This window comes from Mesorhizobium sp. CA16 (assembly GCF_020165175.1).
Taxonomy (GTDB): Bacteria; Pseudomonadota; Alphaproteobacteria; order Rhizobiales; family Rhizobiaceae; genus Mesorhizobium.
In genome coordinates this window covers 57,042-114,238 of the sequence record NZ_JAIUHP010000001.1, presented here as the reverse complement: position 1 = coordinate 114,238, position 57,197 = coordinate 57,042, and the positions used below count along the sequence as shown (strand labels likewise).

The following is a 57,197-nucleotide window of genomic DNA, read 5'->3' as shown; positions in this document are numbered from 1 at the left end:
ATGCAATGGCCCCGAGCCGCCATAGGACAGAAGCGTGAATTCCGAGGGATGAATGCCCTGGCCGGAGATGACGCGGCGGAGCGCATTGTTAGCGTCGGCCTCCAGCATGTCGATCATGCCTTCGGCAGCTTCCTCGACACCGACGCCGAGAACGCGGGCGCATTTCTCCTCGAAGGCTTTGCGCGCCTTCTCGACCTGCAACACGACCTTGCCGCCGAGGAAGTAATGCGGGTTCAAGCGGCCGAGGATAGCATCGCAATCGGCGATGGTTGGTTCGGTGCCGCCCTTGGCGAAGCAGATCGGGCCGGGATCGGAACCGGCGCTTTCCGGTCCGAGCGAGACTTTTCGGGTCAGCGGGTCGACCTTCAGGATCATGCCGGCGCCGGCGCCGATCGTGTCGAGATGCAGCGTCGGCACGTTGAGCTTGAAGCGGTCCATCAGCGGCTCGTTCTCGATCCGCGTCTGGCCGCGCGTGATGACGCCCATGTCGAAGGACGTGCCGCCCATATCCGAGCAGATCAGCGAGTCGTTGCCAATCAGCTTGCCGACATAGGCCGCGCCGAGAATGCCGCCGATCGGCCCGGAGATCATCGTCTCGTGCAGGCGCGGATGGTCGATCGAGGTCAGGCCACCGAAGGAGAGCAGCGTCTGCACGCCATATTTGAAGCCGTATTTCTTGGAGACGTCCTCAATGCCCTTGAGCTGCTTGCGGCCGCGCGAAGTGGCGTAGGCCTCGATCAGCACCGAGTTCAGCCGCGACTGCTCGCGGATGACCGGACGCACCTCATGGCTGGTGTAGACGAGGATGTCGGCGCCGGCGGCGGCGATCTCCTCGCGGCAGATCTCGGCAATGCGTTTCTCATGCGCCGGATTGACGTGAGAGAAGATGGTCATGATGCAGATCGCCTCGACCTTGTCGGCAATCAGCTTCTTGGCGGCCGCATGCACCTCGTGCTCGTAGAGCGGCAGGATGACGTCGCCGAACTGGTCGATGCGCTCGGTGACGCCATGGGTGCGGCGGCGCGGTACCAGCGGATCGGGATGGTGATGGGTGACCGCGTGCAGGCGGTCGGCATAGGAATAGTCGGCCCAGGCCTGCAGGCCGCGCCCCATCAGGATCATGTCCTCGAGGCCCTTGGTGGTGATCAGCCCGAGCTTGCGGCCGGTGCGCGACAACAGCGTGTTGAGCATGCCGGTGCCGGAATAGAGCACGACATTGACGCCTGAGAACAGGTCCTGCAGCGAGATGCCCCAGGCATCGGCCGCATCCTCGGCGGAGGCGAGGAAGCCTTCGGCCTCGTTCTTCGGAGTGGTCGCCGACTTGCCGATCTTGAAGTGGCCGTCCTGATCGACAAGGATCGTGTCGGTCATGGTGCCACCGGCGTCGATGCCGATGACGATTGGGTTGGTGGTAATCTGGTCCACGGGTCGCTTTCCCTTGCCGAGAGTGACCGCAGGCTAGATTCCCAAAGCCGGATCGCGCCATATGCCTAAAGACACAATGACGCTTGGGCCGGGTTCGCCGAGAAAAGGGCATGCGCATGGGCAACATCTGGGCGCCGCTGGCCAAAGCGATCGCCGCCACCGGCACCGACCGGCATGTCGACTGCCTGATCGACCTGATCGGCGCCGACATCACGCATGACCTGGTGACGGTGACGCGCTACTCGGCGACCAAGACGCCGGAATTCGTCAAGCACCGGCGCTTCTCCGACGAGATGGTGCGGCGCTATCTCGACAATTACTACGTCTTCGATCCGTTCTATGCCTCGTGGCGCAGCCAGCGCCGGCTAGGCATCATGCCGCTGAAAGGTCTGGCCAATGAGGAGGCCAAACGCGGGCAGTACATAGCCGGTTTCCTGGCGCAGTCGGAAATCTGCGACGAGGTCGGCATCATGCTGGCCGATGGCGGCGACTGGTGCCTCGGCATCTTCCTCGACCGCTCGACGGTGTCGTTCAAGGACAGCGAGATCGCGCTGCTCACCGAGCGATTGCCGGTGTTCGAGGCGCTGCATGCGCTGGACATCAAAGCACGCGGCTCAGACTTCTCCCGCACCTCGGCGCCCAGTGGTCTCGGCGCCTCGCCGCAGCAGAAGCCCAGAATTCCGGAAAGCCTCTGGCCCGAGCTTTCATCGCGCGAGCGCGAACTGGTGCAGCTCATCCTCGCCGGCCATCCCACCGCCAACATTGCCGAGCGGCTCGGCATCACCGTCGGCACGGTGAAGAACCACCGCCGCCGCATCTATGAAAAGCTCGACATCACCACCGAGCGTGAATTGTTCCTGCAGTTCTTCCAACATCTGGGTCCAGCAGCGTAGCTGACATCGGTCAGGAGCAGCGAAATCGCTGAACCGGATCGATTCAATGCTCTTGCGGCCGGATATCGGTTCTGAACCAGATCACAATGCGAGAATAATGTCCGTTCTTGAAGGTTCCGCTGCCCTAAGCTGCCGGCCCGCTTGCGGCCCAAACCAGCCGCGCTCATACCGTCATGGTCCATACATGCGCCCTTCGACCATTTTTGTGGGAAAGAAGCCGCTCCCTAGTTCGCCAGAATACGAAGGATATAGGTCGGCTAACCAGCCGCTAGGCCATTGATTTTCTTTCGAAGCCTCACACCCTCAGCGACTAACATAGTCGGTATAAATCAATGGCTACGAAGTGGTTCGCCAAAAGAAGCCGATTCACCACTCGCCGACCGCAGCTTATCCTTTGACTTCCGGGGGTGGAAACGTCCCTACAGGTTAGTCGCTGTAAATCTCTCGATCTCGACAAGAACTGACTGCGCGGACGGACCTTGCCCGAGGTGAGAGGTACCTTCATCGCGAGTAAGCTCGGAAGAGAAATCATGTTAACGCTCTGCCGATTGTGATACGGCGCGGCATTCGGCCTGGGTGGCTTGTCACCGGCCTGACGCCTGGAACGAGCTGGTCAGAGATCGGCCGGATATAGTGGCTCTATCAAGCCGGTTGCCGCTGCCCGTGGGGCACGATCGGGTCACTGTGTCCGCCAGTCATACTCTTGCCGGAACCCAAGGACGTCGCGCAGCTTCCGGTTGGAGATCGGTCCCTCAAATGCGTCCATGGCGCGGGTGACCGGTATGTTGGGCACATGCTTCCTGAGAAACTCCGCCGTCGGCAATTCAGATACGATGGTGTCGTTGACGGCGTTGAATATCTGGAATCCCAAGCCGTCCCTCTCGACGCACAGGTCGACGATCTGACCGAGATCGCGCACGTCCATATAGGTCCAGGCGTCGCGCCGCCGCTTCGAGGGATCGGCCAGGAATTCCGGAAAGCGGGCATAGTCCTTCGGCTCGACGACGCCACCGATCCGCAGGGCATAAATGTCGGCTCCCGTGCGGGAGGCGAAAGACCGTGCGATTTTTTCGCCGAGCAGTTTGGAGAGGCCGTAGCTGTCGGTCGGATCGACGTCGTAGTCCTCATCCACCGGAAACGATGAGAAGTCGCGTTCGCCTTCGGCAAAGCAGACGCCATAGACCGTTTCGCTGGAAGCCGTGACGATCTTGCGGATACCGAGCTTGGTGGCGGCTTCGATCACGTTGTAGGTCGACTGCACATTGGCGGCGAACATGGCGTTGTCCGGCCGCAGGAATATCCGCGGCAGCGCCGCGAAATGGACGACGGCGTCGACCGGGCGGCGGCCCTTGCCGCCGAAATATTCATTGAACCCGAAATGCAGCGTCAGTGCATTGTAGGCTTCGCCGGCGTCGGCAAGGTCGGTGATGACGGTGTCGACGCCCGGCACGTCGAGCGGAGTCAGGTCGAGGTTGAGGACCTGATGCCCGCGTTTCAGCAGATAGGGTATGACGTGCCGACCGATCTTGCCGCTGCCGCCGGTGAAGATGATCCGCTTGCCCATGGTTTCCTCCAAAAGAATTTATTGGTCGAGCAGCGGATCCCGCCAGCCGGCGGGTCGCCCGCTATTCAAATATGCCGAAGCCAGGAACCGCGTGCTTGCGCACACCATCCATGTCGAGCTCGACGCCGATGCCGGGAACGTCGGACACCGCGATATGGCCGTCCTCGACGATGGACCTTGCGCCGTCCGGCAGGCGGACATAGCTGTCCCACGCGTCCCGTTCCTCGAGCGCGTGCCATTCCAGCACCAGGAAGTTCGGCACGCTGGCGCAGACATGGCAGGTCGCCATCGTGCCCAGCGGCGTCGACACCAGATGCGGCGCGAAGGGCACATAATACATCTCGGCGAGGTTGGCGATCTTGCGGCTTTCCGCAAGGCCGCCGCATTTCGGCACATCGGGCATGACGACGTCGGCGCCGTAATTCTGGAACAGCTCGCGAAAGCCCCAGCGCAGATAGAGGTTTTCACCGACGCAGATCGGCGTTTTCGTACGCATTCTGATCTGCTTCAGAGCCTCGACATTTTCCGCCGGGATCGGCTCTTCGAGCCACAGAAGATTGAAGCGCTCCATCTCGGCGGCGATGCGGCTGGCGCTCAGCACGTCGTAGCGCGCATGCAAATCGATGCAGAGATCGATGTCGGGGCCGACCGCTTCGCGCACCGCCGCCACACGTTCCACCATGAAGCGGAGTTCCGCGCCGTTGATGGTGTGGTTCATCCGGTCGAATTTCGTTGGATGGTGCAGATTGTCGATATCGAACTTAAGCGCCGTGAAGCCCTCCGCAACCATGCGGCGGGCGCGGGCCGCACATCCCTGCGGCGATCCCGATTCGTCATCGCCGTCGCCGCAATCGGCATAGAGCCTTATCCGGTCGCGGAACTTGCCGCCAAACATGCGGTAAAGCGGCTGGCCGGCGGCTTTCGCCGCCACGTCCCACAGCGCCATTTCGAGCCCGGTGAGGGCGATGAGAAAGACGCCGGCCTGCGCGCCGGAAAACACGTGATCGCGGCGGATCTTGTCCCAGCAATATTCGACATTGCGCGGATCCTCGCCGATCAATTCCGACTTCAGTTCCGAAATCAACCCGACGATTGCGGCGGCACCTGCATCGGGGTTGGCTTCGCCATAACCGGAGATACCGGCGTCCGTATCGATCCGGATCAGCGTCGCCTTGCCGTGATAGGCGACGACCGCTGTCTTGATATCCACGATCTTCATCGGATCCTTCTCCCCGTAATGGCGTCGCACTTTACAGCACACAATTCTGGCTAAATGCCAACTTGTCTAATAAGCATACAAGATTGCCGAATGAGGCGTAAACCCCCTTTGAGAGATTTTGCGTCAGCCGGCTTTACGGCCTCCCGCCTTACCTTGAATTATTTGGGAATTTGCGGTTTTTGGCGACGAATTGCGATTCCCGGGAGAACGCACTTGTTAGACGAGTATATAAGCGTATAAATTGGGTAACGGCAGGGCCGTGGCCCATATATGTCGCCAATCGGGAGGAACAGGATGCAACAGCGACAGCTGGGATCGTCGCCGGTCAAGGTATCGGAAATCGGACTTGGGACTTGGGGCATGTCGGGCGCGTTTTGGGGCGCGGCCGACGATAAGGAATCGATCCGGGTGATCCGACGCGCGCTCGAGCTTGGCATCACGCTAATCGATACGGCCGAGGCCTATGGACACGGCCATGCCGAGGAAGTCGTCGGCGAGGCACTGGCCGGCCGCCGCGACAAGGCCGTCATCGCGACCAAGGTCGCGCCCAATCATCTGGAACCCGCCGCGATAGAGGCGGCGCTCGACGGTTCGCTGAAGCGCATGCAGACAGATTATGTCGACGTCTATTTCGTCCACTGGCCGAACTCGGAGTTTCCGATCGGCCCGACCATGGAGATGATGGAGCGGCTGCGCGCGTCAGGACGGATCAAGGCGGTCGGCGTCTCGAATTTCAGCACCGCCGACATGGACAGCGCCCGCCAGCATGGCGTCATCGACGTGCTGCAGCCGCCCTACAACATGCTCTGGCGCGAGGTTGAGGCCGAAACGCTGCCCTATTGCCGCAAGCACAATATCGGCGTCATGCCATACAGCGGCCTGGCTCAGGGACTGCTCACCGGCACGCTGTCACCGGACACGAAATTCGTCGAGGGCGATGAGCGGCGCACAACGGTGCTGTTCCAGCCGGGCACCTATGAGCGGGCGGTGAATGCCGTCGACCTCCTCAAGCCGATCGCGGCGCGCTACGGCAAGACGGTTCCGCAGCTTGCGATCCAGTGGCTCACCAGCAGGCCGGGCGTCAGCTCGCCGCTGGTCGGCGCCCGCACCGTCAAGGAGCTGGAGGAAAACGTCGAGAGCGCCGGCTGGACGATTCCCGACGCGGACATTGCCGCCATCGACAGGATCACGGCCCCGATCTGGGCGGAAATCAAGGACAAGGGCGACATGTTCGGTTTCCGCGCACGCCAGCGCCAGGAACAACAAGCGAAGAGGGTCTAGGGCCCGCTCTTAGTTCAACGCCGTGTCCTCCCGGCACGCTGCGGCGCGGCCAGCGCAAATGCTGGCTGCGCTGCTTCTTCACCGAGGCAAGCCGACCGCGGTGGTTTTCTTGAGGTGCCGGCGCATCGCTTCTTCGGCTCGCTTTTCATCGCGCGCCACGAGCGCCTCGTAGATTGCCCTGTGCATTTCGGTCGCGGAGGGAAGCGCATGGGGCATCTGATTGCTGATGCGCCTGCTTGCCATCTGCCACCATCGGGACGAATACATGAAACGGTCGAGAATCCTGTTCTGCGCCGCGCGGCAAATCTCCATGTGGAAATCCAGATCGAGCTTCAGATAGGCATCCGGATTGTCCTCGCTGGCCGACATCGCCGCCAGCAAGGTGCCAAGACGCTCGAGGTTTTCCTTGGTCATATGCTTGGCCGCGATGGCGGCGATGGCCGGTTCGATGATGATCCGCGTAGCGTGCGCTTCGGCCAGGATCTCGCGCATCTGCTCGTGCGGCAGCCAGTCGATGAGCAATGGGCTGAGATAGTCCCACTCCTCGGCTGGACGCAGCACCACGCGCCGGCCCTGCGCGATCTCGATCATATCGAGCGACGCCAGGATCTTCAGCGCCTCTCGCGCGACCGCGCGCGAGACCCCGAACTCCTGAAGGATCTGCTGTTCCGACGGCCCCTGGGCGCCGGCGACACCGCTGCCGGCGATGCGTCGCGCCAGCACACCAGCTACCTGCTTGGGCAAAGTTTGAAGCTTGACCTCGACGGTATCCATCACTAACATCCACTTGTCTGATAAGCTTATAGGCTGATAGCTAGATATGCAGTCAACTTATCTCATAAAAACGCTCACTAGCCTATAACACGGCCTGCGGAAAGGGATCGAGCGGTGTCCAGTCGCCGTGCCCTGTTGCCGCTGTCCGAGATCAAGATCGATACGCCTTACCAACTGAGGCGTGTTGGAGCGCAAGTGCCCGACCGCCCGGAGGCTCGCAAGCGTCGTCCGGGAACCCATACAGGTAGTCTCGCCGCGGGAGGAGCACGCCGGCGGACTGTCGAGGGCGAAAGTCGTCGGCCGTCCCTGGACGGACCGATCCATCAAACCAGGAGGAGATTGTGATGTCCGGAACCTTATCGAGACGCAAATTCCTTGCCGCGAGCGCGGCGGTGACGGCCGGCTCGCCTGCCGCGCCGTGGGTTGCCAGGGCAGACGCTAAAGAGATCACCGCATTGCTGATCACGGGCGGCCCGCTCTATCCCAAATATTGGGAGAAGATCGTCCAGGACTTCACCGCCAAGACCGGCATCAAGGTTCGCTACGACCTCCTGGAATTCACGCCCCTGACGGCGAAGGTGGTCACGTTGAGCGCGGCACGGTCGAGCCAGTACGATGTCTACAGCACCCACACCGCGCAGATCGATTCCTATTTCAACCATTTCGCGCCGCTGAACAGCTATTTCAGCGACTCCGAGCTGGCAGACTTCTATCCCGTCGCGGTTAAATACCTGCGCGATCCCAAGACCGGAAATCTGGCGGCGATTCCGCGCAACATGGATGCGCGCGTTCAGTATTACCGCAGCGACATCTACCAAAAGAAGGGCCTGAAGCCGGCCGGAACCTGGGAAGAACTCGTCGATGTCGGGCTAAAACTCACTGGCAACGGGCACTATGGCCTTGTCGTGCCGGGGCAGGGGGACCCCGCCCAGCGCACCTTCAGCGACCTGCTTTGGCAGGCAGGCGGTGACTGGGTCGACCAGGCCAACAAGCCGGCGTTCAATTCCGAAGCCGGCATCAAGGCGCTCACCTTCTATCGCGATCTGATCCAGAAGCACAAAATCGTGCCGCCCGACGCCGTTGGCTATCAATGGAACGAGAACTCGACGGAATTCTCGTCCGGCACGGTCTATGCCACTTTCGATTGGCCGGGCGCCTTCGCCACCCTGTCTAATCCGGAAACCTCGCGCGTCGTCGGTAAATGGTCGACGGCGCCCTATGTGCGGGACAAGGAGGCGATCTCATGCGCCATCTCGCATGCCATGGCGCTGAACGGCCAATCCGGACGCAAGGAACCCGCCGTCGAGTTCATCAAATACACGGTCAGTACCGACGCCCAGCGGCTCCAGTTCGACCAGTTCACCAACTTCCCGAGCAGCCAGAGTCTGGCCAAGGAAGTGATCGCTGCGGCCAAGGGCCCGCAGGCCACTTGGCTGCAGCAGCTCGAGACGACGATCGCGAACGGTAAGGAATGGCCCAAGCTCGCCGGCTTCTCGAAGGTCTGCACCTTGATGTTCTCGGCCATCGAGCAAGCCCTGTCAGATCAGGTTTCGCCCGCCGACTCGCTCAATCAGGCGGCGAAGGAGGCGGAAGAGATCATGCGCCGGGCCGGAGCTTACGACTGAGAATGTCGGCCGCAGCGCAGCACCAGGCGCCAGGGCGCCGGCGGCGTTCGCCGCTGCCCTACACCTGGCAGAGAGGTTACCTCCTGGCCAGCCCGGCGCTTCTCGTGATGCTGGCCATCCTGATCTATCCGCTCGGATACTCCTTCGTCATGAGCTTCTTCCGCTGGGATCTGAGCGGCTCGGCGCCATTCATCGGAACGGGAAACTACACCGACGAGCTCTTTGGCCGCCAGTTCAACCAGGCGCTGCGAAACCAGACCATTTTCAGCGTCGTTTCCATCACGATCGAAGTGGTGGCTGGCATGGCGATCGCCGTGCTGGTCAACGGCAAATTGCGCGGCATGCGGCTTGCGCGCACGTTGCTTCTGGTTCCGCCGATGATTGCGCCCGCCGTCGTCGGCCTGAACTTCCGATGGCTGTTCAACACCCAATACGGCTTGATCGATGCGCTGCTGCGCATGTTCAACCTGCCTGACATTCCGTGGCTCAACCACCCGACCTGGGCGCTCGTCTCGGTAATCGTCGCCGACGTCTGGCAGAACACGCCACTGATGGTGCTTCTGTTCCTTGCCGGCCTGCAATCCCTGCCGCAGGAGCCGCTCGAGGCAGCCACGGTGGATGGCGCGACGCCGTGGCAGCGCTTCTGGCACATCGTTCTGCCGCTAATGCGCCCGGTCATCATGATCGCGCTGATGCTGCGCATCATCGACACCTTCCGCACCTTCGACGTCGTCTGGCTGATGACGCAGGGCGGCCCGGGCGGCGCCACCAATCTGCTCACGGTCTATTCCTATCTGCTGGCGTTTCAGGCGGTGGATTTCGGACACGCGGCGGCGGTCTCCTTCATCGCGCTGGGCATGTCGCTGTTCGTGCTCGCCCTGCTCTACGGAGTGCCGTGGCTGATTGCGAAACGGAGGGCGATATGAGCGAAGCCGTCATCGTCAGCGCACGTTCCATGCCAAAGCGCCGGCGCCGCCGGTTCACAGCGGGAATCGCCGGTCAGTATTTGGCGCTAGTCGTCACAGTCGCGCTCACCGTCTTTCCGCTGGTGTGGCTGTTCCTGACCTCGATCCGAAGCTCGGCCGATATCTTCTCGGTTCCGGTGCACATCATCCCCGAGACAGCGACGCTGACACAGTATGTCGCGGTCTTCGCCCAGTACGACACAATGGGCTATGTCTGGAACACCGTCATCGTCTCGGTGGCGACGGTCATCCTTGTCCATCTGCTGGCCATCCCCTGCGCCTATGCGCTGTCGCGCTTCAGGATGCCGGGCGCCATGCTGATCTTCGGGCTGCTTTTGATCATGCGCATGATCCCGGTCATCGCGCTTGCTATCCCGCTCTTCGCCGTGTTCGCCGCCATGGGCCTGCTCGACACTGTCTGGGCGCTGATCCTCAGCCATACGGCCGCCAAGCTGCCGGTTGCCATTTGGCTGCTTCTGGGCTTCATCCAGGATGTGCCGAAAGAGATCGAGGAGGCTGCCCAGTCGGATGGCGCCGGCACCGTGCGCACGCTGGTCCAGATCGTCGCGCCTCTGATTGCGCCGGGCATCGGCGCCAGCGCTGTCATCACCTTCCTCTTCACCTGGAACGACCTGCTGCTCGCGCTAACGCTGACCTCGAGCAAGGCCGCGCAGACGCTGCCGGTCGGCCTCACCAATTTCGTCTCGCAGTTCGGCATCGATTGGGGCGCCATGTCGGCTGCCGGCGTACTCATGGTCATCCCGACTTTGGTGTTCGTCTGGTTTGCCCAGGGGCTGCTGGTCAAGGGGCTCACGACCGGCGCGGTTCGCGGCTGAACGGCTTCGACTAAGGTTGAATGCAACTGAGTGACGATTAGCGAGGTTTCGCACCTCACCGCGCATTGGAGGAAATAGAATGGAAGCTGACCAGATACCGGCGATACAGGACATTTCCCGGCCGCCACGAGAACTGGTCGACGCGCTGGCGGCGATCGGTTCGGCGACGCTGGCCAGTGAGCTCTACCACAAGATGGGCATTCGCGACCCGCAGATCCGTGGGCCGCGTCCGCTGAGGCTCGGCAGCACAGCGGCGGGGCCGGCCCTGACCCTCCAGTGCATGCCGAAGCGCGAGGATCTGTACAACGAGACGGAATACGAGGAGCCGGAGCGGCAACTGCACCGGCACGTGCTTTATCCCACTCAGCCCGGCGACATGGTGGTGGTCGATGCCCGCGGCGATCTGGGCAGCGGCATCTTCGGCGAGATGATGCTGACCTATTTCGCCGGGCGTGGTGGCGCCGGCGTTGTCGTCGACGGCTGCATTCGCGATTCCGCCCAGGCGGCGGCGCTCGACATCGGCATCTGGGTGCGAGGCGTCACGCCGAATTTCCATGCCCAGACCAACATCGTTCCCTTCGCCGTCAACGTTCCGATCGCCTGCTCGAACGTGCTGGTCATCCCCGGCGACATCATCGTCGCCGACGACGATGGCGTGGTCGTCGTGCCGGTCGGCCTTGCCCCCAAACTGGTCGAACTCGCGGGCGCGCACATAGAGTGGGAAGAGTTTTCGCGCTTGCGGCTCGCGCAAGGAGGAGACCTGCGGAAATACTACCCGTTGAGCCCCGAGGGTGAGGCCGAATACCGCGCATGGCGGCAAGCCCAACGAAAATGAGCCGTGCCGGTACGGGAGAAGAATAGGTGTCTGCAATCGAGATAGAACAGCTCGGCAAGAGCTTCGGGGCGGTGGAAGTTCTGCGCGACGTCAACATCGAGATCGCCAGCGGCGAGTTCGTGGTCCTGGTCGGTCCGTCGGGCTGCGGCAAGTCGACGTTGCTGCGCATCATCGCGGGGCTCGAAGAGCATACGACTGGCGAGATCCGCATCGGCGGACGCGTCGTCGACGAGATGCCGGCCAAGTCGCGCGACATAGCCATGGTGTTCCAAAGCTATGCCCTCTATCCGCATATGAGCGTGGCCGACAATATGAGCTTCGCGCTGCGGCTGGCCAAGGTTCCCCGGGAAGAGATCGTTTCCAGAGTGAAGGCCGCGGCCGAGATCCTCGGTCTGCAGGACCTGCTCGGGCGCATGCCGCGTCAACTGTCCGGCGGCCAGCGCCAGCGTGTGGCCATGGGCCGCGCCATCGTCCGCGACCCTGCGGCCTTCTTGTTCGACGAGCCGCTCAGCAATCTCGATGCCAAGCTGCGCGTGAAGATGCGTGCCGAGATCAAGAAGCTGCACCAACGGCTGGGACGAACCAGCATCTACGTCACCCATGACCAGACAGAAGCAATGACGCTCGCCGACCGCATCGTGGTGTTGAACAAGGGCCGCATCGAACAGATCGGCACCCCTTCCGAACTCTACGACAACCCGGCGAATCTGTTTGTCGCAGGTTTTATCGGCTCGCCGGAAATGAATCTCATCAACGGCCGCATCCAGAGTGGCGCATTCATCGCGGAGCAGGGCCTACGCCTGCCCTTGCCGCACGTGGCAGGGGTGGGGGACAAGCAAGGTGTGGTTTACGGGATTCGTCCTCAGCATATCGCTGTCGGAGGCAACCACGCACAGGCGAGAGTCCAGGTTGTCGAGCCGACCGGTGAAGCGCAGGAAATCACCTTGACCGCCGATGGCGTCGACCTGATGGCGGAGATCCGGGACCGGCCGCCCTTCAAGCCGGATCAGGAGGTGAACCTGGAGATCATGATGCATAAGGTACATCTGTTCGACGCCGAGAGCGGCAGGAGGATAAACTAAAGGAGCCTGTCCTCTCCGGATTGTCCCGCTTCGAGTGAGCTATGCCGCTGGTGTCCTCCCGGTGATCATATCCGCCGCCTTCTCGGCCATCATGATCACCGCTGCGTTGGTGTTCGATGATACGATGCGTGGCATCACCGAGCTGTCGCAGACGCGTAAGTCTTGCAGCCCGCGCAGGCGCAGTTCCGGATCAACGACGCTGTCGGCATCGCCGCCCATGCGGCAGGTGCCGACCGGATGGTAGGCGCTGCGGCCATGCTGGCGGGCAAAGGCTTCGAGTGCCGCGCGGCCCTTCGTCGCCGCTCCAGGCAAATGCTCGCGGCTGATGTACTTGGCGAAGGCCGGCTGAGAGAGGATCTCGCGGCTGATCTCGATGCCGTCGATGGCGCGTTCGAGGTCGTAGCGTTCGGCGAAGGGATTGGGGTCGATAACCGGCGCATCGCGCAGATCCGCCGAGCGCAAAGTGACGCTGCCGCGCGAACGCGGCCGCACATGGTAGGAGTTCAACGTGCAGCCATTGCCGCCGGGGACCGAGCCGATACCTTCCTCGACACCGGCCCCGGGCAGGAAATGAAATTGGATATCTGGCGTCTTTTCCGAGCGGTCGCCCCACCAGAAACCGCCGGCTTCGACGATGTTGGAGGCAACCGGTCCTTTGCCGAAGAGTGCATATTCGAGGCCGGCGACGGCCTGCCAACGCTTCTTCTTGTAGCGGTCGATGCCGTGCGGCCCGTTGAGTTCCGCGACGACGTCCACGTCCATGTGATCGTGTAGATTCTGGCCGACCCCAGCGAGATCATGCACAGCTTTGATGCCATGCTTTTCGAGATGCGCGGCAGGGCCGATGCCGGACAGCATCAGGAGTTTCGGCGAGCCGATGGCGCCGGCGGTGACGATCACCTCGCGCTGGGCGTGCAGCAACTCGGCGCGACCATTGGCGATGATCTCGACGCCGACGGCCCGACCCTTCTCGACGACGACGCGGCTGACCGTGGCGCCGGTGCGCAGCGTCAGGTTCCCGCGGCCGAGCGCCGGTTTCAGATAGGCGACCGCGGTGCTCGAGCGCCTGCCATTGCGCGTCGTCGTCTGATAGAAGCCGGCGCCTTCCTGCTCGCCGGCATTGAAGTCGGCGCGGAAGGGCAGGCCAGACTGCTGCGCCGCCTTGACGAAGATCCTGGTCAGCGGGTGCGGCGTGCCGCTGGAAACGCCGAGCGGTCCGTCGATGCCGTGCTGGGAACCGGCAAAAGTGTCGTTTTCCTCGGAACGAACGAAATAGGGCAGCACATCGGCGTAGCTCCATCCTGTGCAGCCGAAGTCTGCCGCCCAATCGTCATAGTCCTGCGGGCAGCCGCGCGTGAACACCTGGGCGTTGATCGAGGAGCCGCCGCCGAGCACGCGCGCCTGCGGGTACACCATGACGCGGCCGTCGATCTCCTTGCCGGGTGCGGCGTCATAACCCCAGATCAGCGGCCCGGACGTCATCTTGAAGAAGCCTACCGGCATGTGGATGTATCGGTCGGTGTCGGGCGGCCCGGCCTCGAGCAGGACGACGGACAGGCCTGGATCCTCGCTCAGCCTCGCGGCAAGCACGCAGCCGGCCGAGCCGCCGCCAACGATGATATAGTCCGCCATTCTTGCTCCCTTGCCGAGGCAAATCCGGCCTCGCGCTTTTACGCGCGACGATCTCAAGTCGCTTGTGCCACGTCAAGAGAAAGGGTATGGTTGCCGTGTTGAAGGGTTGTCGTACAAGTAGAGGAACTTGACGGCCCGTCTCCGGAGGACCCGGCCGCGCTCCCTGCGCACGAGCCGGGCGGAAACAATTCAATCGGGAGGTTCGAAATGAAGGACAGCAATGGTCTTGTTTTTTCCGGCAGGCTGAGCCGCCGGACCTTGATGCTGGGCGCTGCCGCCGGGGCGGCGACGCTGGCGATGCCGAATGTGCTGCGCGCGGCCGACAAGCCGACGCTGGTGACGTCGATCCGCTCATTGTCCAATCCCTACCACGCGGTGTGGAAGACCGGCGCCGAGGCTTATGCCAAATGGGCCGGGCTGGAGCACGTCACGCTGGTCTCGGAAGGCAACAGCGAGAAGGGCATCGCCGATATCAAAGCGATGCTGGCCAAGACCAACGGCAACATGGTGCTCAACTCCGATCCCAACGACACGCCCGACGCGCGCCCGATCGTCGAAGCCTGCGCCAAGGCCGGCGCCTATGTGGTGACGCAGTGGAACAAGCCTGCCGACCTGCACCCCAAGGACTTCAACCCGAACTATGTCTCGCATATCGAGTTCGACGGCATCGCCAGCGGCAAGACCATCGCCGAGATCCTGTTCAAGGCCATCGGCGGCAAGGGCGGCATCGTCGCGCTCGGCGGCCTGATCTCGACCACGGCCGCGATTGAACGCAAGAAGGGCCTCGATGCTGCGCTCGCCGCGAACCCCGACATCAAGCTGCTCGACTTCCAGGTCGCAAACTGGAAATCCACCGAGGCCTTCGACCTGATGGGCAATCTGCTGACCCGTTTCGGTGACGACATCAAGGGCATCTGGGCCGCCAATGACGACATGGGCTCCGGTGCGCTCGAAGCGCTGCGCGCCGAAAACCTCGCCGGCAAGGTGCCGATCGTCGGTGTCGACGGCATCAAGACGGCGGTCGACGCGGTGCGCACCGGCGAGTTCGCCTGCACGATCACCTCGGATCCGTTCTGGCAGGGCGGCATGGGGCTGGCTATCGGCTACAACGCCAAGATAGGCAAGTTCGACCCGGCCAAGGAGCCGCCGGAACACCGCGAATTCTACGGCAAGGCGGTGCTGATCTCGCACGACAATGTTGAGGAATATTACAAGACCAATGTCGAGTCGAAGCCCGAGATTGACTGGAACGATCTCTGGGGCCGGGTGACCGGAGCGATCCGGGCCTGACCCGTTTGGGGCGGGCCGGCTTCTCCCTGGCAGCGGCCCGCCCCTTTTTGTCGGCGTCTTGCGCCCGCGGCCACGACGCCTGTCACCAGCAGACGGGAAGCGGTTTGTTGACAATCGATACAGAACCCCTGAAGTCCGTTTCGGACATCGAGCGGACAACGCTTATGACATTCCTCCCCGGCCGCATCGCCACTATGCTCGGCGGCAGGCGCTGGCGCAGGCTCGCGCCGTTGGCGGTGCTGGTCGTGCTGTGCGTTCTGATCACCATCGCCAATCCCAATTTCATCGAGCTGCGCAATCTGGTGCGGCTAGCGAACTCCGCCGCCGTACCGCTGACACTGGCGATGGGGCTGACCTTCATTATCGTGATGGGCAGCATCGACCTTTCGGTCGAGGGTACCCTGTCTGTGGCGGCGATGGTGGTGGTGCTGCTCGCCGCCAATGACAGCAATGGCAACGATTATGGTTGGTGGGCGGTGCTGGCGGCGATCGCCGCCGGCACGGTCATGGGCCTCATCAGCGGTCTCGTCCAGACGATGCTGCGTATCCCGTCCTTCATGGCGACGCTCGGCATGTGGTTCATCGGACTGGGCCTGTCGGTCTATATGCTGGGCGGCTCGGCCATACGACTGAACGACGCCTCGATCCGCAATCTCGCCTTGCACCGTTTCCTCGGCCTGCCGCTGGCGGTCTGGGTCGCGCTCGGCGCGTTCGCGCTTGCAGCGGTCATCCAGTATTACACCCGGCTCGGCCGCCACATATTGGCGATCGGCGGCGACGAGGACGTGACCAGGCTCTCCGGCGTCAACGTCACGCGCGTGCGCATAGCGGCGTTCGCGCTGGCCGGCTTCTTCTTCGGCATTGCCGGTGTGCTTGCCGCGGCGCAGCTCGGTCAGTCACATGCCGTCATCGGCGACGGCAGGCTGTTTGCCGCGGTCACCGCGGTGGTCGTCGGCGGCACGGCGCTGACCGGGGGCGAGGGTGGCGTCGTCAATACGCTGATCGGTGTGCTGATCGTCACCGTTTTGGCCAATGGCATGATCCTGCTCGGCATCTCGCCTTACATCCAGCAGACGGTGCAGGGCCTGATGATCATCGCGGCGGTGGCGCTGTCGCTCGACCGCGTTCGCCTGAAGATCGTGAAGTGAGCGCCATGCTGCAGGCAACCGGCATCATCAAGAATTTCCCCGGCGTCCAGGCGTTGCGCGACGTCTCCATAGAGGTGCGGCCGAACGAGGTGGTCGGACTGATCGGCGAGAACGGCGCCGGCAAGTCGACGCTGATGCGCCTGCTGGCCGGCGGCTATCGGCCGGATGGCGGTACGATCACCCTCGACGGCGAACAGCTCAAGCTACGCAACGCCCGTGACGCGGCCAGGAACGGCATCGGCATGGTGTTCCAGGAACAATCGCTGGTGCTCAACCTGACCGTCGCCGAAAACATCTATCTCGGCGAAGAAGACCGCTTCACCCGCTTCGGTCTTGTCAACTGGCGCGCCATGAATGCTGCGGCGCGCCGGCAACTGGCCAAGATCGGCGTCGACATCGACGTCACCGCGCGCACCTCCGAACTGACCTTCGCCGCGCGCCAGATGGTCGAGCTCGCCAAGGCGCTGACGCTGGAGGAGATGGTCGAGCGTCCGCTGCTCATCTTGCTCGACGAGCCGACCTCGGTGCTCAACGCCGCCGATATCGAGGTTCTGTTCGCGCGGGTGCGCTCGCTCAAATCCCGCGCCAGCTTCGTCTTCGTGTCGCATCGCCTCGACGAAGTGCTGGCGATTTCCGACCGCGTCTACACGATGAAGGACGGCGCGGTCGTGGCCGAACACCGCGCCGCGGAAGTCACCGCGCCGGAGCTGCACGAGATCATGGTCGGGCGCGGGCTGCAGGCCGAATATTATCGCGAGGCCCGTCAGCAGCCGCCGGGCGATAAGATCATGGTCGAGGCCAGGGGCCTGGGCGCCAGCGGCTTCTATCATGGTGTCGACCTTTCGATCCGCGCCGGAGAGATCGTCGGCATCGCCGGCGTCGTCGGCTCCGGACGCGAGGAGGTTACCCGTACGGTCGGCGGCTTCCTGCCACATGATGCGGGCGAGATGAAGATCGCCGGCGAGACGGTTCGCTTCAGCTCGCCAGAGCCGGCAGTGCGCAAGGGCATCGGCTATGTGCCGCGCGAGCGCAGGCTCGAAGGCCTGGTGATGTTTCTGTCGATCGCCGAGAACATTTCGCTGGCGGATCTCTCGAGCGTCATGCGCAACGGCGCCATCGATTACGGCAAGGAGCGGCGGCTTGCCGCTGACTGGATCAAGCGGCTCAGCATCAAGGCGCCCGGGCCCGACGCCGCCTGCCGCAAGCTCAGTGGCGGCAACCAGCAGAAGGTGGTGCTGGCGCGCTGGATGACGGCGGGCTCGCGCATCCTGGTGCTCGACCATCCGACGCGCGGGCTTGATGTCGGCGCCAAGGAAGAGGTTTACGAGCTGGTGCGCGACCTCTCGGACCAAGGCGTGGCGATCCTTCTGATCTCCGATACGCTGGAGGAGACGATCGGCCTGTCGCACCAGGTTCTGGTGATGCGCGACGGCGAGATCACCGCGCGCTTCGATGCCAGCCCCGGCAACAAGCCGGATCAGGTCGAGTTGCTACGAGCGATGGTGTAAGCCGATGAATGAAGGTTTTCCCATCAAGCAGGTCTTCGAGGGCAAGTGGACGCAAGGCGCCATCCCGCTGGTGCTGCTTGTCGCCCTTTTGCTGATCATCGAGATCGCCGCGCCCGGCTTCCTGACCGGCGAGACGCTGGCGCTGCTCTTTGCCAACACCGCCGTGCTGTTTATGCTGGCGACCGGCGTCACCTTCGCCATCCTGCTCGGCGGCATCGACCTGTCGATCCAGGCGGTCGCCTCGCTGGCGAGTGTGATGCTGGCGCAATTGCTGCCCTCGCTCGGCTTCGCCGCGTTCCCGGTGGCGATCCTGTCTGGCCTCGCCTTCGGGCTGCTGAGCGGCATCGTCCACGTCAAGCTGCGCGTGCCGTCCTTCGTGGCGACATTGGCTACCGGCGGCGTGGTCACGGGCCTGGCGCTCTGGGTCTCCAACGGCCGCGCCATCACCATCGAGGAAGCCGGGCGTGAAAAGACGGCGTGGATCAACGCTACGATTTTCGGCCTGCCGATGGTGGTGCTGATTTCGGCCCTGATCGGCATCGTCAGCTTCCTCGCGCTGCGTTACACCCGCTTCGGCCGCCAGGCGATCGCGGTCGGGGCCGGCGAACCGGCGGCGTGGGCGGCCGGCATTAATGTCGACCGCACCAAGATCATCGCCTTTGCCGCATCGGGCATTCTGGCGGCCATCGCCGGCGTCGTGCTGGCGGCCAGGCTGTCCAGCGGCTCGCCGGTGCTCGCCAACCAACTGCTGCTCCCCGCCATCGCCGCCGTCATCGTCGGCGGCACGGCCATCACCGGCGGGTTGGGCGGCGTGGCGCGCACCGCGGTCGGCGCGCTGATCATATCGATCGTGCGCATCGGCATGACCTTCGTCGGCGTCAACATCTTCCTGGAAAACATGGTGTTCGGCGCGGTGCTGATCGCCGCCGTCGCCATAACCATCGACCGCAGCAAGATCGCGGTCATCAAGTGACGAACCGATCCGCACCGCCTCCCAAGCAAACGCGGACGCAGTGGGACCGCATCGGCAATGAGCCGGTGCGGTCCGGGCTGAATTTACTGCATCGTGTCCAGGCCGATCAGCTCGATCTTGTAGCCGTCGGGATCCTCGACGAAGGCGATGTGGGTGGTGCCGTGCTGCATCGGTCCGGGCTTGCGCGGGATCTTGGCACCGCGCCTCTCGAGCTCGGCGCAGACGGCGTAGATATCGTTGACGCCCAGCGCCAGATGGCCAAAGCCGGTGCCGATCTCATAGGGTTCCTCGCGGCCCCAGTTCAGCGTCAGCTCAACGACGGCTTCCTTGTCCTCCGGCCCGTAGCCGACAAAGGCATTGGTGAACTTGCCGCCGGGATAATCGTCGCGGCGCAGCAAGGTCATGCCGAGCACCTCGGTATAGAAGGCGATCGACTTGTCGAGGTCGAGCACCCTGATCATGGTGTGCATATAGCGAAAGCCGGGGGCGTCGCTCATTGGGAAAGTCCTCCGAATTCAGTGATTTGCCGGTCTGACCATCCACATCAAGCGGCTTCGGGAAGAAGCATGCTATCGCTTGATGTTCTCAATCAGGGTTGTATGATAACACGACAAGATTGGTGGTTGTCCAGTCGTTTTCCGGAAGGGTCCAGGTTCAGTTCATGAATGCCGTGCCGCCCAATTCCGCATCGCTGATCGCCGCCCTCACCGGCGTGCTGTCGGATGGCGGGCTACTGACAGAGGCAGAGGACCTTGTCCGCTACAGCCGCGACTGGTCGGGCGACCATGTCGGCCGCCCGCTGGCGGTGGCGCGGCCCAGCTCGGTGGAAGAAATGTCGGCGCTGATGCGGCACTGTCATGCCGAGCGCATCCCCGTCGTGCCGCAGGGCGGGCTGACCGGCCTTGTCGGCGCGGCGGTGGCGGCTGACGGCAATGAGGTCGTCGTCTCGCTGGAGCGCATGAACAGGATCCGCTCGATCAGTCCGATCGACTTCGCCATGGTGGTCGAGGCCGGCTGCATCCTCGAGGACGCCAAGCGCGCGGCGGAGGAGAGTGACTGCATCCTGCCGATCACCTTTGGAGCGCAAGGCAGCTGCCGCATCGGCGGCAATGTCGCCACCAATGCCGGCGGCTTCAACGTGCTGCGCTACGGCATGACGCGCGACCTGGTGCTTGGCCTCGAAGTCGTGCTGGCCGACGGCCGGATCTGGAACGGGCTGAAGGTGCTGCGCAAGGACAATCGCGGCTACGATTTGAAGCAGGTCTTCATCGGCTCGGAAGGCACGCTCGGCATCGTCACCGCGGCGGCGCTGAAACTCTTCCCCAAGCCGACGCAGATCGAAACGGCGCTTGTCGGCCTACGCTCCGTCGAGGATGCAATGGCGCTCTATGCGCGGGCGCGGCGCGGTTGTAGCGACTTGCTAACCGCCTTCGAGTTGATCCTGCGCGGCGGTATCGAGATCACCATGCGCGAGGGCAAGGATTTCCCCGATCCGCTCGGCAAGCCTTATCCCGCCTATGTGCTGATCGAGGTTTCGTCCGGTGGGCTTATCGACCTCAAGGATATGCTTTTGAGTTTTCTCGCCGGCGTCGAGGATCTTGTCGAGGACGGCATTGTGGCATCGACCCGGGCGCAGGCCGAGCGCCTGTGGCTTTACCGCGAGATCATGGTCGAGCGGCAGGGCCGCGGCGGCCGCTATCTGCGCACCGATGTCGCGGTGCCGATCTCCAAGCTTGCCGATTTTGTCGCCGACGCGCTCACCGAACTTGGACGGGCGAGACCCGACGCGCTGCCCGTCACCTACGGCCATGTCGGCGACGGCAACATCCATCTCAACGTCGTGCCGCCGGAGGGCATGGGGGCCGAGGCGATCGAGCATCTGTTCGAGGAGGCGGAAGCGGAGATTTTCGCCGTCGTCGACCGCTATGGTGGCTCGATCAGTGCCGAGCACGGCATTGGCCGGGTCAAGCAGCGGGCCTTCCTCGACCGCATCGATCCGGTGACGCTCGATCTCGCCGCAGGCATCAAGGATGCTTTCGATCCGCGCCATATATTGAGCAACGGCCGCATTCTGGCGTCCGCATCCGCGCTCGACTATAGGTGAGCGATGACGCTGAAGCTCGACAAGGTCAATCGCGGTCCGCACCTCTCCACGCTCGTGGCGAGTTCCATCTCGCGCGAGATCGCGCAAGGACGCCTCAAACCCGGCGATCAGCTGCCGACCGAACAGGCACTGGCGACCACCTTCGGGGTCAGCCGCAACGTGGTGCGCGAGGCGATCGCAAGGCTGCGCTCCGAAGGCCGCATCTGGTCGCAGCAGGGCAGGGGCGCCTTCGTTGCCGACGCTACCAACGCGACGGTGCTGACGATCGACTATGAGACCTTGCAGCGGGCGGATTCCTTTCGCAATCTTTTCGAGCTGCGCGGCATGTTGGAAGTGCAGATCGCCGCGCTGGCCGCGACCCGCCGCTCCGACGCCGACATCGAGGCGATGGAACAGGCGCTCGATGGGATGCGCGCCGCGCCTTATGGCAGCGTCGCCTGGCTGAAGAACGATCTCGGTTTCCACCGCGCCGTCGCCGAGGCGACCCAGAACCCCTATATGGGCCAGTTCCTCGTCTTCGTCTCGGAACGGGTGCGTGAGAGCATCCTTGCCGCCGGCAACCAGCAGAAGTCCGACGACATGGCGCGCACGACCCTGGGCGAGCACGAACGCATTCTGGCGGCGATCAAGGCCGGCGACGCGAAGGGCGCGAGCGCTGCAATGACGCGGCATCTCGCCGGTGCGGCCTCACGCGTTGGACTGCCAGGCGGCGACGCTGAGGCCGCGTCGCCGACACGGCATTCGAGGTTGCGAAAGGCCGTGCGCGGGCGGGCAGGGTAGGGCCGCGCAGCCGCCTCCCTCACTCGGCCGCAGCCTCAATCAATGAAACGCCGTTGAGCTCAGCAACAATATCCGACAGCGCCGGCACGAATTTTTCTCCGTGCCCCGTAGCGACCGCCGTGGCGAAACCATTGCGGACCACGGCGCCGACCGGGTTGGCGATGCCGGCGGCCTGGGCGAAGGAGGCAAGATAGGTCATGTCCTTCAGCGCATTGGCGATGGCGAAGCGCTGGGCGTTCTCGTTGCGGTTCAGCACGAAGTCGAAGAAGGCCTGGTAGAAGCCGCAATCCATGCGGCTGCCGGAAATGACGCTGTTGAAGACCTGCGGCGTCAGCCCGGCCTTTGCTCCCAGCGTCAGCGCTTCGGAATAGATCGCCGAATAACCCATAGAGACGAAATTGTTGAGCAGCTTCATGGTGTGGCCGCTGCCGGTCGGGCCGGTGTGGATAATTCGCGCGGCGAAGGCTTCGAGCACCGGCCGCGCGCGGGCGATCGCTTCCGCCGCGCCGCCTACCATGACGTCGAGCTTGCCTTCGGCGGCTTCCTTGGGCGTGCGCGCCAGCGGCGCGTCGATCAGCGTCACGCCTTGCGCCGCAAGCTCTGCGGCGAGCGCGATCGTCGTGGACGGGTTGGAGGTCGAGCAGTCAATGATGAGCAGCGGTTTGTCGGCAGCCGCAAGCCCCTCCGGTCCCTTCACGAGCGCTTCCACCTGCGGCGAGCCGGTGACGCAAAGGAGAACGATGTTGCAGCCCTCGGCGAGCGCGCGCGGCGTTGCCGCCTGGCGGGCCCCGGCGCTGACAAGCTTCAGCGCCGCCTCCTGGTTGCGGTGCACCCAGACGGTCAGCGGCCAACCCTTGGCCAGAAGGTTGGCCGCCATGCCCGAGCCCATTGCGCCCAGGCCAATAAAGCCGATTTGCTGCTTCATGTTGGTCTTCCAGTGCTGTTGGACAGAAACAAACGAAAGATTGCTGTCTCAACCGAGCGGTGCGATCCTTGGCGTAAGAATCGATCTAACGGGCCGGTTTTCCGATGACGGATCGCCAGGGAGCAATGTTCGGCGCCATTCGCCAGTCCCCCAATCTCAGGGGCGAACTGGTGGAGAAATTTGCCGCGCAGATCGAGGCCGGCGATCTTGCGCCTGGCCAGCGGCTTCCCACCGAGCAGGAGATCGTCAACGCGACGGGCGTCAGCCGGACGGTGGTTCGCGAGGCGCTGGCATCGTTGCGCGCACGGGGGCTGATCACGACACGGCAGGGCCTCGGCGCCTTTGTGGCCCAGGAGCCCCCGCCGAAAACCTTTTCGATCGTGCCGACGGATGTCGAATCGATCGACGAGATCCTGGCGGTGCTGGAGCTGCGCATGGGCGTCGAGGCGGAGGCGGCGGCGCTGGCGGCCACGCGCCGGACCGCCAAGGACCTTGGGCTTATGGCTAAGCAGCTCGACGCAATCGACCGGGCGATCGCCGAAACGGGTCTCGCCGCGACCGAGGATGCGGCTTTCCATCGGGCGATTTCGCTCGCCTCGCACAACGCCTACTTCAGCCGGCTCTTCGACACGTTTGGCACTGCGATGATCCCGCGCCAATGGACGCAATTCGACCAGATGGAGCCCGACGAGCGCGAGCGGCATTTCGAGCGGACGCGGCGCGAGCACCGGGCGATCCATGATGCCATCGCGGCGCAAGACGCCAAGGCGGCGCAGCGCGCGATGCGGCTGCATCTGAGCCGTTCCTACAAGCGCTTCGAGCAGCTCCGAGACGGATCCGCACGTCTGAAATAGATCGGGCGAGGGCGCCCGAGCGGCGCATGGCGCACCGCGATAGGCAGCTACGACGCGACTTTCAAAGTGCGGCCGGCCGTGATTGGCATTATGCGCCCATGCCAGGAACATTCCGTCGTCCTCCAGCCTGCCGGTAGATCCAAAACCAGCATTTCCGTCATCACCTTTTGCATGCTTACAGGGTTGTCATACAACCATTCGATCTGATATTCCTGCGGGCATGACCCGTCAAGAGGACGTGGTCTTTGAGGAGTGGTTTCTATGCATCAAAGGAGATTTGGCCGCACCGGCTGGCAAGTGTCGGAAATCGGCTTCGGCAGTTGGGCGATCGGGGCCGATTGGGGCGACGTCGAGGAGAAGGACGCCATCGCGGCGCTTAATGCGGCGCTCGATTCAGGCGTGACGATGATCGACACGGCCGATGTCTATGGCGACGGCCGGGCGGAAAAACTGATCGCGAAGACGCTGAAGGGGCGGGGCGGCGCGAGGCCGATGGTCGCCACCAAGGCCGGCAAGCGGCTGAACCCGCATGTCGCCGCAGGCTACAATCGCCAGAACCTGACCAGCTTCGTCGAGCGCAGCCTGCGCTATCTCGAGGTCGACGTGCTGGACCTGGTGCAGCTCCATTGTCCGATGACAGAAGTCTTCTATCAGCCCGAGACCTTCGATGCGCTGGAGAAGCTGGTCGAGGAAGGCAAGATCCGTCACTACGGCGTCAGCGTCGAAAAGGTCGAGGAAGGCATCAAGGCGCTGCAATATCCCGGCGTCGTCAGCGTCCAGATCATCTACAACATTTTCCGGCAGCGGCCCGCGGAACTGTTCTTCGACATGGCGCGCCAGAAGGACGTTGCCATCATCGTCAGGGTGCCGCTGGCCAGCGGGCTCCTGTCCGGCAAGTTCAAGAGCGATTCCAGCTTCAGCGCCAAGGACCACCGCAGCTACAACCGGCAGGGCGAGGCCTTCGACGTCGGCGAGACATTCGCCGGCGTGAATTACGAGGAAGGCCTGCAAGCGGTCGAGGAATTGCGGGCGCTGCTGCCGCCAGGCGCCACCATGGCGCAATGGGCGCTGCGCTGGATCCTGATGAACCCGGCGGTGACGGTCACCATTCCGGGCGCCAAGTCGGTCAGGCAGGCGCAAGAGAACGCCGCCGCGTCCGACCTGCCGGCGTTGTCGCCGCAACTGATGGAGCGCATCGCCGACATCTATGAGCGGCGCATCAAGGCCTCCGTCCACCAGCGCTGGTGAGCGCCATGACAGCCGGTCGGCCCCTGGTTGCTGGTAAGCAACTGATCATCGATGGGCATCAGCATTTCTGGGATCCGGCGGATGGATCCTGCGGCTGGATGACGGAGGACTACGCCGCCATACGTCGCGTGTTTGAGCCCGACGACCTCAGACCGGCGCTTGCCGCAGCCGGCGTGGACAGGACCATCCTGGTCCAGACATGGCATTCGCTCGACGAGACACGCGCATTCCTTGAGACGGCCAGCCGGACCGATTTCGTCGCTGGCGTCGTGGGATGGGTGGACCTCGCCGATCCCGAGGTGGCGGCCACACTGTCCGAGCTGAAGGCGCGGCCAGATGGCCGTTACCTGGTCGGCATCCGTCACCTCGTGCACAACGAGGCGGATCCGAACTGGCTCTTGCGCGCCGATGTCCAGCGCGGGCTGGCGGCTGTCGCCGAAGCGGGGCTCGCCTATGACCTGCTGTTGAAGGAGCCGCAGATTCCGGCTGCCCTGGAGACGGTGGCGCGGCATCGCAATTTACGTTTCGTGGTCGACCACGTCGCAAAACCGCGCATTGCGCAGCACGCGATGGAGCCGTGGGCCGGATTGATGCAGGGCTTCAGGGCGCATCGCGACCATGTCTGGTGCAAGCTGTCCGGGATGGTCACGGAAGCCGACTGGCGGCACTGGAAGCAACAGGATCTGCAGCCCTATGTCGACGAGGTCCTTTCCATTTTCGGCCCGTCGCGATGCCTGTTCGGCTCGGATTGGCCGGTCTGCCTGGTCGCAGCCGACTATCAGACGGTCAAACGCACCCTTGGCGAGTGTCTTGCCGGGCTGGCCGAAGAGGAACGTTCGCAGATTTTTGGCGCTTCCGCCGTCGAGGCCTACCGCTTGTCGCTGTGACGGTGGCAAGGCTCTGAGCCCTCCCGCCTTGCGGTTGCCCGGCCACATTCATCATCACCACGATCGCTGCGCATGTCTCTGCGTTGGGCATCTTTGTCCAGCGCCTCGCACCGACTGCAATGAACTTCCTCGCCCAAGCTGAGATCAGATACGGAAGAACCAAAGGGGGCGACACGACGCCTCCCGGCCGCGCACTCCGCGCCGGAGTTATGTTGACACCAGTGTTACATGGTAATAGGGTTGTATGACAAGTTGGCCATGTAACGGGAGGAACATGCATGAGACAGCTAGGACTTGGATTGACCATCGCGGCCGCGGGGCTCGCCATGGCTTTGCAGACGGCCCGCGCCGACGAGGAACTGCCCATCGGCGTCATCGCCGCGCAGTCGGGCTCGTTCGTTTCGGCCGGCAACACCATCGTCGGCGCCGCGAACCTGGCGGCGCAGCAGATCAACGACGCCGGCGGCATCAAGGTCGGCGACAAGACCTACAAGATCAAGCTCTATATCCGCGACAACCGCACGGATGTGAACGTCACTATCGCGGCCGCGCGCGAGCTGGTCAACGACATCGGCGTCAAGGCGATCTGGGGCACCGAGACGCATGACTTCTCGGTATCCATGGCCAAGATCACCGGCCCGGCCAAGGTCCTGCAGTTTTCCGGCAACAGCTCGCTCGGCGCCGTGCTCGACGACAAGGCCGTCGCCGAGGATGGCTGGCTCCGCTACACGTTCCAGAGCGAGCCGCAGGAATGGCAGCGCAGCGGCAGCACCGCCAAGGGCGTGCTCTCGCTTCTGACGCCGCAGCTGAAGTCGCCGCCGAAGCATTCGGTGGTGTTCGTCGGCAATGACGCGACCGGGCAGTATCTGTCCTCGCACTATGTCAAGGCGCTCGAGGCGGAAGGCCAGAAAGTCGACCTGGTGCAGTATCCGCCGGACACGACCGACTTCTCGCCGCTGCTTACCCGCATCAAGGGCATGAAGCCCGACATCGTGCATTTCTGGTACAATGGCGATTCAACGCTCACCGCTTTCCCGCAGGCCCTCAAGCTCGGCGTGGCGCCGTCCTATTTCCTGTTCGGCGTCGATCCGGGCATCTATCAGGAGCGCAGCCTGAAGGCTGATGTGCCGGTGACGCTGAGCTGCGTGCCGGTCTGCTGGGGTTCATCGCCATACCCCGAAGTGAAGCAGTATTTCGACAAGTATTTCGGCCTCGGCGCCGCCAAGGGCCCGCAGTCCTCGGTCTCGCTGCTCTATTACGATTACTTCTTCTGGTACGCCAAGGCGCTGGAGAAGGTCGGCAAGATCGACGATCCGGACGCGGTGGTCGCGGAGCTCCTGAAGTCGGACTACAAGGGCGTCGTGTCGCCGGTGCCGCTTGTGTTCAACAAGCACCACCAGGTCACCTTCGCGACCGAGGTTTGCATGGTCGAGCCCAACACATCCGACCAATTCAAATGCGCGGTCGAGCAGCCGCCGGCCGCTCCGCCGCCCGGCGACAACGGCGGCTGAACCGGCCCGCGACAAAATCCGACATCGGGATGGGCGGCGAGGTTCCGTCCATCCTCCCCTTGCAGGCTCGCCACCCGGATTTGACGATGGACATTTTTGTGCAGCAACTGGTGAACAGCCTCTCGGTTGCCAGCGTCACCATTCTCATCGGCATCGGCATCACGCTGATCTTCGGTCTCGCCGGCATCGTCAATTTCGCACATGGCGAGTTCCTGATGGTCGGCGGCATGGCGACCTGGTTCATGGTCGGCGCCGGCATGAACTTCTTCGTGGCCCTTGTGCTCGCCGGGCTGCTGGTCGGCGCGCTCGGCTTTGCCGCCGAAAGATGCCTGTTCCGCTTCACGCTCAACCGGCCGATGAACGGCTTCATCATGTCGATCGGCCTCAGCGTCATCCTGCAGCATGCGGTCATCCGCGTGTTCAACGAATTCCAGAAAAGCATCACCGACCCGGTCGGCCTGGTCTGGACGATCGGCGGCGTCGACATCATCGCCATGCGCGCGATCGTCGTCGCGATAACGGCCATCATCGTGGCGATCACCTATTTCGGCATCTCGCGCAGCCGCTATGGGATGGCGTTGCGGGCGAGCGTTGCGGACCGCGACACCGCCGAACTGATGGGCATTCCGGTGCGCCGCTACGTCACCGGCGTCTTCATTTATGGCAGCCTGCTTGCCGGAATAGGCGGCGCCTTGATGATCTCGCTGTTTCCGATCACACCGTTTACCGGCAGCGTCATCATCATCCGTGGTTTCGCCGTCTCGCTGATCGGCGGCCTCGGCAATGTCGGCGGCGCGGTCGTCGGCGGCCTGGTGCTCGGCTTGGTCGACGGTCTCAGCGCCGGCTACGGCTATCCGGAATGGACCGACGCCTATTCGCTGGTCGTGATGATCCTGATCCTGGTGCTGCGGCCGCAGGGCCTGCTCGGCGGCACGCTCGGCCCCAAGGCATCGTGAGATGTCGATGCCAGTGACCGACAACAGCGCCGGCAAGACAGGCGCCGCGCCAGAAGGCGCCAGAGCACGGGATCGCCTGGCGCTTCTGACGGCGGACAACGCCGCCGTTCCCCTGCCGGCCGGCGTCCAGGCGATCACGGCCATCCTTTTGGCAGTGCTGCTCATCGCCTTGCCCTGGCTCGGCCTCGGCTACCGCTTCCTGTCGATCGCCATCACCACGCTCTATACGGCGATCGGGCTCTACGGCCTCGGCCTGCAGTTCGGCCAGGCCGGCATCATGTCGGTCGGCCATGCGGCGCTGATGGGCGTCGGCGCCTATGCCTCGGCGATCCTGTCGGTGCAGCTCGGCCTGGGTTTGTGGGCATCGCTGCCCTTCGCCATGGCGCTGTCGGCGATCGTCGGCGGCGTCATCGGCCTGCCGACGCTGAGGGTCGGCGGCCAGCATTACATCATCATCACCTTCTGCTTCTGCGCGCTGTTCGTCATCGTGCTGACCAATGGCGGCACCTTCACCGGATCGGCGACCGGCCTCGACGTCGACTCGGTGACACCCTTGCCTGGCATCAATTTCGACAAGCTCTCCAACAATTACTACCTGGTCCTGGCGGCGCTGTTCCTGGCGGTTGTGGCAACCTATCTCATCGGCAATTCGCGCTACGGGCGGACGTTGCGGGCCATCCGCGAGAACGAGCAACTGGCGCGTTCGGTCGGCATCAATGTCGACCTGCACAAGCTCGGCGTGCTGATGGTCTCGGGCCTGTTCGCGGGCCTCGCCGGGGTGCTGCAGCTCTACTATCTGCGCCACATCTCGCCGACCCTGTTCGGCGCCTTTCCCAGCCTCTACCTCGCGCTGATGGTCATGCTGGGCGGCGCCCGCTATCTCTACGGGCCGCTGATCGGCGCGGTCGTCGTCAATTTCCTGCCCGAGGTGCTGAACCTCGATCCGGTCGATTCCCGCATCGCATACGGCGTCTGTCTGCTCCTGGTAATCCTGCTGCTGCCGGGCGGCGTCGGCGCCGGCATCAAGAACATCTACTGTGCGATCACCGGCGGCTCCGAGACGCAAAAGCAAAGAGGCTCGAATGGCCGCGCTTGAGGTGAGGAGCCTGCGCAAGCAGTTCGGCGGCGTCGTCGCGCTCAACGGCATCGATCTCGACATCGACACCGACCGTGTCGTCGGTATCGTTGGCCCTAACGGCTCCGGCAAGACAACTTTGTTCAACGTCGTCACCGGCGTCCATCCGGCGACCGGCGGCGCGGTGTTCTGGCATGGGCAGGACATCACCAATATCGGCGCGCATCGCATCGCGCGAAAGCGGCTGGTGCGGACGTTCCAGCAGGCGATGTCGTTTCCGGGCCTGACCGTCGACGAGAACGTCCGGATCGCCTGGGAGCAGGGCAGGAAGGGAGACGGCCGCTGGGCGTCACCGGGCATGATCCTCGAGTTTGTCGGCCTGGCGCCGCTTAGCAAGGCGATTGCGGGATCGCTGCCCTTCGGCAGCCTGAGACGCCTTGGGCTGGCCGTCGCGCTCGGTGTGTCGCCCGAACTCCTGCTCCTGGACGAGCCCGGCGCCGGGCTGAACGACAGCGAAGCGCAGGCCTTCGCGGCGGTCATCGCGCAGCTGCCGCCGCAAGGCATCGGCGTGTGCCTGATCGACCATGACATGGACATGATGTCGGAGCTTTGCGACCGGCTTGTCGTGCTCGACTTCGGCACCAAGATTGCGGAAGGCCCGCCGGGCGAGGTGCTCGCCGATCCCAAGGTCCGCGAGGTCTATCTCGGTCCCGACAAGAAGGCGGCCGCGTCATGAGCCTGCTTGCCGTCGAGCATGTCGACACCGGCTACGGGCCCGTCGCCGTCAATCGCGACGTCTCGCTCGCGGTCGGCCAAAACGGGATCGTCACCATTCTGGGACCCAACGGCGCCGGCAAGACGACGCTGCTGCGTTGCATCGCCGGCCTGGTGAAGCCGCGGCGCGGCACGGTGACCTTCGAGAGCCGCGACGTCACCAAGCTTCACGCCGACGAAAAAGCAACGCTCGGCATCGTGATGGTGCCGGAAGGCCGCCGTGTGTTCGCCGACATGAGTGTGCGCGAGAACCTTTTGCTCGGCGCCTACTGCCGCAAGGACCGGGATGCTATCGAAGCCGACATCGCCTTGATGGAAAGCTATTTCACCATCCTTGCCAAGAAGCGCGGCGCCAAGGCCGGGACGCTCAGCGGAGGCCAGCAGCAGATGCTGGCCATCGCGCGCGGCCTTATGGCCAGGCCACGCATCCTGTTGCTCGACGAGCCGTCGCTCGGGCTATCGCCATTGCTGGTCTCGGAGCTGCAGGGCATCATCATCGACGTGCGCGAGAAGTTCCGCGCCGCGGTGCTGCTCGTCGAGCAGAACGCCGGACTGGCACTCTCGGTGGCCGAGCAAGGCTATCTCATGAATTCCGGGCGCATCGTAGCTTCAGGCGGCATCGAAGAGTTGCAACAGTCGTCGGTCATGCAGGAGCTCTATCTCGGCAAGAGGGCACGGCAGAACCAAAGTTCCTCGCAGGCTTAATATTCGCAGTGTCTAACGGCGATAGCCCGAAGGGGGCGCGTGAAATAAAAGCAAATCACAATCCGGCAGCGACCTCTTGGATGAAGTCCAGAAACGCTCTGACCTTTGCAGGGGGTAGATGGCGCGAGGGATGGTAGGCATAGAGTGGATAAAGCTCCTCCGACCAATCCGGTAAAATCCGCACCAATTCGCCGCGTGCCATGAAGGGCGCGAGACCCACGGCAAGGCTCTGGAACACCCCTTGACCCGCCACGCAGGCGGAGACCGCGACGGAAGGATCGTCGAGCACCAGGCGGCTTGTGACCTTGACCTCAACGATCTCGCCGCCGCGATAGAATTCCCACGGAAACGGCAGTCCCGTCTGAGGATCGCGGAAGAGCAGAGCCTCGTGATGGACGAGGTCATGAGGCGAGCGCGGCTCGCCATGACGATCGAGATATACCGGCGCGGCGACCGTCAGGATCGGCGTTTCGAGGAGTTTTTGTACGATGAGCCTTGAATCGTCCGGGGGGCCGAAGCGTACCGCGACGTCTATCCCCGCCATCATCTCCTCGCGATAGTTGCTTGTGGACAGGTCGAGTTGCAGCATTGGATAGCGTGCCAGGAACTGCCTAAGCGTCGGCGCGAGCACCATGCGCGCGAACCAGGGATCGACTGATACGCGCAGCCTGCCGCGCACGACCGCAGCGGCACCTGTCACCTCGGCTGCCGCCTCGTCGAGGCCGGCAAGCAATGGCATTACCTGCGCATGGAAGCGCCGCCCTTCTTCGGTGAGGCTTACCTCGCGCGGATTGCGGTCGAAGAGGCGGACGCCGACCCTCGCTTCCAGGCGCGCCACCGCCCGGCTCACGCCCGAGGGCGTTACGCCGAGCATTTCGGCCGCCCGGGCGAAATTCCCGGCCTCCGTCACCGCCGCAAGGACGCCGACGCCGGTGAGGAGCCGCGTGTCGAAAACCATTCCTTCTCCTTACCGTCCACTAACGGACGCCACCTCGAAAACGCAATGATTTTGAGTCACCGTAGCACTGATCTTAATGCGCGTGAATCACGTTATAGCTCGGCATACACACGGCTCCATTGTCGGGTGAGCAGCCATCGGCCGCCCTCCTGAGAACCTTCAAAGGAGCCAGTCATGAACCAGTTGACACGCAGAACCATTCTCCAGCGCGGAGGCCTGCTCGGTGCCATTCTGGCGCTCGACACCGTGAGCCCCGCTCTGGCTGCAACGAAGCCCGTCGCATCCCTTCTGAGCGCGAGCGCAATCGACGCCGCCTTGCGCGCCGGCGTCTCCCGTGACGACGTCTCCGGCGTCGTCGCCATGGCAGCCACCCGCAATGGCCTCGTTTACGAAGGCAGCTTCGGCAGGTCGAACGTTGCGACCGGCGCGCCGATGACGGCCGACACGGTGTTCTGGCTGCTCTCCATGACCAAGGCCTTCACGGCCACCGCCTGCATGCAGTTGATCGAACAGGGCCGCATCGACCTCGATGACGACGCGGCCAAGTATCTGCCCGAACTTACCGCGCCCCAGGTCCTTGAAGGCTTCGCCGCCGACGGTGCGCCGCGCCTGCGCCCCGCCAAACGCGCCATCAAGGTGCGGCATCTGCTTACCCACACCTCCGGCTTCACCTATTCGATCTGGAGCGAGGCGCTGAGCCGCTACGAGCAGGTCACCGGCATGCCCGACATCGCCACCTGCAAGAATGCCGCCTTCACGGCGCCGCTCGAATTCGATCCCGGCGAACGCTGGGAATACGGCATCAGCATGGATTGGGTCGGCAAGCTGGTGGAAGCCGTCTCGGACCAGTCGCTGGAAGTCTATTTCCGCGAAAACATCTTCGCGCCGCTTGGCATGCGGAACTCCGGTTTCCTGATCGGGAGCGAACAGAAGAAGCATGTCGCCACCTTCCAGAACCGGCGCGCAGATGGCGGGTTGGAGCCGGCGCCGTTTGAGATGCCGCAGCGGCCGGAATTCTTCATGGGCGGCGGCGGCGCCTTCTCGACCCCGCGCGACTACATGACGTTCCTGCAGGCCCTGTTGAACGGCGGGACGCTAAATGGCGCGCGTATCCTCCGTCCGGAGACGGTCTCGCTGATGATGCAGAACCAGATCAGCGAACTGAACGTCCACGAGATGCGCTCGGCGCATCCGTCCTATTCGCGCAGCTTCGACCAATTCCCCGGCCAGCCGCACAAATGGGGCCTCTCCTTCGACATCAACACGCAGCCTGGGCCGAACGGCCGCTCTGCGGGCAGCATCTCATGGGCGGGCCTGCTCAACTGCTATTTCTGGCTCGATCCGGTCAAGCATGTCACCGGCGCGCTCTTCACACAGATCCTGCCCTTTTACGACGAGCGGGTCGTCGCCCTCTACGGTGCCTTCGAGCGCGAGCTCTATGCCGGACTCGCCTGAGTCGGCGCGATCCCAACCAAAGGAGAACCGATATGTTTGCAATCACCGGAATCACCGGCAAAGTCGGCGGCGCCTTGGCGCGCACTTTGCTTGCCGACGGGCTTTCCGTCCGCGCCGTCTTGCGCGACGAGGCTAAGTCTGGGCCATGGATCAGACAGGGCTGTGAGGTCGCCCTTGCCGAGATGAATGATGCGGAGGGCCTCGCAGCCGCCTTCCGCAGTGTCGAGGGCGTCTTCATCCTGCCGCCGTCGGAATTCGATCCCGAGCCAGGCTTTCCCGAGGCGCGGCGCGTGATCGCGGCGCTGGTGGCGGCCCTCATCGCGGCCCGTCCCGGCAAGGTGGTGTGCCTGTCGACCATCGGCGCCGACGCTGCGCACGAGAACCTGCTGACCCAGCGCACCCTGCTTGAGGAAGCGCTCGGCGAGCTCGACTTGCCGGTAACCTTCCTTCGGCCCGCCTGGTTCATGGAGAATGCGCTGTGGGACGTTGCCGCCGCGCGTGATGAAAGCGTGCTGCGCAGCTGCCTGCAGCCAGCCGACAAGGCCTTCCCGATGGTCGCGACGCAGGATGTCGGGCGCACTGCAGCTGCGCTCTTGCGCGAGGACTGGACCGGAACGCGGATCGTCGAGCTGGAAGGGCCTCAGCGCGTGTCGCCAAACGACCTCGCCCATGCCTTCGCCAAGGCGCTGGACCATCCGGTGCGGGTCGAGATCGTGACGCGCGACAGTTGGGAAGCGCTCTTCCGCGGGCAAGGCACGCGCAATCCGCTGCCCCGAATTCGCATGATCGACGGCTTCAACGAGGATTGGATCGCGTTCCGCGACGACGGCAGGTCGGCGATGAAAGGTACCGTGACACTCGAAGACGTTGTCACGGACCTCGTCGGCCAGAACTGCTCCGAGGCGGCTGGCTGAGATCGATAGCTGCGGGCACGAAACACCGGCGGGGCAGCGTCTCCCCGAAGCATCAACTCAGAAAAGCGAGTTCATGGACACCATCATCACAAGGGGCGTCGCAATCCCTCGGCTCGGCTTCGGTACTTTCCGCGTGCCGGGGGCAGACGCCCAGCCGGTCGTCGAGAGCGTCTCCTTCTCGGGCGGCCCGCCGGTGACAATCAAGTCGCGCCACAATGTCGGCGGCCTGCATGGACGTCGGCCCCCGATCGTTGAAGCCGACGAGGGCGCCAACGTCGAGCTTGGGCGAAGCAGACACCCGACTTGCGTTGTCGGGTGCAAAGCCGTAAGACCTGCACGTCGCGAAAAACGACGCCCGCATCACTGGGCTTCGCGCATACGCCGACCGTTTCGCGGTCGGCCAGCGGCTCCAACAGCACGAGCCTGACGACAGATTGGGCTCCCGATTTCGTGCTCCGTCGGCACGGATCGCAAGACATGGAGCGCGCTATGCAGTATCCCATCACGATTGTGGGCGCAGGTTTGGGTGGCCTCACCCTGGCCCGCATTCTCAATCTCAATGGCATCGCCGCCGTGATCTACGAGGCAGAGGCATCGCCCAGCGCCCGCGTGCAGGGCGGGCTGCTCGACATGCATGAAGCTACCGGCCAGCATGCCCTGAGGGTGGCCGGTCTGTTCGAGCAGTTCGAGCGGCTGGTGCGTCCCAGCGAGGACGCGAAGCGCGTCGTCGATCGAGATGGCACAGTGCTGCTCGACAAGCCCGGTAATCCCTTCAGCAAGCGCCCGGAGGTGGACCGCGGTGAGCTGCGGAAGATGCTGATCGATGCCCTGCCGCAGGGCACGATCCATTGGGGACACAAGGTCGCGTCGGTGTCGTCGAGAGGCGACGGCCGAAACGAGCTCCGATTCGTCGACGGCACTGGCACGACGACGTCGCTGCTCGTAGGCGCCGATGGCGCATGGTCGAGGGTGCGGCCGCTCTTGTCCCAGACGAAGCCTGAATATACCGGGACCTGCTTCATCGAGACGCATCTGTCGGCGGACGATCCGCGCAGCGTCGCAAACGCTGAGATCATCGGCACAGGCACGCTGATGGCAGTGGCGCCGGGGAAGGGCATTCTTGCCCATCGCAACGCGGACGGCAGTGTTCACGTCTATGTTGCGATCAACAAGCCGGAAAGCTGGGCATCAAGCATCGACTTCACGGAGGCGCGCGCCGGTCTCGCCCGGGTCGCCGAGCAGTTCGACGGTTGGGCCGCACCGCTGGTCGCGCTGATCACAAACACCGATATCTCGCCCGTGATACGGCCGATCTACGCGCTGCCGGTCGACCATCGCTGGCGCCACGTGCCAGGCGCGACGCTGCTCGGCGATGCCGCGCACCTAATGTCTCCCTTCGCTGGTGAAGGCGCCAACTTGGCGATGTATGACGCCGCTGAGCTGGCTGTTGCGATCGCCGTCAAAAACGGCAACGAAGCCGCCATCGCCGAATACGAACAGCGTCTGTTCCCTCGCAGCACCAGCGTCGCGCAAACCAGCGCGCAGAACCTCACTCGGTTCTTCGGACCCGAGGCTCCTCAGAGCGTAGCCGACCTCTTCAGCGCCTTGGGCTGAGAGATATGGCCCAAAACGTTGGCTCGAACCCCCCCCTCGATCCGCCGCTTCGGAAGTTTGGTCGGCATAGCACCTTTCGAGACAATAGGCTGTTTCGATCTTTCCAGCGAATTTCGAGGAGCTGATGTTGGAGCGCGACCTGTCACGAGCGTCTTGATGGTCAATTGGTCTTCAATTGACCGACACGGTTCTCGGCAATCCAGCGGGCAGCCAGCACCAGCGCGCCCATGCTGAAATCCTTACCGTGCTTGGCGATCATTTCTTCCGACAGTTTGGCGAGCCGTTCGAAGAATTCATCCTTGCTCTTGTCCTCAGGGGTAAGTTCGGTCTGCATCCTTCTTCTCCTGTCGCTTGCGGCCCGCATTGGCCTATTTGAACATCTGGGCGGGAAAGGTGATGATAGCGGCGGTACCGTCGACGGCGCCTAGCGCCAGGTGCCGTCCGTCGCCGGACCAAGCAAGCGCGGTCACCGCGCTGCCCAGGGGTCTGACGAGGAGTTCGTCCCGCGTTCCGATCTGGGCGATGGTGATCCGACCGTTGGCATAGCCGGCCGCAATCAGTTTCTTCTGCGGATGGGCGGCCACGGCCTCGACCGGAACCAACCCGGCGCGGCCCGTCTCCAGAGCGCCGGAGGTTTCGCCGTCAAGTGGCGGCGCGGTCATCGACCAGCCGGCAATCCGGAATGCGCCCGACGCAAACAGCGCGTCCCCCGGCGCGCTCCAGCATACCGTCCGGACTGACGATGGAAATCCCGCCACGATTGCAGTTCGGTCATCACTTGCGCTGACCAGAGCAAGGCCTCCGGTTTCGAGCCCACAGGCCAGCCAGGCGCCGTCGCCACTCCAGCAAATTGACATCGGGTGCGCTGAAAAGGCGAAATCGCGCATCGGGGTGGGCTCGCCTTCGACCACCCAGGTCGACAACCCGTGCTCCTGACCGCAGGCAAGCCTCCTCCCGCCTGGTGAGAAGGCAAGCGCGTCCGCGGATGGTGGCGCGTCGCGTTGCAGCCTCACTGCTTCGATCCCGCCGCGCGCCAAAAAGATGTCCTGCCCGCTGCTGACGGCCACCATGCCCGTCCGAGGACTATAGTCGATTGCGACGGCAGGTCCGGCGATCTTGACCAGCGTCTCCATCACAGAGCCGTCCGCGTTCAGCCGGGCCACATCGCCGGCCGCCGTCCCGACGAGAAAGTCGGACCCAAGGTAGCTTGCGAGCGGAACATCGCCATCAGCCAGAACGGCGGTCGCTACCAGTGGTACCGGCGGCTTTTCCCTTGGGCGGATCGTCGTTTGGCCGAGATCGCCGCTCACCCTGATCCGCTGCTCCGGCGGTTCCTGGTCCGCGACTGCCGCTATGGCAACCGTTCCGTCGATGCACGTGAAGGCGACGGTCGAGCCATCGGCGCTGAAGCGCAGATCGGCGATCGCCGATGGACGGCACCAGCTTCTCGCCAGCAGGTCGAACAAGGTGAGGTTCTGTATCGCGTGCTGGTTCATGGCCACTCCCTTCGTCAGTTCACGGTCTTCGCCAGGCGACGGTCGACATCGTCAATGTCACCTTCGGCGGCCGCGATACGTTCCTCGCACGCCGTGCATGCATTCCTGAATGCCGCGGCACTCTCCTCGGCTTCATGCAAGTCCTGCACCAGTTGCGCGTTCGTGCCGCGTCTGCCGATCTCGAGTTCCAGGCGCAGCACATCCATCTCGACGCCGGCAAGTTTCTGGTTGAGACGCTGCGCCTCGGCGGTGAGCGCGCAGACGCTCGCGACGAGATCGAGGCGGCGGGCGAGCAGCGCGTCACGGCTTTCGGTTTGCCCCATCGGGCCCTCCTGTCACTTTTCGTTTCCAGGCACCGGACCTGGCGGTTGCTCGAATGCCGCCAGCAGCCCGGGCAGTGTGCCGGCCTGTGACTGGAACTGCTTTTCGGCCGTCTCGATGTGGCTCTTGAGCTGGTCCCAGATGTCGACGCGCATCATCGCAGTCGTGTCCCCGGTGAGGCGCTCGATTTCTTCGACGCGGAATTGGCGCGACAGCGAAACGCCGGAAAATACGAAGTCGCGCAGCAGGATGGCGTGGCTCTCGATGAACAGATGGATCATCGGATGCGTTTCGGCGGTGACGCCGCCGGCCGCAAGTTCGGCCCGGATGAAGCTCTGGAAGTGGCTCTGCAGGCGCAATTGGCTCTCGCCCATGAAGCGCATGACAAACACCAGATCACGGGGCATCAGCCTTACCAGATCGCCGGCAATGCCGTCGGACAGATCGGATGTTGGCGGCGGTCGGCTCCGGTTGTCCCTGTCGTTCGGCATAGCCTCTCTCCTGCTGAGCCGCATGGGCCGTCACGTTGAAATAATAGAGAGACCAGAAGAATTGAATAGATGGCGTGTATTTTTCTGCATGCTGCAGGTGCTAAGTAAATATATTGCGATTGCGAATAGAAGAAAATCATTACAGCCGTAAGTTACAATTGTAAAATAACGTTACAGTTGATGGCGATCTCTGCCGTCGAAATGCGCGTGGGTTGTTCCCAGCGGCCGGATGCGCCCTTATTTCCAAACTGGCACGGCGCTTGCTTTGTCTATTTCCATAAGAAGCCCATCGCGCTCTCGTCGCGGTGCTAAAAGAACGAAGGAACGGAGGAAGCAGGTCCGCTTCGATACGCCATCGCAAGTGCGGTTGGCGGAGCGAGCCGCGCCAGACCCCTCACAAACCTTTGCCGCGATCCACTTGAACAGCCGGCCGTCGGTCGCGCCTGAATGCGCAACCCTTTGTCGTGCCGTTCGCACTCTCACTGGCGGCGCTGTTTGCCGTCTCACGCCCGGATCAAGGGATCCGCGGCTCAAACCTGGTGGAGGCTTATGACGATGTCGTCTTTGACGCTCAACAAGATTACCTCGCAACGCGGCATTTCCGTAGGCGAGGCGACGAAAAAGATTTCCGACCTCGGTTGGAACCCGACCTATGTCCAGGAAGCGATGACGTTTCCGACCGACTACAAGATCGCCAAGGCGCCGCGCGATCCGATGAAGCAGGTGCTGCGCTCTTACTTCCCCATGCAGGAGGAGAAGGACAATCGCGTCTATGGCGCGCTCGATGCCGCTCTTCGCGGCGACATGTTCCGCAATGTCGAGCCGCGCTGGGTGGAATGGATGAAGCTCTTCCTCGCCATCATTCCCTTCCCGGAAATCTCCGCCGCCCGTTCGATGGCGATGGTGGCGCGGCTGGCGCCGGGCGAAGATCTCAGGACCGGCTTCACCATGCAGATGGTCGACGAGTTCCGCCACTCCACGATCCAGATGAACCTCAAGAAGTGGTACATGGAGAACTACATCGATCCGGCGGGCTTCGACATCACCGAGGAAGCCTTCGGCAAGTGCTATGCGACGACCATCGGCCGCCAGTTCGGCGAAGGCTTCATCACCGGCGACACGATGACGGCCGCGTGCATGTACCTGACCGTCGTGGCCGAGACGGCGTTCACCAACACGCTCTTCGTCGCCATGCCCTCGGAGGCCGCCCGCAACGGCGATTACGCGCTGCCGACCGTGTTCCTTTCGGTGCAGTCCGACGAGAGCCGGCACATCGGCAACGGTCACTCGCTGCTGATGGCCGCGCTGAAGGAGCCTGAGAACCACCTGCTGCTCGAGCGCGACATGCGCTACGCCTTCTGGCAGAACCACGCCATCGTTGACGCCGCAATCGGCACCTTCATCGAATACGGCACCACCAATCGCGACAAGTCGAAGGAATCCTATGCGGAGATGTGGCACCGCTGGATCTACGAAGACTATTATCGCACTTACATGCTGCCGCTCGAGAAGTACGGCATCAAGATCCACCATGACGATGTCCAGGCAGCCTGGGAGCGCATTACCAAGAAGAACTACGTCCACAAGGTCGGCCAGTTCTTCGCGGTCGGCTGGCCGGTGAACTTCTGGCGCATCGAGGCCCAGACCGACAAGGACTTCGAGTGGTTCGAGCACAAATATCCGGGCTGGTACGCCGAGTTCGGCGACTTCTGGAAATGGTATGCCAAGCTCAGCCACAAGGGCGAGAAGGTGCTCTTGTTCAACAGCGATGTCGGTTACGTCTATCCGCACCGCTGCTGGTCCTGCCTCGTGCCTTGCCTGATCCGCGAGGACATCGTGGTCGACGAGATCGACGGGCAGCTGCATACCTTCGCCCACGAGCTCGACCGCTGGACCGCTGTCGAAGCCTTCGCCGACGAGTATCAAGGCCGTCCGACGCCCGCGATGGGCCGCTTCAGCGGCAAGCGCGAGTGGGAGACGCTCTATGACGGCTGGGATCTCGCCGATGCGATCAAGGACCTCAACTTCGTCCGTTCCGATGGCAAGACGCTGATCCCGCAGCCGCATTTGCGCTTCGGCGCCGACGAGCAGTGGACGCTCGACGACGTGCGCGGCAACATCCTCGGATCGCCGCTCAAGGCGCTTCGCAGCATGTCGCCGGCCGATCGTGAGAAGCATCTGGCCGAGTATCGGGCCGGCTTCACGATCACGCCCTTCAACTGACCATACGAGCGCGGGGGCCGGGTTCCGACCCCCGCGACATTCCAGAGGAAGGCCATCTCCTGTCCTGCGGACGGGCCGGAGAGGAATTGGGAGGTTATCGATGACTGGTGCTCACACCGTGCGCCTGGAGCCGGTCGGCGTCGAGTTCGAGGTCGAAAACGGCGAGACGGTCCTGAACGCGGCATTCCGCCAAGGCATTGCGCTGCCGCATGGCTGCAAGGAAGGGCAATGCTCGGCCTGCAAATGCGTGCTGCTCGAAGGCGAGGTCGACATGCTGAAATACTCGACCTTCGCCCTCAACGACACGGAGAAGGATACCGGGCATATCCTGCTGTGCCGGTCCATCGCCTATTCCGACATGCATGTCGAGCTTCTCAACTACGACGAGGAGGTGCTGGCGAAATCAATCGCGGTGAAGACATTCAAAGGCCGGATCTCAAAATTCGAACATCTGACCCATGACATCCGCGGCATCGAGATCGAGCTCGGCTCGCCGATAAAATTCTGGGCTGGGCAATATGTCGACATCACGGTCACCACGCAAAAAGGGGAGACGATTACGCGCTCGTTCTCCATGGCAAATACGCCGGACCAAACCCAAAAACTTTCCTTCGTCATCAAGAAATATCCCGAAGGAAAGTTCTCCGGAGAGCTTGATTCCGGAGGCATCCGCGTCGGAGCCGAAGTCACTGTCGCCGGACCCTATGGAACCTGCTTCCGGCGGGAGGAACGGCAAGGTCCCCTGATCCTGATCGGCGCCGGCTCCGGCATGTCGCCGGTTTGGTCGATCCTCAACGATCACCTGAAGAGCGGCGAGAAGCGGGACGTGTTCTTCTTCTACGGCGCGCGGACCCCGACCGACCTGTTCTATCTCGACAGGATCGCCGAGCTTGCCGGCCGCCACCCGGAGCTGAACTTCATCCCGGTGCTGTCGCATGTGAATGGCGAGGCGTGGGACGGCGAGCGCGGCTTCGTCCACCAGAGCGTCGATGCCAAGCTCAAGCAACTGGCGGTCGACGGGCAGGGCGACGTCTACGCCTGCGGTCCGCCGCCCATGATCGATGCGCTGCAGCCGGTCCTGTTCATGAACGGCTTCGAGAGCGAACGCATCTTCTTCGACCGGTTCACCACGTCGTCCAGCGCCACCCCGGGCCATTGAGACGGCCCGGAGCCAGCGACACCAAAGCAACTGCAACAAGGGAGTGAAGACAATGGTAGCAACGTCGAGTTCAGTCGGATCGGGAGCCGCGGGAGCCGCGATCTTCGCCGATTCCGACAGCCGCAAATATCGGTATTTCGATCCGAAAGGCCAGCGCGCCACCCATTACGAGGATGTCACGGTCGACGTGCAGCCCGACCCCGAGCGCTACCTGATCCAGGACTGGATCATCTCCTTCTCGAACGGCAAGGGCGCCTACATCAAGGACAATACGGCTGCCAAGAGCTCGAACTGGCATGCCTTCCGGGCTCCCGACCAGGAGTGGGAGCGCACGCATTATCAGCGCCAGTCGAAAATCGAGACGATGGTGCAGAGCGTGATCACCAATGCCCGCCGCGCCGGCGCGCCGAAGACCTTCGACAAGGTTTGGGCCAAGCTCCTGCAGGCGCATCTCGGAGCGTGGAAACATGCCGAGTTCGGCCTAGGCACTTCGCTGATGCAGGCGCAGCGCTACGGCTACACGCAGATGATTAACAACGCCACGCTGACCAATTCGTCCTACAAGCTGAGGCTCGCCCAGGACATCACGCTCTATCTCGCTGAGATCGGCATGGACATCGCCGGCTGGGACGACGAACTCGGCAAGAAGCACTGGCTGGAGGACGGTGTCTGGCAGGGCACCCGCGAGGCGGTCGAAACCATCATGGGCACGACCGACTATCTGGAACAGTACTTCGCCATCAACATCGTGTTCGAACCGCTGGTCGGCGAACTGTTCCGCTCCGGCTTCCTGATGCAAGCCGCGGCGGCCAACCACGACTTCATCACACCGCCGGTGATCTCGGCGGCCGAAGCCGACTACGAGCGCAACCTCGCCAACACCATCGACCTGGCCTACCTGCTTGCCAATGACGAGAAGCATGGCGCGGCGAACAGGAAGCTCTTCCAGGGCTGGGTGAACAAGCACGGCGCGCTTGCCGACAAGGCAGCCACCGGCCTTCAGCCGATCTGGTCGATGCCGCATTCCAAGCCGATTTCCTTCACCGACGTTCGCGCCCAATCCGAGGAACGGATCGGCCAGATCCTCGGCGAACTCGGCCTCAAGCGCTGAACAGGGAGAAGACCAACATGTCAGTAGCAGCACGCGACGCCTCGCAGTCCAACATCTTCAAATCGATGAAGGACATCACCTTTGAGCAGACGATTTCGCACCAGTGCGGCGTCACCATGAACGACTCGGTCGAGGCGCGCGCCATCGCCGAGTTCATGGGCAAGAAGCCGGGGGTTATCGTCACTTACCAGCCGGCCATGATCCGCATCGACGGCAACGGCAAGCTGATCTTCAAGATGGACGAGATCAGCGAATATCTCGGCCGCGACATGACCGCCGAGATCTTCGAGGTCAACACCTCCACCCACTACGGCCGCATGGTGCGCGTCGACGACAACACCGTGATCCTGTTCGGAAACATGGACGAGGTCTTCGAATACATCTGAGGAAGCCGGGCACCGGCGCGCCGCCCGATCGCGGCGCGCCCACTCCATCAACAGGACGGCATCAACGCGACGATTGCGGAGGCAAGAATGTACAGGACACCTGAAGGCAAAGACATCTTCGTGGTCGATGGCCACACCCATTTCTGGGACGGCAGCCCGGAGAATCAAAGGAACATCCACGGCAAGCAGTTCATCGACTGCTTCTACGCCTATCATACGGGGCTGAGCCCGAAGGAGCAGCTTTGGGAGAAGGGCAAGTTCGAGAAATACAGCGCCGACGATCTCTATCGCGACCTGTTCATAGACGGTCCGGACGACGTGGCGATCGTCCAGTCGACCTATCTGAAGGATTTCTACAAGAACGGGTTCAACACGATCGAGCGCAACGCGGAGGTCGCCAAGCGCTACCCGGAGCGCTTCATCATCAATGGGTCCTTCGATCCACGCGACGGCGAGAAGGCGCTGGAATACATCCACTTCATGAAGGAGACTTATGACGTCAAGGGCGTGAAGATGTACACTGCCGAGTGGAATGGCGCCTCCAAGGGCTGGAAGCTCACCGATCCCGACGCCTACAGGTGCTTCGAGCTCTGTGAAAAACTCGGCATCAAAAACATTCACGTCCACAAGGGCCCGACAATCATCCCGCTCAGCAAGGACGCGTTCGACGTGCATGACGTCGATCACGCAGCGACGGATTTCCAGGGCTTGAACTGGATCATCGAGCATTGCGGGCTGCCGCGCCTCGACGATTTCTGCTGGATCGCGACGCAGGAAACCAATGTCTATGGCGGCCTTGCCGTGGCGCTGCCCTTCATCCATTCGCGCCCGCGCTATTTCGGCGAGGTCATTGCCGAGCTGCTCTTCTGGATCGGGCCGGAAAAGATCCTGTTCGGCTCCGACTATGCGATCTGGACGCCGCGCTGGCTCGTCGAGAAATTCTGGGCGTATCAGATCCCCGAGGACATCGCCGCGGAACGCGGCGTGCAGCTGACCGACGAGATCAAGGAGAAGATCCTCGGGCTGAATGCCGCGCGCCTCTACGAGATCGACGTCGAAGCGAAGAAGAAGGCGCTCGCAAGTTCGCCCTTCAGCATCGCGGCGGAGTAGGGCCATGGCAACCGCCAGCGTTTCCGACAGCCGCGAGAAGGAACTCTGGCGGCGCCTTGGCGAGGTCAATGACCCGGAACTTGACGAACCGATCACCGAGATGGGTTTCGTCGAGCGCGCCGAGATGACGGGCGACGGCAGCGTGGAGGTCGATTTCCACCTGCCGACCTACTGGTGCTCGCCCAACTTCGCTTTCCTCATGCTCGACGGCGTCCGCAAGGCGCTCGACCAGCTTTCCTGGTCGCCCGCCTATCGCGTGAAACTGCACGATCATATATTCGCGGAGGAGGTCAATCGTGGCATCGAAGCCGGCAAGGCATTCGGCGACATATTCGCCGAGTTAGCCGCAGACGCGGATCTCGGCGCCGTGCGCGAAACCTTCAGGATGAAGGCATTCAAGCGCCGCCAGGAAGCGGTCCTGCGCGGACTTCGGCAGCACCGCCTGACGGATGTCGAAATCCTCGGCATGGACCTGCCGGCATACGATGCCGCCAGCTTCGAGCCGGGCGAGGCGGCCATGCAGAAGCCACGGTACCGGGCAGCGCTGCTGGAGCGGTTTCCCGATCGCCGTATGGACGATCCCGTCTTCGTCACCTGGGAAGGGCGGCAAATTCCGCCTGCCGCGCTCAGTGCCCATCTCGCCGAGTTGCGCGGTGTGCGTGTCAACATGGAGTTCAACGGTGCGCTTTGCCGTGGGCTCAAGCAGACAAGATACAAGGAACTGAGCGTGGTCGAAGGCGAGCCGACGCTGGTCGACTTCATCATGGATCGCGTGCCGGCGCGAAACGCGCCGGCCGTCTAAGCAGCGTCGAAAGCAACGGCCTCCCTCGCACGAGGCCCCCAACCAACAACCCGCCCGTAAGGCGGAAGGAGGAATCATGCCTAAAATTATGCTTCACAATTCCGAGGCCCGCCGGGCCCTTGCCCGTGGCGTGTTCAGGCTGGCGGCGGCGGTCGAACCGACGCTCGGTCCCAAAGGCATGAACGCCATGATCGACCGGCCGATCGGAACGCCTATGGTGACCCGCGACGGCGTCAGCATCGCTTCCGAGATCGAGCTGCATGACCGTTTCGAGAACATGGGCGCGCAGGTCGTCCGCGAGGTGTCGATGCAGACCAACGAGGTCGCCGGCGACGGCACGACGACCGCCATCGTGCTCGCCAACGCGCTGATCCAGGGCGGCATCGAGGCCAATGAGCGCGGCGCCAAATCAGTGGATCTCTGCAAGGGCATCAACCTTGCCGTGGCGGCGGTCGTGACGGCCCTCAAGGCATCGGCCAAGCCCGCCAAGGGCAATGGCGTCCTCGCCTCGGTTGCCAACATCGCCGCGACCGATGCCAAGCTTGGCGCGCTGGTGGCGCAAGCGCATGAGCGCGTCGGCGCAGAAGGCGTCATTACCACCGATTTCAGCGTGACCACCGAGACCACCCTGGACGTGGTCGAGGGCATGTCCTTCGACCGCGGCTACCTCTCGCATCACATGGTGACGGACCAGGAGAAGATGGAGGCCGTGCTCGAGCGGCCCTTCATCCTGATGACCGATCTCAAGATCAAGGAGCCCACGGCGCTCGAGACTGCGCGCCGTATCGCCGAAGAGGCGGGGCGCCCGTTGCTGATCGTGTCCGAGGAAGTGTCGCCGGAAGTTGTGGTCACGCTGCTCGGCAAGCAGGGGCCAGGCAAATACCTCGTCGTCCATCCGCCGGAATACGGCCATTGGCGGAAGGCCATGATGGAGGACCTGGCGATCATCACCGGCGGTAGGGTGATAGCCCGCGACCTCGGCGGCCGGCTGGAGGACATCACAGTCGACGATCTTGGGACCGCTGACCGGGTGAAAACCAGCTCATCCTACACCTCGATCATTCGCGGCGGCGGCGACCATGACGCGATCGCGGCGCGCCGCGCGCAGGTGCAGCGGCAGTATGAGGCCGCGCCGCCGAACATCGAGCAGGACAAGCTGCGCGAGCGCCTGGCCAAGCTCTCCGGCGGCACCGCAATCCTCTATGCCGGCGGCGTCACGCCGGTCGAGCAGAAGCGGACCATCCAGCTGATCGAGGATTCGCTGAATGCGGTGCGCGCGGCGTCCGAGGAGGGCGTGGTTGCCGGCGGCGGCTCGGCGTTGGCCCAGATCGCGCCGCTGCTCGACAAGGTGGCGACCGGTGTCGACGGCGATGTCGTCGAAGGCGTGCGCCTGGTTCGCTCGGTGCTGACACGGCCGCTCTGGCGCATCGCCGCTAATGCCGGCGCCGATCCCGAAGCCGTGGTGGCCGAGGTGACGCGCATCAACGGCGGCTACGGCTATAACGCATCCGCCGGCAGCTACCAGAACATGTTCGAAGCCGGGATCATCGATCCTGTCCGCGTCACCTACACCGCGCTGGCCAATGCCGCCTCCGTGGCGACGCTGATCCTGACCACCGAGACACTGATCGGCGATCTTGCCGAGGATGAGGACCCGACGGCCGGGCCGGCGCTCGGCGGCGGCGCGGAAAAGCTTGGCCGCGCCTGAAACAATTCCGGACCTGAAAGGACACGACGATGAAAGCCGCAAGACTTTACGAATACGACCCGCACATGAACGTCAAGCTCAAGATCGAGGAGGTCAAGGCGCCGACGATCACGGCCCCGGACGAGGTCATCGTGCGGGTAGGTGCCGCCGGCCTCTGCCGCACCGACCTCCATATCATTGAAGGTGTGTGGAAACCGACCATGGACCCCGACGGCAGCCTTCTGCCTTACATCATGGGTCATGAGAACGCCGGCTGGGTCGAGGAGGTCGGCAGCGGCGTCAGATCGGTCAAGCGCGGCGATGCCGTGATCTGCCATCCGTTCCGCTCTTGCGGCATCTGCCTCAACTGCCGGCACGGCGAGGATATGTACTGCGACAATGGCCAGTTCCCTGGGCTCGGCATGAATGGCGGCTTCGCCGAATATTTCATCACCAGTGAACGTTCGCTGATCAAGCTCAATGCCAATGTCACGCCGATCGAAGTGGCGCCGCTGGCAGATGCCGGCATCACCGCTTATCGCGCCGCCAAACGGGCGGCGAAGCTTTTGCGGCCGGGGAGCTACTGCGTCCTGCTCGGCATCGGCGGGCTCGGACACATCGCGCTGCAGTCGCTGCATGCGATTTCAGGCTGCCGGATAATCGCCGTCGATCGTGAGCCTGCCGCGCGCGTGCTGGCCAAGGATCTCGGTGCCGACTTCGTCCTCGATGGCGGGCCGAACGTCGTCGAAGAAGTAAAGGCGATCACCGGCGGCGGCGCCCATGTGGTCATCGATTTCGTCGGCGAGCTTGGCGTGGAAAACATCTGCTGGAAGATGGTGCGCAAGGGCGGCCAGCTGTTCGTGGTAGGCTATGGCGGCGCCGTCAACGTGCCGACCGCGCATCTGGTCATCGAGGAAATCAACATCGGCGGCAGCCTGGTCGGCAATTTCACCGAGCTCGTCGAGCTGATGGAGCTCAACGCCGACGGCAAGGTCAAGATGCACTACACCGAATACAATCTCGCCAGCATCAACACCGCGCTCGACGACTTCAAGAACCGGCGCTTCACCGGCCGCGGCGTCATCGTTCCCTGAAAGCCTTTGGGCCCGGATGGCGCGCGGAAGCCGCGGTATCCGGTCCAGGCGTCACAATCCGGAGAGGAAAAAATGAACAAATACATCTGTGAATTCGTCGGAACCTTCGCGCTGGTCTTCTTCGGCTGCGCGACGGTTCTGTTCATGCGTTCCGAGGTCGGACTGCTCGGTGTTGCAATGGCCTTCGGCCTGTCGGTGATTGCGATGGCCTATTCGATCGGGCCGATTTCCGGCGCGCATCTCAACCCGGCGGTAAGCCTTGGCGTTTTCGTTTCCGGCCGGATGAAGTCCAACGATCTCGCCGGCTATGTGGTCGCGCAATGTCTGGGCGCGATCGCTGCCTCGGCGGTGCTCTACGTGATGGCGCAAGGCAAAGGCGGCGGCTATGACGTCGCGGCGAATGGTTTTGCCCAGAACGGCTGGTCGGCCTATTCGGCGACTTCGGCGTTCTTGTTCGAGGCAGTCGCCACATTCCTCTTTCTGCTCGTCATCTTGCGTGCCACCGCGGAGGACGGCGCGGGTGCTCTGGCCGGCCTGGCGATCGGTTTGACGCTGGTCATGATCCACCTCGCCGGCATTGCCGTGTCAGGGTCTTCGGTCAATCCGGCCCGCTCGCTAGGGCCTGCGTTGTTTGCCGGCGGAAGCGCGCTGTCGCAGCTCTGGCTCTATATCGTGGCGCCTTGCCTGGGCGCTGCCGCGGCCGGACTGGTGCTGCGCACCGGGATGATCGGCGCCAGCGAACCGGCACCGCAGCTCGCCTGATCGGCCACTGCCTTTTTGTCGGTAAGATTCCCAAGCCCATGGCGGAACGCCATGGGTTTCTTTTTTGCTGCGTGTTCAGACGAAGCCGCGCCGGATGCCATATTGCTCGAGCTTGCGGTAGAGCGTTGGCCTGGAAATGCCCAGCCGCTGCGCCACCCGGCTGAGATTGCCGCCCTCCGCGCTCAGCGCATTCTTCAACGCTTGGTGTTCCGCCTCGGCTAGCGTGCCAGCGGGCTCTTCGGGGGAGACTGCCGTGTTGCTGCCCGGCTGCGGCTCGGAACCGCCATCCGTGATTTCCTCGGGAAGATCGTGCAGTCCGATACCGCGGCCGCGCGCCAGGACGTGCAGCCGTCCGACGAGGTTCTTCAGCTCACGCACATTGCCCGGCCACCGATAGGCGAGCAATGCAGCGACAGCTTCCTGCGAGAATTCCAGCGGCTCGTCGCCTGATGCAGTGGCGATCTTCCGGTTGAAATGTTCGATCAGCAGCAGCACGTCCTCCCCGCGATCGCGCAGCGGCGGCACAGTGATCGAGACGGCGCCGATCCGATAATAGAGGTCGCGGCGGAAACGACCCGCAGCGACTTCCTGCTTGAGATCTCGATTGGTCGAGGCGACGAGCCGGACGTCGACTGGCCGGCCTCGGTTGTCGCCGATACGGTGGACCACGCGCTCTTCCAGGACACGCAACAGAAACGGCTGGATCTCGAGCGGCATCTCGCCGATCTCGTCGAGGCTGAGCACGCCGCCATTGGCAAGCTCGAAGACACCCGGTTTGCCGTCGCGTGATGCGCCGGTGAAGGCGCCGGCGACATGGCCGAACAGCTCGCTGCCGAACAAGTCCTTTGTGATAGCGCCGCAATTCATCGCGATGAACGGGTCATTGTCCGTACGCCGGCTGCCGGCATGGACGAGCCGCGCGAACAGCTCCTTGCCGACGCCGGTCTCGCCTTCAACCAGCAGCGAGGCGACGCTTTTCGATCGCGCGACGCGGCAGGCGACATCGACTGCGGCAAGCAGTGCCTCGCTCTCGCCGACTATCATTGCGGCTGCGTCTTGAAGATGCTTGTCCGCCTCCCGGTTGATCACGGTCGGGCTCGGAACTGTCGGCGCCGACGGGAACACCAGCGCCGCGCCGCGCAAGTCGCCATCGAGCTTGAGCGGTGTGATGTGGCAGGAGCGCAGATGAGCCGGCAGAGCCCTGGCGATATCGGCCTCCGAACCGGACGACGGAAGGTTCATCAGCCAGCGGCCGCGACCCGCGTCTATCGGGCCGCTGGTCATTTCGGCGGCTTCGCCGTCGGGCAGGTTGTTTCGGTAGATCGCGCGCCCGCGATGATCGACGATCACCAGTCCATCTTTTCGGCGATAGCCGGGAGCCGAGGAAATGAAAGCTTCGAGCAGGCGTGTGCGCTGCTCCTGTTGCTGCTCTGCCAATGCTTTTTCGATCTGGCGGGCCGTGGCGGCGACAAGCGCGGTGTTGTGCGGTCGGAAGATCGGCGAGTAGCCTGACAAGTCGACGACCCCGACTATCTTGCCGTCCAGCGGATCGCGGATCGGCGCCCCGGCGCAGGTCCAGGACTTGATGCCGGCGCAGAAGTGCTCCGCCGCATGGACGAAAGTCGGTTCCCCGGTCCACAGGGCCGTGCCGATGCCGTTGGTCCCGACGGCGCCCTCATTCCATTTGCCGCCGATGGCCAGATGAATATCCATGCCGTCATGCAGGGTCTTCTTGTCGCCGATGGCATCGATCAGCACGCCGTCGCTGTCGGCAAGAACCAGCATCGCGCCGGTGCCCTCCAGCAACTGGCCGATGGAGGCGAAGGATCGGCGCGCCGCCGAGAGCAGTTCGGCATTGGCCCGGGTCAGGTACTCGATTTCGTCGCGATCGCTGCTCAGCGGCGCTTCGATCCCCTGAGCGTTGATGCCGCCGGTGGCGCTGCGATACCAGGAGTCGTGAATGAGGGAGCGGACGTGGCTTGGGCGGATCGGATCGCGGACACATTTGGGCTCGTCCGCCAGAAAATCTTCCCAAGCGCGCATGGTGGCGCGCTCGTCATAGTCGATGCTGCCCAGAGCGATTTGATTGCTGGCCAACGACGCACGCGTCGGAAGAGCATCGATCTTCATCTGATTAGGCCCAGGATCGCGTTTCATTCAGTCATTACGGAACCTTCGAGGCATGCCAATGCTGTATGCTGTCTTGGATCGGACGTGCCGAAGCCGGTCCAATCGCTTACCGGTCAATTGATGCCTAGTTTCGCGCCGATGTCGGTGGCGAGCTGTTCTTCGGAGTAGGTGGCGGTGAGGCGACGCCCGTCCACTTCGGCAAGCTTCGCGGCGACGGCTTCGTCGACCGGCGCGAAGTAGCCGTTCTGCTTGGTGGCCAATACGAAAATGTGCTCGCCGCCGCGATCGCGGATATCGCCGATATGATGAAGCTGACGGCCTGTGTTTTGATCCTTCGAGATCACACGCCCATTGATGCTGACATGCACGGACGGGTTGGCCTCGGCCACAGATCCGGTTGCGCCGCCAACATGAAAGATAAGGCCTTGAGCCTTCGGTTTCTGACGTGGCTGTTTCGAAGCTGAATAACCGCCGGCGCTGAGCTGGTCGGCAAGGCGCACGATGGTTGAGCGGTTCTGCTCAATCAGCCTTTTGACTTGAGCATCCTCGCGCCGCGGGCCATCCCGCTTGGAGATGATTTCGACCATGAATCCTCCCAGATTCGTCGGCAGTGCCGGTATGGCAATTTTTCTTGCTTGCAGCGGACCTTACACTGCCACAGTCGGGTCCGCCATTCATATTAGTTAGTGCCGAAATTGATATCGTTGGTAGCAGGTGGCTGCTACACCGGGGCATTCGTAGGTTGAGCAATGCCCGTGTCATGCCGCCTTGCTCTTTGATTCCGAGGGCTCGCTGTTGAATGAGTGTGCTGTTGCAGGAGACATTCTATTTCCCGTATCGCTGCTCCAGCGCTTCGGCAATATGCTCGCAAAGCAACTCCCCGGTGACGATGGTGACGTGGAGACGGATGCGTGCGCCCCGCGGATCGACCATCGTGACCACCGCGCCGCGGTCGGAGTATTCGAACGTGTCCAGAACCTTGTGAATGACAAAGTCAGCTACATTGGGTGCCGAGCCGGCGTGATTTTCCACGGCTTTCCTCCATCCCGAAATCAGCGGGTCCCTTTGGCAGCAGTCGCGTGCCTAGGCAGTCTCCTTCGACAGCTGCCCGATCGTTAAATATGTAGCGGATTACCTCAGCGTCCAGAAGAGTATTGACCCGCCATCCCTGTTGAGCGGCGAATATCTCTTTGTTCACAAGCGCAAAGGATAAGTGCCCCGGTCGTCATATCGTTGAAGCAGACAACGACGAAGTGCAGATTACGCTGAACGCCATCTTAAGTCAGCCTTAATACATTTCAGCGCGAGATTGGCGAGGCGCTTCCAATCAGTCCCGCTATTGGCGCCTGCGGGCGGGACTGACCTTATCAGGTCAGCGTTAACATGAAACAGTTCAAGGACATAAGTGTCGGCAGCAAGCTCACGCTGGGCTTTGGATTGGCACTGCTTTGCACCGTGACGGTCGGGGTATTTGGGGTCGCACAGCTGCGGTCGCTCAATAAGGTCACGAGCGAGATCACCGGAGTTTGGTTGCCCCAGGTGCAGATCGTCGACGAGATGAAGCGCAACCTTGCGGAGCACCGGCTCTACGCGACGCTGCGTATGCGTGCCGAAAACTCTCAGCAAATCGCTGACATCGACAAGGAGATGGCGAGAGAGAGCGAAGAAATGCTCCAAGATCGGCGCGCCTACCGCAGGAGCGCCGGATCACCCGCCGAGCAGGAGCTGTTCGATCAATTCGTCAACCTCTGGACGGCGTATCAAGATTCCCTGTCGTCGATCATTCCACTTCTCGATACCGCGGAGCGAACGAAGGCAGCTAACGAGTTCGAGGCGGTGTCGCTCCCCACGATTGCGGCGGCGGCTCAGCGGCTGGATGGCCTCTTGGCACTCACCAATCAGCGCAGCAAGGCTGCCGCAGCCATCGCGGACCGCACCTACACCATCGCGCAGCGGCTCGTTTGGGCCGCGATCGCCTTTGCTGCCGTGTGCCTTGGCGTGCTTGTCGCCTGGATTCGCCATAATGTCAGCAAGCCGATCCTGGCCGTGAGCGAAGCGATGCACCGGTTGACGCGAGGGGAACACCGCTCGACGCTGGTTGCGCTCAGAAAGGATCGGCGCGACGAGGTCGGAATATTGTTCACGGCCTTTGCCGGCTACCGTGCCAGCCTGGAGCGCAGCATCGCCCTGGCTCGTGATGCCGAGTTGGAGCGGCAGAATCTGGCTGCCGCTGCCGCGAACATGCCTGTGGGCCTGTGTATGTTCGATGCCGGCCGACGGCTAGTTTTCTGCAATCAGGCCTATGCCGACTTCTATCGCCTGCCGGAGGCCCTGACCCACCCTGGTTCCCGGTGGGCCGATTTGATGCGTTTCCGGATTGCGGCGGGACTTTATGTAGGCCAGGACCCGGACAGATATCTGGAAGAGCTCTCGGCGACCATCGACCGCGCCGAGCGCGTCGTGAGCCTGGTGGAGCTCAGGGACGGGCGCACCATCGACCTCATTCATCAGCCGCTGCCGGGCGGCGGATGGCTCGCCACGCATCACGACGTGACCGACTTGCGGCGCAGCGAGGCTCGCATATCGCACATGGCTCGCCATGACGGGCTTACCGATCTTCCAAACCGGATATTGTTTCGCGAACGCGCCGAGGACGCCTTGGCCGAGATGGCTCGCAGAGATGGCAAGGTCGCCTTCCTTTGCCTCGATCTCGATCATTTCAAGACTGTCAACGACACGCTAGGGCATCCGGTCGGCGACGCCTTGCTCAAGGAGGTCGCCGCAAGGCTGAAGTCGATCGTGCGCGAGGACGACACTGTTGCCAGACTAGGTGGCGACGAGTTCGTGATCATTCAAAATGGGGTCGATCAGCCGGTCGAGGCCACCGCCCTTGCGCAACGCGTCATTGATGCGCTGAGCGCGCCTTATATCGCCGACGGCCATGGCGTCACCGTCAGCGCCAGCGTCGGCATCTCGATTGCGCCTGACGACGGCACAAACGCCGACCAGTTGCTCAAGAACGGCGACATGGCGCTCTATCGGGCAAAGGCGGAGGGTCGCAGAACATACAGGTTCTTCGAGCCGGACATGGATGCCCGCATGCAGGCGCGGCGGGTTCTCGAACTCGATCTGCGCGACGCGTTGGGACGGCAGCAGTTCGAGATCTACTACCAGCCGCTCCTCAATCTCGAAAGCGGCGAGGTCAGCTGTTTCGAGGCGCTGTTGCGCTGGCATCACCCGACGCGGGGTATCGTTTCGCCGTCCGAGTTCATCCCCTTGGCTGAAGAGATCGGCTTGATTGTTCCGATTGGGGAATGGGTGATCAAGCAAGCCTGTCTCGACGCAGCAAGCTGGCCCGAAGGCATCAGGGTTGCCGTCAACCTGTCGCCGACGCAGTTTCGCAATGCCCGCTTGCTCTCGACGATTGTCGCAGCGTTGGATGCCTCGGGATTGCTCGCGAGCCGTCTCGAGCTTGAAATCACCGAGACCGTGCTGCTGGCCAACACCCAGGCCACTCTCGCGATGCTGCAACAGATCCACTTGCTGGGTGTCCATATCGCGATGGACGACTTCGGGACCGGATATTCGAGTTTGAGCTATCTGCGCTCGTTTCCGTTCGACAAGATCAAGATTGACCAGTCCTTCGTAAAGGACGCCGAGGATATCGACAGCTCCGTCGCCATCATCCGGGCCGTCACCAGCCTCGGCAACAGCCTTGGGATGCAGACCACCGCCGAAGGGATAGAGACGGCCGAGCAACTGGAACGGGTGCGAAGAGAAGGCTGCACGGAAGCGCAAGGCTTCCTGTTCAGTCGGCCACTACCGGCTCGGGAGATCCCCGCGATGCTGGAGCGCACACGTTCCGTCGTGGCCGGCGACATCAGCGAGCTTGCGCCCGAAACGACAGGCGAGCGGAAGAAAGAACGGGTCTCCGCTGGCCGGCTTGGCAGGAGTGCGTCTGCCCGGGGTTGACTGAAGTCGGCAAGATGACCCGCGCAGAGAACAAACCTGCTCGCGGTACTTGCATAGCCAACGCACTGGCTCATATCGGCGGGTCCTAATGAACGCGCCGGCGCGGCCGTGAGGTCGAAGCCGACGGTGTCATCCGGAATAGGCTCTGACGGGCTGCGGTTCGCAGGTCAGAGGGAAACCGATAGTCCGCCGTCAACCGCCAGCACATGTCCATTGACGTAACCGGCAGCGTCAGAGGCGAGAAACACCACGGCTCCGCCGAGTTCCTCAGGCTTGGCCCAGCGACCTGCAGGGGTTCGTGCCTCGACCCATTTGGTGAAAGCCTCATCGTTGATAAGCGCGGTATTGAGCTCGGTGGCGAAATAGCCGGGGGCGATCGCGTTGATTGTTATGCCGTGACGGCCCATCTCGGCGGCGGCGGAGCGCGTCAGTCCATGCAGGCCCGCCTTTGCCGCCACATAGGCGTGAATGGTGGGACGGCCAAGGATCGCCGCAACCGATCCAGTGTTTATGATGCGGCCGAATTTGTTCGGCAGCATCAGACGCACTGCATCACGCATCATGCGAAAGCAGGCCGACAGATTGACGGCAATCACACGGTCGAAATCCTCGTCCTCCCATTCGACCAAAGGCCTGCGATGCTGGAGGCCGGCGTTGTTGATCAGAATATCGAGGCGGCCGTGGCGTTCGACGATTGCTTGGAGCGCCGCCCTTGAGACCGCCGCGTCGGCAACGTCGAACGGCAGGGCTTCGGCCCCGATGCTTTCCGCCGCCGCGGAGAGGGCGTTCATGCCGCGGGCGTTGACGATTACCGTCGCACCGTTTTCCGCAAGTGCTTTGGCCATGGCGAAGCCGAGGCCGCGCGAAGCACCCGTGACCAATGCGACACGGCCCTTGAGCGAGAACAATTCCGACATTGAAGCCTCTGGAGCGAGATGAGAATGCTTCAATCTAGCCGCATCTCGCTTCAACGAACGGGCGGGAGTTACCTCCCGCCCAAAAAACCCTATTTGGCGACGCAGGTATCCGCCGTCTGCGGAGTGCAGACGTCGAGGCCGGTGTAGGTCGGGTCAGCCGGCGGAGCCTTGCCGTCCTTCATATCCTTCAATGCCATCATCGTCTTGTAGCCCATTTCGAACGGCCGCTGGCCGACCTGGCCAAGGGAGAGACCTTCCTTCATCTGATCGATCTGGACGGGAAGCGTGTCGGCGACGACAAGGGCCAGGGCCTTCGAGGCGATCTTGTCCTTGTACGGGGCTACCGCGGCTCGGTTGGCATCTGGGATGAACTGCGGGAAGCCACCCGTTGGGATGAATGCGTCGAGGTTCGGGTTTTTCCCCATGATGTCCTCGAATTGCTGCACCGAAAGCGGGAAATCATCGTTGGTATAGAGCGGACAGCCTTCGATTTCGGTCCAGCCATTCTGGCCCGTCAGCCGATCCCCGGGCGAGGCTGCCGATTTGGTGCCCGAAAGCGTATCGCGAATGCCCTGCATGCGCTCGTTGTGGTTGGCCGCCGCCGCGCCGCCCGACTGGATACAGATCGTGCCGCCCTTGGGCTTAATCTGCATGGCAAGCTTGGCAAGGTTCACGCCGATCTCATAATTGTGGGTCCCGATATAGGCGGCGCGAAGATCCTTGTTCTCGGGCAGGAGGTCGGAATCCCAGGTGAGGACCGGGATGCCGGCTTCCTTGGCGGCCTGCAGCGCGACTGCCATCGCCGCGGCATTCGATGGCGACACGGCGATGCCGTCCACCTTCTTGGCAACGAGGTCCTGCACGATCTGTACCTGCTCGTCGCCGCCGCCATGCTCTCCGGGGCCAATATACATGCACTCCAGGGCCCCATTCGATTCGGCTTCGGCTTTCTTGCAGCCGTCGCGTGCCTGGTCGAAGAAAGGATTGTTCATGTTCTTCGGCACCAGGGCGAAGGTGTATTTCGCCTGGGCGCCGGAAACGGCGAGCACCATTGCGCCAAGCGCCACGGCCGCCGTCAACAGATGTTTTTTCATGGGACGTTCTCCTCCTTGGTGTGATCCCGCAGGCCTCCCGCCGGCGGGTTTCTAACGGCTTCGTTTGGGCATCAAGGCTGCCAGCGACGCTGCGAGCATCGATCTGCCGCCGGTTTGCATGCCCAAAAGAACCGCAAGAACGATGAAGGCGCCCACGAAGGCACCCTGCCAATTTGAATCGATGCCGGCCATCAGCAGTGCATTCCTGATCACCTCGAGGAAGGCCGAACCGATTATCGCGCCGAACGCCGTGCCGGCGCCGCCCATGAGGCTGGCTCCCCCAATGACTGTCGCGGCGATCACGCGCAGCTCATAACCTTGGCCCATGGCGTTGATGGCCGAGCCGTTGTAACCAAGCAGCAGCAGCGAGGCGAGCGAGGCGGTGAAAGCCGAGAAGACATAGGCCTGGAATTTGATCCAGTCGACCGGCACGCCGGTAAGCCGGGCGGCCTCCTCGTTACCACCGATGGCGAAGAGATGCCGGGCCCAGGCGGTGAAATTGAACACGAAGCCGACGATCAGGGCCAGAATCACCATAGTCCAAAACTGCGATGACAGTCCCGGTATCCAGTGGGGTGCCCAGTCCTGCGGCCCATGCAGCGGCCATCTCGCCTGACCGATCGCCTTCACGA

General features: G+C 63.0%; 52 protein-coding genes (2 of these 52 cut by a window edge). 34 read left to right on the top strand and 18 right to left on the bottom strand.

The genetic code is table 11. The annotated features are described in order from the left end of the window. A protein-coding gene (locus LB525_RS00535) for a hydantoinase/oxoprolinase family protein (RefSeq protein ID WP_224542987.1) crosses the window boundary here: on the bottom strand, positions 1-1,425 show its 5' portion. It extends 717 nt beyond the left edge of the window; 1,425 of the gene's 2,142 nt are visible here — the first part of the coding sequence; its start codon is at positions 1,423-1,425; the stop codon falls past the left edge of the window. A gap of 110 nt (positions 1,426-1,535) precedes the next feature. On the opposite strand from LB525_RS00535, the gene LB525_RS00530 reads away from it, so the two are divergent. After that, positions 1,536-2,318 carry a helix-turn-helix domain-containing protein gene (locus LB525_RS00530; RefSeq protein ID WP_224542986.1) on the top strand — a complete coding sequence of 261 codons (783 nt, stop codon included), beginning with the start codon at positions 1,536-1,538 and terminating at the stop codon, positions 2,316-2,318. 679 nt (positions 2,319-2,997) lie between these two features. Here the strand turns inward: LB525_RS00530 and LB525_RS00525 are convergent. Continuing rightward, complete coding sequence (locus LB525_RS00525; protein ID WP_224542985.1) at positions 2,998-3,882, bottom strand: NAD-dependent epimerase/dehydratase family protein; 885 nt, start codon at positions 3,880-3,882, stop codon at positions 2,998-3,000. Between the two features lie 61 nt (positions 3,883-3,943). Beyond that, positions 3,944-5,101 carry a mandelate racemase/muconate lactonizing enzyme family protein gene (locus LB525_RS00520; protein WP_224542984.1) on the bottom strand — a complete coding sequence of 386 codons (1,158 nt, stop codon included), beginning with the start codon at positions 5,099-5,101 and terminating at the stop codon, positions 3,944-3,946. 294 nt (positions 5,102-5,395) lie between these two features. Between LB525_RS00520 and LB525_RS00515 the strand changes: the two genes are divergently transcribed. After that, complete coding sequence (locus LB525_RS00515) at positions 5,396-6,382, top strand: aldo/keto reductase (RefSeq protein ID WP_224542983.1); 987 nt, start codon at positions 5,396-5,398, stop codon at positions 6,380-6,382. Positions 6,383-6,460: 78 nt separating this feature from the next. Here LB525_RS00515 and LB525_RS00510 read toward each other — a convergent pair whose 3' ends face one another. Continuing rightward, positions 6,461-7,156, bottom strand: coding sequence for a FadR/GntR family transcriptional regulator (locus LB525_RS00510; protein WP_042638970.1), 696 nt, complete (start codon positions 7,154-7,156; stop codon positions 6,461-6,463). Between the two features lie 344 nt (positions 7,157-7,500). Between LB525_RS00510 and LB525_RS00505 the strand changes: the two genes are divergently transcribed. The 5 genes from LB525_RS00505 (at position 7,501) to LB525_RS00485 (ending at position 12,499) form a co-directional block, all read left to right on the top strand. Next, complete coding sequence (locus tag LB525_RS00505) at positions 7,501-8,781, top strand: ABC transporter substrate-binding protein (protein WP_224542982.1); 1,281 nt, start codon at positions 7,501-7,503, stop codon at positions 8,779-8,781. Between the two features lie 2 nt (positions 8,782-8,783). Then, a complete protein-coding gene (locus LB525_RS00500; protein WP_224542981.1) occupies positions 8,784-9,707 on the top strand; it encodes a carbohydrate ABC transporter permease in 924 nt (307 codons plus the stop codon). Beyond that, positions 9,704-10,582: a carbohydrate ABC transporter permease gene (locus LB525_RS00495; RefSeq protein WP_140839207.1), complete on the top strand. Its 879-nt coding sequence runs from the start codon at positions 9,704-9,706 to the stop codon at positions 10,580-10,582. The genes LB525_RS00500 and LB525_RS00495 overlap by 4 nt, the downstream gene beginning before the upstream one ends. 79 nt (positions 10,583-10,661) lie before the next feature. Beyond that, positions 10,662-11,417, top strand: coding sequence for a ribonuclease activity regulator RraA (locus LB525_RS00490; RefSeq protein WP_224542980.1), 756 nt, complete (start codon positions 10,662-10,664; stop codon positions 11,415-11,417). A gap of 26 nt (positions 11,418-11,443) precedes the next feature. Next, positions 11,444-12,499, top strand: coding sequence for an ABC transporter ATP-binding protein (locus tag LB525_RS00485; protein WP_224542979.1), 1,056 nt, complete (start codon positions 11,444-11,446; stop codon positions 12,497-12,499). A 39-nt stretch (positions 12,500-12,538) separates the two neighbouring features. On the opposite strand, the gene LB525_RS00480 is transcribed toward LB525_RS00485, so the two are convergent. Next, positions 12,539-14,131: a GMC family oxidoreductase gene (locus LB525_RS00480; protein ID WP_224542978.1), complete on the bottom strand. Its 1,593-nt coding sequence runs from the start codon at positions 14,129-14,131 to the stop codon at positions 12,539-12,541. A 207-nt stretch (positions 14,132-14,338) separates the two neighbouring features. On the opposite strand from LB525_RS00480, the gene LB525_RS00475 reads away from it, so the two are divergent. From LB525_RS00475 to LB525_RS00460, 4 genes are all read left to right on the top strand, one after another. After that, on the top strand, positions 14,339-15,421 hold the full coding sequence (locus LB525_RS00475; RefSeq protein ID WP_224542977.1) for a sugar ABC transporter substrate-binding protein: 1,083 nt from the start codon (positions 14,339-14,341) through the stop codon (positions 15,419-15,421). A 164-nt stretch (positions 15,422-15,585) separates the two neighbouring features. Then, the gene (locus LB525_RS00470; protein WP_140839197.1) at positions 15,586-16,569 is read left to right on the top strand and encodes an ABC transporter permease; all 984 of its coding nucleotides are present in this window, start codon (positions 15,586-15,588) and stop codon (positions 16,567-16,569) included. A gap of 5 nt (positions 16,570-16,574) precedes the next feature. Then, entirely contained in the window at positions 16,575-18,077 is a 1,503-nt protein-coding gene (locus tag LB525_RS00465; RefSeq protein WP_095768592.1) for a sugar ABC transporter ATP-binding protein, read from the top strand. A 4-nt stretch (positions 18,078-18,081) separates the two neighbouring features. Further along, on the top strand, positions 18,082-19,050 hold the full coding sequence (locus LB525_RS00460) for an ABC transporter permease (RefSeq protein WP_140839193.1): 969 nt from the start codon (positions 18,082-18,084) through the stop codon (positions 19,048-19,050). Between the two features lie 83 nt (positions 19,051-19,133). Here LB525_RS00460 and gloA read toward each other — a convergent pair whose 3' ends face one another. Then, positions 19,134-19,547, bottom strand: coding sequence for a lactoylglutathione lyase (gene gloA, locus LB525_RS00455; protein ID WP_095768594.1), 414 nt, complete (start codon positions 19,545-19,547; stop codon positions 19,134-19,136). 164 nt (positions 19,548-19,711) lie between these two features. Here gloA and LB525_RS00450 point away from each other — a divergent pair, with 164 nt between their 5' ends. Further along, positions 19,712-21,154: an FAD-binding oxidoreductase gene (locus tag LB525_RS00450; RefSeq protein ID WP_224542976.1), complete on the top strand. Its 1,443-nt coding sequence runs from the start codon at positions 19,712-19,714 to the stop codon at positions 21,152-21,154. 3 nt (positions 21,155-21,157) lie between these two features. Further along, positions 21,158-21,934 (top strand): FadR/GntR family transcriptional regulator, encoded by a 777-nt coding sequence (locus LB525_RS00445; RefSeq protein WP_224542975.1) that lies wholly within the window; start codon positions 21,158-21,160, stop codon positions 21,932-21,934. Positions 21,935-21,953: 19 nt separating this feature from the next. Here the strand turns inward: LB525_RS00445 and LB525_RS00440 are convergent, their stop codons facing one another. Beyond that, positions 21,954-22,859, bottom strand: a complete 906-nt coding sequence (locus tag LB525_RS00440) for an NAD(P)-dependent oxidoreductase (RefSeq protein ID WP_224542974.1) — start codon at positions 22,857-22,859, stop codon at positions 21,954-21,956. A 104-nt stretch (positions 22,860-22,963) separates the two neighbouring features. Here LB525_RS00440 and LB525_RS00435 point away from each other — a divergent pair, with 104 nt between their 5' ends. From LB525_RS00435 to LB525_RS00400, 8 genes are all read left to right on the top strand, one after another. Beyond that, a complete protein-coding gene (locus tag LB525_RS00435) occupies positions 22,964-23,713 on the top strand; it encodes a FadR/GntR family transcriptional regulator (RefSeq protein WP_224542973.1) in 750 nt (249 codons plus the stop codon). Positions 23,714-23,974: 261 nt separating this feature from the next. Continuing rightward, positions 23,975-24,961 (top strand): aldo/keto reductase, encoded by a 987-nt coding sequence (locus LB525_RS00430; RefSeq protein WP_140839181.1) that lies wholly within the window; start codon positions 23,975-23,977, stop codon positions 24,959-24,961. 5 nt (positions 24,962-24,966) lie between these two features. Beyond that, positions 24,967-25,848: an amidohydrolase family protein gene (locus LB525_RS00425; protein ID WP_095768600.1), complete on the top strand. Its 882-nt coding sequence runs from the start codon at positions 24,967-24,969 to the stop codon at positions 25,846-25,848. 278 nt (positions 25,849-26,126) lie between these two features. Then, a complete protein-coding gene (locus LB525_RS00420; protein WP_224542972.1) occupies positions 26,127-27,359 on the top strand; it encodes an ABC transporter substrate-binding protein in 1,233 nt (410 codons plus the stop codon). 86 nt (positions 27,360-27,445) lie between these two features. Then, the gene (locus LB525_RS00415) at positions 27,446-28,315 is read left to right on the top strand and encodes a branched-chain amino acid ABC transporter permease (protein WP_095768602.1); all 870 of its coding nucleotides are present in this window, start codon (positions 27,446-27,448) and stop codon (positions 28,313-28,315) included. Positions 28,316-28,322: 7 nt separating this feature from the next. Beyond that, on the top strand, positions 28,323-29,411 hold the full coding sequence (locus LB525_RS00410) for a branched-chain amino acid ABC transporter permease (protein ID WP_224542971.1): 1,089 nt from the start codon (positions 28,323-28,325) through the stop codon (positions 29,409-29,411). After that, positions 29,398-30,126, top strand: coding sequence for an ABC transporter ATP-binding protein (locus LB525_RS00405; protein WP_224542970.1), 729 nt, complete (start codon positions 29,398-29,400; stop codon positions 30,124-30,126). Before LB525_RS00410 ends, LB525_RS00405 begins: the two co-directional genes overlap by 14 nt. Further along, entirely contained in the window at positions 30,123-30,869 is a 747-nt protein-coding gene (locus tag LB525_RS00400; protein WP_140839172.1) for an ABC transporter ATP-binding protein, read from the top strand. The genes LB525_RS00405 and LB525_RS00400 overlap by 4 nt, the downstream gene beginning before the upstream one ends. Positions 30,870-30,924: 55 nt before the next feature. On the opposite strand, the gene LB525_RS00395 is transcribed toward LB525_RS00400, so the two are convergent. Beyond that, positions 30,925-31,827 (bottom strand): LysR family transcriptional regulator, encoded by a 903-nt coding sequence (locus LB525_RS00395; protein ID WP_224542969.1) that lies wholly within the window; start codon positions 31,825-31,827, stop codon positions 30,925-30,927. Between the two features lie 174 nt (positions 31,828-32,001). Here LB525_RS00395 and LB525_RS00390 point away from each other — a divergent pair, with 174 nt between their 5' ends. The 3 genes from LB525_RS00390 to LB525_RS00380 all read left to right on the top strand — a co-directional run bounded on the left by LB525_RS00390 (position 32,002) and on the right by LB525_RS00380 (position 35,810). Beyond that, on the top strand, positions 32,002-33,282 hold the full coding sequence (locus LB525_RS00390; RefSeq protein WP_224523102.1) for a serine hydrolase domain-containing protein: 1,281 nt from the start codon (positions 32,002-32,004) through the stop codon (positions 33,280-33,282). Positions 33,283-33,314: 32 nt separating this feature from the next. Continuing rightward, complete coding sequence (locus LB525_RS00385; RefSeq protein WP_224542968.1) at positions 33,315-34,196, top strand: NmrA family NAD(P)-binding protein; 882 nt, start codon at positions 33,315-33,317, stop codon at positions 34,194-34,196. Positions 34,197-34,685: 489 nt separating this feature from the next. Next, positions 34,686-35,810 carry an FAD-dependent oxidoreductase gene (locus LB525_RS00380; RefSeq protein ID WP_224542967.1) on the top strand — a complete coding sequence of 375 codons (1,125 nt, stop codon included), beginning with the start codon at positions 34,686-34,688 and terminating at the stop codon, positions 35,808-35,810. A gap of 160 nt (positions 35,811-35,970) precedes the next feature. Here the strand turns inward: LB525_RS00380 and LB525_RS00375 are convergent, their stop codons facing one another. From LB525_RS00375 to LB525_RS00360, 4 genes are read right to left on the bottom strand one after another with little or no spacing between them, the layout of a single operon-like run. Then, positions 35,971-36,144: a hypothetical protein gene (locus tag LB525_RS00375; RefSeq protein WP_224542966.1), complete on the bottom strand. Its 174-nt coding sequence runs from the start codon at positions 36,142-36,144 to the stop codon at positions 35,971-35,973. A 34-nt stretch (positions 36,145-36,178) separates the two neighbouring features. Continuing rightward, entirely contained in the window at positions 36,179-37,306 is a 1,128-nt protein-coding gene (locus LB525_RS00370) for a WD40 repeat domain-containing protein (protein WP_224542965.1), read from the bottom strand. A gap of 14 nt (positions 37,307-37,320) precedes the next feature. Then, entirely contained in the window at positions 37,321-37,629 is a 309-nt protein-coding gene (locus LB525_RS00365; RefSeq protein ID WP_140839161.1) for a hypothetical protein, read from the bottom strand. Positions 37,630-37,641: 12 nt separating this feature from the next. Continuing rightward, a complete protein-coding gene (locus LB525_RS00360; protein WP_224542964.1) occupies positions 37,642-38,118 on the bottom strand; it encodes a hypothetical protein in 477 nt (158 codons plus the stop codon). A gap of 549 nt (positions 38,119-38,667) precedes the next feature. Between LB525_RS00360 and LB525_RS00355 the strand changes: the two genes are divergently transcribed. The 9 genes from LB525_RS00355 to LB525_RS00315 all read left to right on the top strand — a co-directional run bounded on the left by LB525_RS00355 (position 38,668) and on the right by LB525_RS00315 (position 48,452). Then, positions 38,668-40,341, top strand: coding sequence for an aromatic/alkene/methane monooxygenase hydroxylase/oxygenase subunit alpha (locus LB525_RS00355; RefSeq protein ID WP_224542963.1), 1,674 nt, complete (start codon positions 38,668-38,670; stop codon positions 40,339-40,341). 100 nt (positions 40,342-40,441) lie between these two features. Continuing rightward, positions 40,442-41,500, top strand: a complete 1,059-nt coding sequence (locus LB525_RS00350; RefSeq protein WP_224542962.1) for an NADH:ubiquinone reductase (Na(+)-transporting) subunit F — start codon at positions 40,442-40,444, stop codon at positions 41,498-41,500. Positions 41,501-41,552: 52 nt separating this feature from the next. Next, positions 41,553-42,611 carry an aromatic/alkene monooxygenase hydroxylase subunit beta gene (locus LB525_RS00345; RefSeq protein WP_224523075.1) on the top strand — a complete coding sequence of 353 codons (1,059 nt, stop codon included), beginning with the start codon at positions 41,553-41,555 and terminating at the stop codon, positions 42,609-42,611. A gap of 17 nt (positions 42,612-42,628) precedes the next feature. Further along, on the top strand, positions 42,629-42,997 hold the full coding sequence (locus LB525_RS00340; protein ID WP_112097527.1) for an MmoB/DmpM family protein: 369 nt from the start codon (positions 42,629-42,631) through the stop codon (positions 42,995-42,997). Between the two features lie 87 nt (positions 42,998-43,084). Further along, positions 43,085-44,107, top strand: a complete 1,023-nt coding sequence (locus tag LB525_RS00335) for an amidohydrolase family protein (RefSeq protein ID WP_224523074.1) — start codon at positions 43,085-43,087, stop codon at positions 44,105-44,107. Positions 44,108-44,111: 4 nt separating this feature from the next. Next, positions 44,112-44,909 (top strand): iron-sulfur cluster assembly protein, encoded by a 798-nt coding sequence (locus LB525_RS00330; RefSeq protein WP_224542961.1) that lies wholly within the window; start codon positions 44,112-44,114, stop codon positions 44,907-44,909. 76 nt (positions 44,910-44,985) lie between these two features. After that, positions 44,986-46,617, top strand: coding sequence for a molecular chaperone GroEL (locus LB525_RS00325; protein WP_224542960.1), 1,632 nt, complete (start codon positions 44,986-44,988; stop codon positions 46,615-46,617). A gap of 29 nt (positions 46,618-46,646) precedes the next feature. Beyond that, on the top strand, positions 46,647-47,690 hold the full coding sequence (locus LB525_RS00320) for an NAD(P)-dependent alcohol dehydrogenase (protein WP_140535659.1): 1,044 nt from the start codon (positions 46,647-46,649) through the stop codon (positions 47,688-47,690). 72 nt (positions 47,691-47,762) lie between these two features. Then, positions 47,763-48,452 carry an MIP family channel protein gene (locus tag LB525_RS00315; protein ID WP_224542959.1) on the top strand — a complete coding sequence of 230 codons (690 nt, stop codon included), beginning with the start codon at positions 47,763-47,765 and terminating at the stop codon, positions 48,450-48,452. Positions 48,453-48,527: 75 nt separating this feature from the next. Here the strand turns inward: LB525_RS00315 and LB525_RS00310 are convergent, their stop codons facing one another. The 3 genes from LB525_RS00310 to LB525_RS00300 form a co-directional block, all read right to left on the bottom strand. Continuing rightward, on the bottom strand, positions 48,528-50,549 hold the full coding sequence (locus LB525_RS00310) for a sigma-54-dependent Fis family transcriptional regulator (protein ID WP_224542958.1): 2,022 nt from the start codon (positions 50,547-50,549) through the stop codon (positions 48,528-48,530). Positions 50,550-50,695: 146 nt separating this feature from the next. Further along, positions 50,696-51,169, bottom strand: a complete 474-nt coding sequence (locus LB525_RS00305; protein WP_224542957.1) for a hypothetical protein — start codon at positions 51,167-51,169, stop codon at positions 50,696-50,698. A gap of 238 nt (positions 51,170-51,407) precedes the next feature. Then, positions 51,408-51,614: a hypothetical protein gene (locus LB525_RS00300; RefSeq protein WP_140839140.1), complete on the bottom strand. Its 207-nt coding sequence runs from the start codon at positions 51,612-51,614 to the stop codon at positions 51,408-51,410. Positions 51,615-51,965: 351 nt separating this feature from the next. Here LB525_RS00300 and LB525_RS00295 point away from each other — a divergent pair, with 351 nt between their 5' ends. Continuing rightward, positions 51,966-54,554 (top strand): EAL domain-containing protein, encoded by a 2,589-nt coding sequence (locus LB525_RS00295; protein ID WP_224542956.1) that lies wholly within the window; start codon positions 51,966-51,968, stop codon positions 54,552-54,554. 167 nt (positions 54,555-54,721) lie between these two features. Here the strand turns inward: LB525_RS00295 and LB525_RS00290 are convergent, their stop codons facing one another. The 3 genes from LB525_RS00290 to LB525_RS00280 all read right to left on the bottom strand — a co-directional run. Beyond that, positions 54,722-55,471, bottom strand: a complete 750-nt coding sequence (locus tag LB525_RS00290) for a glucose 1-dehydrogenase (protein WP_224542955.1) — start codon at positions 55,469-55,471, stop codon at positions 54,722-54,724. A gap of 89 nt (positions 55,472-55,560) precedes the next feature. After that, positions 55,561-56,565 carry a sugar-binding protein gene (locus LB525_RS00285; RefSeq protein WP_140839134.1) on the bottom strand — a complete coding sequence of 335 codons (1,005 nt, stop codon included), beginning with the start codon at positions 56,563-56,565 and terminating at the stop codon, positions 55,561-55,563. Between the two features lie 51 nt (positions 56,566-56,616). Further along, positions 56,617-57,197 carry the 3' portion of an ABC transporter permease gene (locus LB525_RS00280; RefSeq protein ID WP_140839519.1) on the bottom strand. It continues 481 nt past the right edge of the window, so the window shows 581 of its 1,062 coding nt (coding positions 482-1,062); its start codon lies off the right edge, out of view — the gene reads right to left on this strand; it ends in the stop codon at positions 56,617-56,619.

Excerpts from the sequence above, each read along its gene's own strand:
- LB525_RS00530 (WP_224542986.1), top strand. The coding sequence starts at position 1,536 with ATGCGCATGGGCAACATCTGGGCGCCGCTGGCCAAAGCGATCGCCGCC.
- LB525_RS00525 (WP_224542985.1), bottom strand. The coding sequence starts at position 3,882 with ATGGGCAAGCGGATCATCTTCACCGGCGGCAGCGGCAAGATCGGTCGG.
- LB525_RS00520 (WP_224542984.1), bottom strand. The coding sequence starts at position 5,101 with ATGAAGATCGTGGATATCAAGACAGCGGTCGTCGCCTATCACGGCAAG.
- LB525_RS00515 (WP_224542983.1), top strand. The coding sequence starts at position 5,396 with ATGCAACAGCGACAGCTGGGATCGTCGCCGGTCAAGGTATCGGAAATC.
- LB525_RS00510 (WP_042638970.1), bottom strand. The coding sequence starts at position 7,156 with ATGGATACCGTCGAGGTCAAGCTTCAAACTTTGCCCAAGCAGGTAGCT.
- LB525_RS00505 (WP_224542982.1), top strand. The coding sequence starts at position 7,501 with ATGTCCGGAACCTTATCGAGACGCAAATTCCTTGCCGCGAGCGCGGCG.
- LB525_RS00500 (WP_224542981.1), top strand. The coding sequence starts at position 8,784 with ATGTCGGCCGCAGCGCAGCACCAGGCGCCAGGGCGCCGGCGGCGTTCG.
- LB525_RS00495 (WP_140839207.1), top strand. The coding sequence starts at position 9,704 with ATGAGCGAAGCCGTCATCGTCAGCGCACGTTCCATGCCAAAGCGCCGG.
- LB525_RS00490 (WP_224542980.1), top strand. The coding sequence starts at position 10,662 with ATGGAAGCTGACCAGATACCGGCGATACAGGACATTTCCCGGCCGCCA.
- LB525_RS00480 (WP_224542978.1), bottom strand. The coding sequence starts at position 14,131 with ATGGCGGACTATATCATCGTTGGCGGCGGCTCGGCCGGCTGCGTGCTT.
- LB525_RS00475 (WP_224542977.1), top strand. The coding sequence starts at position 14,339 with ATGAAGGACAGCAATGGTCTTGTTTTTTCCGGCAGGCTGAGCCGCCGG.
- LB525_RS00470 (WP_140839197.1), top strand. The coding sequence starts at position 15,586 with ATGACATTCCTCCCCGGCCGCATCGCCACTATGCTCGGCGGCAGGCGC.
- LB525_RS00465 (WP_095768592.1), top strand. The coding sequence starts at position 16,575 with ATGCTGCAGGCAACCGGCATCATCAAGAATTTCCCCGGCGTCCAGGCG.
- LB525_RS00460 (WP_140839193.1), top strand. The coding sequence starts at position 18,082 with ATGAATGAAGGTTTTCCCATCAAGCAGGTCTTCGAGGGCAAGTGGACG.
- gloA (WP_095768594.1), bottom strand. The coding sequence starts at position 19,547 with ATGAGCGACGCCCCCGGCTTTCGCTATATGCACACCATGATCAGGGTG.
- LB525_RS00450 (WP_224542976.1), top strand. The coding sequence starts at position 19,712 with ATGAATGCCGTGCCGCCCAATTCCGCATCGCTGATCGCCGCCCTCACC.
- LB525_RS00445 (WP_224542975.1), top strand. The coding sequence starts at position 21,158 with ATGACGCTGAAGCTCGACAAGGTCAATCGCGGTCCGCACCTCTCCACG.
- LB525_RS00440 (WP_224542974.1), bottom strand. The coding sequence starts at position 22,859 with ATGAAGCAGCAAATCGGCTTTATTGGCCTGGGCGCAATGGGCTCGGGC.
- LB525_RS00435 (WP_224542973.1), top strand. The coding sequence starts at position 22,964 with ATGACGGATCGCCAGGGAGCAATGTTCGGCGCCATTCGCCAGTCCCCC.
- LB525_RS00430 (WP_140839181.1), top strand. The coding sequence starts at position 23,975 with ATGCATCAAAGGAGATTTGGCCGCACCGGCTGGCAAGTGTCGGAAATC.
- LB525_RS00425 (WP_095768600.1), top strand. The coding sequence starts at position 24,967 with ATGACAGCCGGTCGGCCCCTGGTTGCTGGTAAGCAACTGATCATCGAT.
- LB525_RS00420 (WP_224542972.1), top strand. The coding sequence starts at position 26,127 with ATGAGACAGCTAGGACTTGGATTGACCATCGCGGCCGCGGGGCTCGCC.
- LB525_RS00415 (WP_095768602.1), top strand. The coding sequence starts at position 27,446 with ATGGACATTTTTGTGCAGCAACTGGTGAACAGCCTCTCGGTTGCCAGC.
- LB525_RS00410 (WP_224542971.1), top strand. The coding sequence starts at position 28,323 with ATGCCAGTGACCGACAACAGCGCCGGCAAGACAGGCGCCGCGCCAGAA.
- LB525_RS00405 (WP_224542970.1), top strand. The coding sequence starts at position 29,398 with ATGGCCGCGCTTGAGGTGAGGAGCCTGCGCAAGCAGTTCGGCGGCGTC.
- LB525_RS00400 (WP_140839172.1), top strand. The coding sequence starts at position 30,123 with ATGAGCCTGCTTGCCGTCGAGCATGTCGACACCGGCTACGGGCCCGTC.
- LB525_RS00395 (WP_224542969.1), bottom strand. The coding sequence starts at position 31,827 with ATGGTTTTCGACACGCGGCTCCTCACCGGCGTCGGCGTCCTTGCGGCG.
- LB525_RS00390 (WP_224523102.1), top strand. The coding sequence starts at position 32,002 with ATGAACCAGTTGACACGCAGAACCATTCTCCAGCGCGGAGGCCTGCTC.
- LB525_RS00385 (WP_224542968.1), top strand. The coding sequence starts at position 33,315 with ATGTTTGCAATCACCGGAATCACCGGCAAAGTCGGCGGCGCCTTGGCG.
- LB525_RS00380 (WP_224542967.1), top strand. The coding sequence starts at position 34,686 with ATGCAGTATCCCATCACGATTGTGGGCGCAGGTTTGGGTGGCCTCACC.
- LB525_RS00375 (WP_224542966.1), bottom strand. The coding sequence starts at position 36,144 with ATGCAGACCGAACTTACCCCTGAGGACAAGAGCAAGGATGAATTCTTC.
- LB525_RS00370 (WP_224542965.1), bottom strand. The coding sequence starts at position 37,306 with ATGAACCAGCACGCGATACAGAACCTCACCTTGTTCGACCTGCTGGCG.
- LB525_RS00365 (WP_140839161.1), bottom strand. The coding sequence starts at position 37,629 with ATGGGGCAAACCGAAAGCCGTGACGCGCTGCTCGCCCGCCGCCTCGAT.
- LB525_RS00360 (WP_224542964.1), bottom strand. The coding sequence starts at position 38,118 with ATGCCGAACGACAGGGACAACCGGAGCCGACCGCCGCCAACATCCGAT.
- LB525_RS00355 (WP_224542963.1), top strand. The coding sequence starts at position 38,668 with ATGACGATGTCGTCTTTGACGCTCAACAAGATTACCTCGCAACGCGGC.
- LB525_RS00350 (WP_224542962.1), top strand. The coding sequence starts at position 40,442 with ATGACTGGTGCTCACACCGTGCGCCTGGAGCCGGTCGGCGTCGAGTTC.
- LB525_RS00345 (WP_224523075.1), top strand. The coding sequence starts at position 41,553 with ATGGTAGCAACGTCGAGTTCAGTCGGATCGGGAGCCGCGGGAGCCGCG.
- LB525_RS00340 (WP_112097527.1), top strand. The coding sequence starts at position 42,629 with ATGTCAGTAGCAGCACGCGACGCCTCGCAGTCCAACATCTTCAAATCG.
- LB525_RS00335 (WP_224523074.1), top strand. The coding sequence starts at position 43,085 with ATGTACAGGACACCTGAAGGCAAAGACATCTTCGTGGTCGATGGCCAC.
- LB525_RS00330 (WP_224542961.1), top strand. The coding sequence starts at position 44,112 with ATGGCAACCGCCAGCGTTTCCGACAGCCGCGAGAAGGAACTCTGGCGG.
- LB525_RS00325 (WP_224542960.1), top strand. The coding sequence starts at position 44,986 with ATGCCTAAAATTATGCTTCACAATTCCGAGGCCCGCCGGGCCCTTGCC.
- LB525_RS00320 (WP_140535659.1), top strand. The coding sequence starts at position 46,647 with ATGAAAGCCGCAAGACTTTACGAATACGACCCGCACATGAACGTCAAG.
- LB525_RS00315 (WP_224542959.1), top strand. The coding sequence starts at position 47,763 with ATGAACAAATACATCTGTGAATTCGTCGGAACCTTCGCGCTGGTCTTC.
- LB525_RS00305 (WP_224542957.1), bottom strand. The coding sequence starts at position 51,169 with ATGGTCGAAATCATCTCCAAGCGGGATGGCCCGCGGCGCGAGGATGCT.
- LB525_RS00295 (WP_224542956.1), top strand. The coding sequence starts at position 51,966 with ATGAAACAGTTCAAGGACATAAGTGTCGGCAGCAAGCTCACGCTGGGC.
- LB525_RS00290 (WP_224542955.1), bottom strand. The coding sequence starts at position 55,471 with ATGTCGGAATTGTTCTCGCTCAAGGGCCGTGTCGCATTGGTCACGGGT.
- LB525_RS00285 (WP_140839134.1), bottom strand. The coding sequence starts at position 56,565 with ATGAAAAAACATCTGTTGACGGCGGCCGTGGCGCTTGGCGCAATGGTG.